At 50.7% G+C, this 54,890-nt stretch carries 69 protein-coding genes and 2 pseudogenes (1 of these 71 running past the window's edge); 58 read left to right on the forward strand and 13 right to left on the reverse strand.

The features are described from left to right. Positions 1-35: 35 nt before the first annotated feature. Positions 36-440 carry a cell envelope integrity TolA C-terminal domain-containing protein gene (locus OGX84_RS12815; protein ID WP_047462960.1) on the reverse strand — a complete coding sequence of 135 codons (405 nt, stop codon included), beginning with the start codon at positions 438-440 and terminating at the stop codon, positions 36-38. A 283-nt stretch (positions 441-723) separates the two neighbouring features. On the opposite strand from OGX84_RS12815, the pseudogene OGX84_RS12820 reads away from it, so the two are divergent. The 13 genes and pseudogenes from OGX84_RS12820 (at position 724) to OGX84_RS12880 (ending at position 6,701) form a co-directional block, all read left to right on the forward strand. Continuing rightward, positions 724-944, forward strand: a pseudogene (locus tag OGX84_RS12820) (DNA polymerase III subunit theta). 26 nt (positions 945-970) lie between these two features. After that, complete coding sequence (locus OGX84_RS12825) at positions 971-1,183, forward strand: hypothetical protein (RefSeq protein WP_047462963.1); 213 nt, start codon at positions 971-973, stop codon at positions 1,181-1,183. A gap of 708 nt (positions 1,184-1,891) precedes the next feature. After that, on the forward strand, positions 1,892-2,125 hold the full coding sequence (locus tag OGX84_RS12830) for a DinI family protein (protein ID WP_024130419.1): 234 nt from the start codon (positions 1,892-1,894) through the stop codon (positions 2,123-2,125). A 46-nt stretch (positions 2,126-2,171) separates the two neighbouring features. Then, a complete protein-coding gene (locus OGX84_RS12835; RefSeq protein ID WP_047462969.1) occupies positions 2,172-2,417 on the forward strand; it encodes a hypothetical protein in 246 nt (81 codons plus the stop codon). A 125-nt stretch (positions 2,418-2,542) separates the two neighbouring features. After that, the gene (locus tag OGX84_RS12840; protein WP_047462972.1) at positions 2,543-2,743 is read left to right on the forward strand and encodes a hypothetical protein; all 201 of its coding nucleotides are present in this window, start codon (positions 2,543-2,545) and stop codon (positions 2,741-2,743) included. A 2-nt stretch (positions 2,744-2,745) separates the two neighbouring features. Next, the gene (locus OGX84_RS12845; protein WP_192466400.1) at positions 2,746-3,126 is read left to right on the forward strand and encodes a RusA family crossover junction endodeoxyribonuclease; all 381 of its coding nucleotides are present in this window, start codon (positions 2,746-2,748) and stop codon (positions 3,124-3,126) included. Then, entirely contained in the window at positions 3,102-4,136 is a 1,035-nt protein-coding gene (locus OGX84_RS12850) for a DUF968 domain-containing protein (RefSeq protein WP_219936915.1), read from the forward strand. The genes OGX84_RS12845 and OGX84_RS12850 overlap by 25 nt, the downstream gene beginning before the upstream one ends. A 14-nt stretch (positions 4,137-4,150) precedes the next feature. Then, a complete protein-coding gene (locus OGX84_RS12855) occupies positions 4,151-4,750 on the forward strand; it encodes a hypothetical protein (RefSeq protein WP_219936917.1) in 600 nt (199 codons plus the stop codon). 334 nt (positions 4,751-5,084) lie between these two features. After that, entirely contained in the window at positions 5,085-5,471 is a 387-nt protein-coding gene (locus OGX84_RS12860; protein ID WP_115609182.1) for a phage holin family protein, read from the forward strand. Beyond that, positions 5,458-5,739 carry a phage holin family protein gene (locus tag OGX84_RS12865; protein WP_112002501.1) on the forward strand — a complete coding sequence of 94 codons (282 nt, stop codon included), beginning with the start codon at positions 5,458-5,460 and terminating at the stop codon, positions 5,737-5,739. Before OGX84_RS12860 ends, OGX84_RS12865 begins: the two co-directional genes overlap by 14 nt. Beyond that, a complete protein-coding gene (locus OGX84_RS12870; protein WP_219936309.1) occupies positions 5,739-6,281 on the forward strand; it encodes a glycoside hydrolase family 108 protein in 543 nt (180 codons plus the stop codon). The genes OGX84_RS12865 and OGX84_RS12870 overlap by 1 nt, the downstream gene beginning before the upstream one ends. After that, a complete protein-coding gene (locus tag OGX84_RS12875) occupies positions 6,278-6,547 on the forward strand; it encodes a hypothetical protein (protein ID WP_219936921.1) in 270 nt (89 codons plus the stop codon). Before OGX84_RS12870 ends, OGX84_RS12875 begins: the two co-directional genes overlap by 4 nt. Then, positions 6,504-6,701, forward strand: a complete 198-nt coding sequence (locus tag OGX84_RS12880) for a hypothetical protein (protein WP_258237892.1) — start codon at positions 6,504-6,506, stop codon at positions 6,699-6,701. Before OGX84_RS12875 ends, OGX84_RS12880 begins: the two co-directional genes overlap by 44 nt. Before the next feature lie 186 nt (positions 6,702-6,887). On the opposite strand, the gene OGX84_RS12885 is transcribed toward OGX84_RS12880, so the two are convergent. Both OGX84_RS12885 and OGX84_RS12890 read right to left on the reverse strand, forming a co-directional pair. Beyond that, positions 6,888-7,100: a KTSC domain-containing protein gene (locus OGX84_RS12885; protein ID WP_286458060.1), complete on the reverse strand. Its 213-nt coding sequence runs from the start codon at positions 7,098-7,100 to the stop codon at positions 6,888-6,890. Positions 7,101-7,291: 191 nt separating this feature from the next. Continuing rightward, positions 7,292-7,534 carry a YnfU family zinc-binding protein gene (locus tag OGX84_RS12890; RefSeq protein ID WP_309137334.1) on the reverse strand — a complete coding sequence of 81 codons (243 nt, stop codon included), beginning with the start codon at positions 7,532-7,534 and terminating at the stop codon, positions 7,292-7,294. A 478-nt stretch (positions 7,535-8,012) separates the two neighbouring features. On the opposite strand from OGX84_RS12890, the gene cspE reads away from it, so the two are divergent. The 3 genes from cspE to OGX84_RS12905 all read left to right on the forward strand — a co-directional run bounded on the left by cspE (position 8,013) and on the right by OGX84_RS12905 (position 8,726). After that, the gene (gene cspE, locus OGX84_RS12895) at positions 8,013-8,225 is read left to right on the forward strand and encodes a transcription antiterminator/RNA stability regulator CspE (RefSeq protein WP_114647479.1); all 213 of its coding nucleotides are present in this window, start codon (positions 8,013-8,015) and stop codon (positions 8,223-8,225) included. Then, complete coding sequence (ymcF, locus tag OGX84_RS12900) at positions 8,209-8,424, forward strand: cold shock small protein YmcF (protein ID WP_114647478.1); 216 nt, start codon at positions 8,209-8,211, stop codon at positions 8,422-8,424. Before cspE ends, ymcF begins: the two co-directional genes overlap by 17 nt. Before the next feature lie 74 nt (positions 8,425-8,498). Then, complete coding sequence (locus tag OGX84_RS12905; RefSeq protein WP_219936925.1) at positions 8,499-8,726, forward strand: hypothetical protein; 228 nt, start codon at positions 8,499-8,501, stop codon at positions 8,724-8,726. 638 nt (positions 8,727-9,364) lie between these two features. On the opposite strand, the gene OGX84_RS22765 is transcribed toward OGX84_RS12905, so the two are convergent. Continuing rightward, positions 9,365-9,580, reverse strand: a complete 216-nt coding sequence (locus tag OGX84_RS22765; RefSeq protein ID WP_353622062.1) for a YnfU family zinc-binding protein — start codon at positions 9,578-9,580, stop codon at positions 9,365-9,367. A gap of 91 nt (positions 9,581-9,671) precedes the next feature. Between OGX84_RS22765 and OGX84_RS22770 the strand changes: the two genes are divergently transcribed. The 24 genes from OGX84_RS22770 to OGX84_RS13020 all read left to right on the forward strand — a co-directional run bounded on the left by OGX84_RS22770 (position 9,672) and on the right by OGX84_RS13020 (position 29,641). Then, on the forward strand, positions 9,672-9,836 hold the full coding sequence (locus OGX84_RS22770) for a YnfU family zinc-binding protein (RefSeq protein ID WP_219936929.1): 165 nt from the start codon (positions 9,672-9,674) through the stop codon (positions 9,834-9,836). A gap of 317 nt (positions 9,837-10,153) precedes the next feature. After that, positions 10,154-10,327, forward strand: a complete 174-nt coding sequence (locus OGX84_RS12910) for a GnsA/GnsB family addiction module toxin (RefSeq protein WP_114647475.1) — start codon at positions 10,154-10,156, stop codon at positions 10,325-10,327. A 234-nt stretch (positions 10,328-10,561) separates the two neighbouring features. Beyond that, complete coding sequence (locus tag OGX84_RS12915) at positions 10,562-11,068, forward strand: DUF1441 family protein (RefSeq protein WP_200098789.1); 507 nt, start codon at positions 10,562-10,564, stop codon at positions 11,066-11,068. 3 nt (positions 11,069-11,071) lie between these two features. Beyond that, positions 11,072-13,189, forward strand: a complete 2,118-nt coding sequence (locus OGX84_RS12920; protein ID WP_286458061.1) for a phage terminase large subunit family protein — start codon at positions 11,072-11,074, stop codon at positions 13,187-13,189. Further along, positions 13,186-13,401, forward strand: coding sequence for a hypothetical protein (locus tag OGX84_RS12925; protein ID WP_230140990.1), 216 nt, complete (start codon positions 13,186-13,188; stop codon positions 13,399-13,401). The genes OGX84_RS12920 and OGX84_RS12925 overlap by 4 nt, the downstream gene beginning before the upstream one ends. Positions 13,402-13,409: 8 nt before the next feature. Continuing rightward, entirely contained in the window at positions 13,410-14,924 is a 1,515-nt protein-coding gene (locus OGX84_RS12930; RefSeq protein ID WP_114647473.1) for a phage portal protein, read from the forward strand. Continuing rightward, positions 14,878-16,986: a ClpP-like prohead protease/major capsid protein fusion protein gene (locus OGX84_RS12935; RefSeq protein WP_502873619.1), complete on the forward strand. Its 2,109-nt coding sequence runs from the start codon at positions 14,878-14,880 to the stop codon at positions 16,984-16,986. Before OGX84_RS12930 ends, OGX84_RS12935 begins: the two co-directional genes overlap by 47 nt. 69 nt (positions 16,987-17,055) lie before the next feature. Further along, complete coding sequence (locus tag OGX84_RS12940; RefSeq protein ID WP_190286975.1) at positions 17,056-17,391, forward strand: DUF2190 family protein; 336 nt, start codon at positions 17,056-17,058, stop codon at positions 17,389-17,391. Continuing rightward, positions 17,391-17,747 (forward strand): head-tail joining protein, encoded by a 357-nt coding sequence (locus tag OGX84_RS12945; RefSeq protein ID WP_058668920.1) that lies wholly within the window; start codon positions 17,391-17,393, stop codon positions 17,745-17,747. The genes OGX84_RS12940 and OGX84_RS12945 overlap by 1 nt, the downstream gene beginning before the upstream one ends. 1 nt (position 17,748) lies before the next feature. Then, the gene (locus OGX84_RS12950) at positions 17,749-18,405 is read left to right on the forward strand and encodes a hypothetical protein (RefSeq protein ID WP_200098754.1); all 657 of its coding nucleotides are present in this window, start codon (positions 17,749-17,751) and stop codon (positions 18,403-18,405) included. A gap of 11 nt (positions 18,406-18,416) precedes the next feature. Next, positions 18,417-18,971, forward strand: a complete 555-nt coding sequence (locus OGX84_RS12955; protein WP_114647470.1) for a hypothetical protein — start codon at positions 18,417-18,419, stop codon at positions 18,969-18,971. After that, on the forward strand, positions 18,964-19,581 hold the full coding sequence (locus OGX84_RS12960) for a phage baseplate assembly protein V (protein ID WP_286458062.1): 618 nt from the start codon (positions 18,964-18,966) through the stop codon (positions 19,579-19,581). Before OGX84_RS12955 ends, OGX84_RS12960 begins: the two co-directional genes overlap by 8 nt. 38 nt (positions 19,582-19,619) lie before the next feature. Beyond that, entirely contained in the window at positions 19,620-21,089 is a 1,470-nt protein-coding gene (locus OGX84_RS12965; protein WP_058668931.1) for a phage tail sheath family protein, read from the forward strand. Then, complete coding sequence (locus OGX84_RS12970; protein WP_058668933.1) at positions 21,086-21,592, forward strand: phage major tail tube protein; 507 nt, start codon at positions 21,086-21,088, stop codon at positions 21,590-21,592. The genes OGX84_RS12965 and OGX84_RS12970 overlap by 4 nt, the downstream gene beginning before the upstream one ends. 51 nt (positions 21,593-21,643) lie before the next feature. Next, a complete protein-coding gene (locus tag OGX84_RS12975) occupies positions 21,644-21,943 on the forward strand; it encodes a phage tail assembly protein (RefSeq protein WP_058668935.1) in 300 nt (99 codons plus the stop codon). 102 nt (positions 21,944-22,045) lie between these two features. Beyond that, complete coding sequence (locus OGX84_RS12980) at positions 22,046-23,893, forward strand: hypothetical protein (RefSeq protein ID WP_286458063.1); 1,848 nt, start codon at positions 22,046-22,048, stop codon at positions 23,891-23,893. Further along, the gene (locus OGX84_RS12985; protein WP_058668937.1) at positions 23,890-24,360 is read left to right on the forward strand and encodes a phage tail protein; all 471 of its coding nucleotides are present in this window, start codon (positions 23,890-23,892) and stop codon (positions 24,358-24,360) included. Before OGX84_RS12980 ends, OGX84_RS12985 begins: the two co-directional genes overlap by 4 nt. Continuing rightward, entirely contained in the window at positions 24,335-24,550 is a 216-nt protein-coding gene (locus OGX84_RS12990) for a tail protein X (RefSeq protein WP_114647465.1), read from the forward strand. Before OGX84_RS12985 ends, OGX84_RS12990 begins: the two co-directional genes overlap by 26 nt. 1 nt (position 24,551) lies before the next feature. Then, complete coding sequence (locus OGX84_RS12995) at positions 24,552-25,667, forward strand: contractile injection system protein, VgrG/Pvc8 family (RefSeq protein ID WP_286458064.1); 1,116 nt, start codon at positions 24,552-24,554, stop codon at positions 25,665-25,667. Between the two features lie 39 nt (positions 25,668-25,706). Further along, positions 25,707-26,060, forward strand: coding sequence for a GPW/gp25 family protein (locus tag OGX84_RS13000; RefSeq protein WP_058667554.1), 354 nt, complete (start codon positions 25,707-25,709; stop codon positions 26,058-26,060). Beyond that, positions 26,044-26,961 carry a baseplate assembly protein gene (locus OGX84_RS13005; RefSeq protein ID WP_286458065.1) on the forward strand — a complete coding sequence of 306 codons (918 nt, stop codon included), beginning with the start codon at positions 26,044-26,046 and terminating at the stop codon, positions 26,959-26,961. Before OGX84_RS13000 ends, OGX84_RS13005 begins: the two co-directional genes overlap by 17 nt. Next, the gene (locus tag OGX84_RS13010) at positions 26,954-27,517 is read left to right on the forward strand and encodes a phage tail protein I (protein WP_047463061.1); all 564 of its coding nucleotides are present in this window, start codon (positions 26,954-26,956) and stop codon (positions 27,515-27,517) included. The genes OGX84_RS13005 and OGX84_RS13010 overlap by 8 nt, the downstream gene beginning before the upstream one ends. Then, entirely contained in the window at positions 27,510-29,063 is a 1,554-nt protein-coding gene (locus OGX84_RS13015) for a phage tail-collar fiber domain-containing protein (RefSeq protein ID WP_200098744.1), read from the forward strand. The genes OGX84_RS13010 and OGX84_RS13015 overlap by 8 nt, the downstream gene beginning before the upstream one ends. After that, positions 29,063-29,641 (forward strand): tail fiber assembly protein, encoded by a 579-nt coding sequence (locus OGX84_RS13020; RefSeq protein WP_115625635.1) that lies wholly within the window; start codon positions 29,063-29,065, stop codon positions 29,639-29,641. The genes OGX84_RS13015 and OGX84_RS13020 overlap by 1 nt, the downstream gene beginning before the upstream one ends. 92 nt (positions 29,642-29,733) lie before the next feature. On the opposite strand, the gene OGX84_RS13025 is transcribed toward OGX84_RS13020, so the two are convergent. From OGX84_RS13025 to OGX84_RS13035, 3 genes are read right to left on the reverse strand one after another with little or no spacing between them, the layout of a single operon-like run. Beyond that, complete coding sequence (locus OGX84_RS13025) at positions 29,734-30,717, reverse strand: glycosyltransferase (RefSeq protein ID WP_115625634.1); 984 nt, start codon at positions 30,715-30,717, stop codon at positions 29,734-29,736. 57 nt (positions 30,718-30,774) lie between these two features. After that, positions 30,775-31,185, reverse strand: coding sequence for a type II toxin-antitoxin system HicB family antitoxin (locus OGX84_RS13030; RefSeq protein ID WP_047463070.1), 411 nt, complete (start codon positions 31,183-31,185; stop codon positions 30,775-30,777). A gap of 22 nt (positions 31,186-31,207) precedes the next feature. Further along, positions 31,208-31,387 (reverse strand): type II toxin-antitoxin system HicA family toxin, encoded by a 180-nt coding sequence (locus OGX84_RS13035; protein WP_012906750.1) that lies wholly within the window; start codon positions 31,385-31,387, stop codon positions 31,208-31,210. 100 nt (positions 31,388-31,487) lie between these two features. Here OGX84_RS13035 and OGX84_RS22840 point away from each other — a divergent pair. Then, a pseudogene (locus OGX84_RS22840) lies at positions 31,488-31,568 on the forward strand (DNA-invertase); the annotation flags it as partial. Between the two features lie 314 nt (positions 31,569-31,882). Beyond that, entirely contained in the window at positions 31,883-32,296 is a 414-nt protein-coding gene (gene yedD / locus OGX84_RS13040) for a lipoprotein YedD (protein WP_047463076.1), read from the forward strand. A gap of 80 nt (positions 32,297-32,376) precedes the next feature. On the opposite strand, the gene amyA is transcribed toward yedD, so the two are convergent. From amyA to fliD, 4 genes are all read right to left on the reverse strand, one after another. Further along, positions 32,377-33,864 (reverse strand): alpha-amylase, encoded by a 1,488-nt coding sequence (gene amyA, locus OGX84_RS13045; RefSeq protein WP_112001984.1) that lies wholly within the window; start codon positions 33,862-33,864, stop codon positions 32,377-32,379. A 67-nt stretch (positions 33,865-33,931) separates the two neighbouring features. Then, positions 33,932-34,294, reverse strand: a complete 363-nt coding sequence (gene fliT, locus OGX84_RS13050; RefSeq protein WP_012131914.1) for a flagella biosynthesis regulatory protein FliT — start codon at positions 34,292-34,294, stop codon at positions 33,932-33,934. Beyond that, complete coding sequence (gene fliS / locus OGX84_RS13055) at positions 34,294-34,704, reverse strand: flagellar export chaperone FliS (protein ID WP_012131915.1); 411 nt, start codon at positions 34,702-34,704, stop codon at positions 34,294-34,296. Before fliS ends, fliT begins: the two co-directional genes overlap by 1 nt. Before the next feature lie 9 nt (positions 34,705-34,713). Next, the gene (gene fliD, locus OGX84_RS13060; protein WP_153257670.1) at positions 34,714-36,141 is read right to left on the reverse strand and encodes a flagellar filament capping protein FliD; all 1,428 of its coding nucleotides are present in this window, start codon (positions 36,139-36,141) and stop codon (positions 34,714-34,716) included. A gap of 337 nt (positions 36,142-36,478) precedes the next feature. Here fliD and OGX84_RS13065 point away from each other — a divergent pair, with 337 nt between their 5' ends. From OGX84_RS13065 to sdiA, 14 genes are all read left to right on the forward strand, one after another. Continuing rightward, positions 36,479-37,351: a flagellin N-terminal helical domain-containing protein gene (locus OGX84_RS13065; RefSeq protein ID WP_058669293.1), complete on the forward strand. Its 873-nt coding sequence runs from the start codon at positions 36,479-36,481 to the stop codon at positions 37,349-37,351. A 174-nt stretch (positions 37,352-37,525) separates the two neighbouring features. Beyond that, the gene (locus OGX84_RS13070; protein WP_127891265.1) at positions 37,526-40,885 is read left to right on the forward strand and encodes an O-linked N-acetylglucosamine transferase family protein; all 3,360 of its coding nucleotides are present in this window, start codon (positions 37,526-37,528) and stop codon (positions 40,883-40,885) included. Positions 40,886-40,951: 66 nt separating this feature from the next. Next, positions 40,952-41,962 (forward strand): hypothetical protein, encoded by a 1,011-nt coding sequence (locus OGX84_RS13075; protein WP_134863674.1) that lies wholly within the window; start codon positions 40,952-40,954, stop codon positions 41,960-41,962. Next, a complete protein-coding gene (locus tag OGX84_RS13080; RefSeq protein ID WP_047463093.1) occupies positions 41,949-43,229 on the forward strand; it encodes an ATP-grasp domain-containing protein in 1,281 nt (426 codons plus the stop codon). The genes OGX84_RS13075 and OGX84_RS13080 overlap by 14 nt, the downstream gene beginning before the upstream one ends. An 11-nt stretch (positions 43,230-43,240) precedes the next feature. Further along, positions 43,241-44,308: an FkbM family methyltransferase gene (locus tag OGX84_RS13085; protein ID WP_052194485.1), complete on the forward strand. Its 1,068-nt coding sequence runs from the start codon at positions 43,241-43,243 to the stop codon at positions 44,306-44,308. Then, positions 44,305-44,994 carry a WbqC family protein gene (locus OGX84_RS13090; RefSeq protein WP_047463096.1) on the forward strand — a complete coding sequence of 230 codons (690 nt, stop codon included), beginning with the start codon at positions 44,305-44,307 and terminating at the stop codon, positions 44,992-44,994. Before OGX84_RS13085 ends, OGX84_RS13090 begins: the two co-directional genes overlap by 4 nt. Before the next feature lie 44 nt (positions 44,995-45,038). Next, the gene (locus OGX84_RS13095; RefSeq protein WP_052194516.1) at positions 45,039-46,211 is read left to right on the forward strand and encodes a DegT/DnrJ/EryC1/StrS family aminotransferase; all 1,173 of its coding nucleotides are present in this window, start codon (positions 45,039-45,041) and stop codon (positions 46,209-46,211) included. 146 nt (positions 46,212-46,357) lie between these two features. After that, complete coding sequence (fliA, locus tag OGX84_RS13100) at positions 46,358-47,077, forward strand: RNA polymerase sigma factor FliA (protein ID WP_024130237.1); 720 nt, start codon at positions 46,358-46,360, stop codon at positions 47,075-47,077. Positions 47,078-47,137: 60 nt separating this feature from the next. Next, positions 47,138-47,689, forward strand: coding sequence for a flagella biosynthesis regulatory protein FliZ (fliZ, locus tag OGX84_RS13105; RefSeq protein WP_012131925.1), 552 nt, complete (start codon positions 47,138-47,140; stop codon positions 47,687-47,689). 87 nt (positions 47,690-47,776) lie between these two features. Then, positions 47,777-48,577: a cystine ABC transporter substrate-binding protein gene (gene tcyJ / locus OGX84_RS13110; RefSeq protein WP_024130238.1), complete on the forward strand. Its 801-nt coding sequence runs from the start codon at positions 47,777-47,779 to the stop codon at positions 48,575-48,577. 107 nt (positions 48,578-48,684) lie between these two features. Then, positions 48,685-49,671 carry a D-cysteine desulfhydrase gene (gene dcyD, locus OGX84_RS13115; protein ID WP_024130239.1) on the forward strand — a complete coding sequence of 329 codons (987 nt, stop codon included), beginning with the start codon at positions 48,685-48,687 and terminating at the stop codon, positions 49,669-49,671. A gap of 21 nt (positions 49,672-49,692) precedes the next feature. Further along, the gene (gene tcyL / locus OGX84_RS13120; RefSeq protein WP_112001986.1) at positions 49,693-50,361 is read left to right on the forward strand and encodes a cystine ABC transporter permease; all 669 of its coding nucleotides are present in this window, start codon (positions 49,693-49,695) and stop codon (positions 50,359-50,361) included. Continuing rightward, positions 50,358-51,110: an L-cystine ABC transporter ATP-binding protein TcyN gene (gene tcyN / locus OGX84_RS13125; protein WP_012131929.1), complete on the forward strand. Its 753-nt coding sequence runs from the start codon at positions 50,358-50,360 to the stop codon at positions 51,108-51,110. The genes tcyL and tcyN overlap by 4 nt, the downstream gene beginning before the upstream one ends. Before the next feature lie 233 nt (positions 51,111-51,343). Beyond that, a complete protein-coding gene (gene sdiA / locus OGX84_RS13130) occupies positions 51,344-52,066 on the forward strand; it encodes a quorum-sensing transcriptional regulator SdiA (protein ID WP_049011659.1) in 723 nt (240 codons plus the stop codon). A gap of 66 nt (positions 52,067-52,132) precedes the next feature. Here the strand turns inward: sdiA and OGX84_RS13135 are convergent, their stop codons facing one another. Together OGX84_RS13135 and OGX84_RS22845 are read right to left on the reverse strand one after the other, a co-directional pair. Beyond that, on the reverse strand, positions 52,133-52,357 hold the full coding sequence (locus tag OGX84_RS13135) for a DUF2594 family protein (RefSeq protein ID WP_012131931.1): 225 nt from the start codon (positions 52,355-52,357) through the stop codon (positions 52,133-52,135). A gap of 19 nt (positions 52,358-52,376) precedes the next feature. Then, positions 52,377-52,424: a hypothetical protein gene (locus OGX84_RS22845; RefSeq protein WP_418222342.1), complete on the reverse strand. Its 48-nt coding sequence runs from the start codon at positions 52,422-52,424 to the stop codon at positions 52,377-52,379. A 396-nt stretch (positions 52,425-52,820) separates the two neighbouring features. Between OGX84_RS22845 and uvrY the strand changes: the two genes are divergently transcribed. Then, a complete protein-coding gene (uvrY, locus tag OGX84_RS13145) occupies positions 52,821-53,474 on the forward strand; it encodes a UvrY/SirA/GacA family response regulator transcription factor (RefSeq protein ID WP_012131932.1) in 654 nt (217 codons plus the stop codon). Beyond that, on the forward strand, positions 53,474-54,890 hold the 5' portion of the coding sequence (gene uvrC / locus OGX84_RS13150; protein WP_049011661.1) for an excinuclease ABC subunit UvrC. It continues 416 nt past the right edge of the window; only the first 1,417 of its 1,833 coding nucleotides appear in the window; its start codon is at positions 53,474-53,476; its stop codon lies beyond the right edge, outside the window. Before uvrY ends, uvrC begins: the two co-directional genes overlap by 1 nt.

A 54,890-nucleotide genomic window follows, 5' to 3' on the forward strand; every position in this document is an offset into this window, starting at 1 on the left:
GAGAACGCCGGGGATCTCCCGGCGCACCATAGTTTTCATGGCTGACCTTCGAAGTTCCATCTTGCGGAACCCATATTAAAGTAAACTCTCCGATCGGTAAACGCCGGGAATGTCGCTCTTTCAGAAGCTTTTTGCAATGCAGCGCAATAATCTTTGTCACCACCTTTCACGATAAAATTTTGCAGGGTGCCATCGACTTTGAAATCCAAATGAGCGTTACATCTTTTACCATTCCAGGCATGGGGCTCTGTAAGTGCTGCGTCCAAAGCTTTTTTTATTCTGGATGAATACCATCCATATATATCCTTATCTGACACTTTACCCGAACTCTTATATTCGCATGATTCCATTGCGTTTTTTTTCTGACAGCCTGTAGGTGCAAGAGGGGAGCAACCTGCAATGGTTAATGTCACCACAATCAACATTAAAAATTTTATCATACATGTTTCCCGTCATGCTGAAATTCAATTTATTGAATTGTATAGTTATTTTCAGAGATTTAAAATATGATAGTTACATTACTTCTTCAGTAATGAAGTGACAGACTTCATTACTAATGTTTCAACTGCACGAAATCTACCACGCAGGGTTTCCTGCTGCGGTAATGCTGTGCCGCCACCGTTCGCCGCGGCGCTCGTCCGGGCGGATCTGCCCGAACTTTGCCAGCCTAAAGAAATGGCTGCGTAATGTATAATACCTCTCAAAGCATGGAGGGGATTCATCATGTCAGACTGGAACATCGCAGCAAAACCGAAAGACGAGCAAGACAAAAAGAACGCCTGAACATGCCGGTTATCGCAGAACAGGTGGCTCGCGAGCAGCCTGAGCACCTGCGCGAGTATTTCATGGAGCGAGTACGTTTCTACCGTGAGCAAAGCATTCAGCTCCCGCGCGCCAGTGACCCGCGCTACATCGAAATGGCGGAGCAGAACGCCAAAAAGTAACTAATTAATTACTAGGAGGTAATAATATGGCCCTAAAAAAAGTAACCATAAAGGGCGGTTCTGCTGATGGTCAAAGTTTTATGCATGAAGTAAGTAGCAAGCCTGATGATAATGGTGCTTATGGTTACATTGAAAAAGAAACGAGTAGCTTACTTTCAACGAAAGTCACATACTTCATAGAGAAGGATGAGAGCGGTAAAGTTGATACATACTTTGTTGATTTCACAAAACCACGTTGATCATTGATAATCAACCCGCCATAATCATTTCATCGGAGCCTGAACAACTCCGATGACTTCTGCGCATTTAAGGGGACTTAAATGCGCATTAAGAAAAAAAGTCTTTTCTTCAGACTTTTTGTATCACTGCTTTTATGTGTCTTTTGTTCAACCATATTGACATGTTTGGTCCTTTTTATACTTCTTGGGCTGGGCGTTGTTGAAATGAGCGACTTTGCTGTAGGCACATTAGGGAGTGTGGCAGTCGCCTTCATCAACCTTATGGCTGTTACGGTTAAACAGGTGAGGCGTAGAGCACTTCGCTAAAAATAAAAACCTCCTTTTAAGGAGGTTTTTTCTCTCTAAGAGCTTTGGCACCGATTGCAATCATGTTTGGGTGATGTAACAGAGGGTATTAAACCGAACAATACCAAATTTGTTTTACAGAAGTTTTCGAGGGAAAGCATGTATAAGGATTGACCGATTCCAATTGCGTCAATGCTAACAGCCACCGTTCGCCGAGGCGCTCGTCCGCGCGAATCTGCCTGAGCTTTGTCAGCAGAAAGAAATTGCCACTTAATAAAATATTGCTAATTCGACCCGTTTCGGCGGGTTTTTTTACGCCTGAAATTTGTGTCTGCGGGTTAACAATTCGTGCTCTTAAAACGTTGATCATTTTGTTTTATAGGTATACTGTATAAAAACACAGTATACGCAGTGGAGGCCACTATGAAAGTTGAGTTAACTATTGATCGAACAAAGAAACTTCCTGATGGCGCAGTGCCAGCATTAGAAGCCGAACTGTTACGCAGGCTCAGCCAGAACTATGAAGGGGTAAAACTTACAATTCGCCGCGCCGGGGCTGATGGCCTGAGTATTCTGGGGGGTGAAAAAGGGGACAAGCAGCGCATTGAGGAGATTCTTCAGGAGACCTGGGAAAGCGCCGACGACTGGTTTTATTGATATATAAGCGTTTGGTTATTGCCCTGGTTTTCGGGAGGGATTTTCGGTGGAAGTATTAGAAGAATTACCAAAAAAAGGCTATGCAGTCATCAGATGCCACGATGGGGTTATCGTTGCCAGGCTGCACTCATTTCCTGAATGTGAGCGTGCGCTGATGTACCGGCGTGGCAACATGGTGTCTTTCATGCCACTAAAGGACGATGAGATTATCGGAACGCCGAGCCTCTTTACCCAGATGCTGGAACGCGCTGGTTATCGCGTTTCTCTGAATTCTGTTACACTCCCGTCATAGGCCTGAACAACCTATACCTGCTGCGCCACGGAGAAAGCGATGGCGCAAAACCACTTCAAAATACAATCCTCACTGACGTTACCCAACGCCAGCGCATTTCTGTTGCCGCTCATTCGGGAGGTGGCATGAAACGGAGCTGGTTCACTCATCATGGGCTGACCACCGAGCAGGCCGACGAGCTGGTGGAACGATACCGGGCAAAGGGCATTAAAACAGAGAGAAGTCTGGACTCTGATCCATGTTTTTGGATTGTCAGTGCATTACTGACTGAAAACGCCAGCCCGGCGCGCACTAAAAAATCGTATCGCTCGCGGATGTGGGGGTGATTATGCACGTCTACGACATTACGCCGCTCGGTAAACCCAGAATGACTCAGCGGGATAAATGGCAGAAACGCCCGCCGGTGCTTCGCTATCGTGCGTTCTGCGATGAAGTCAGGCTGAACAAGGTCTCACTGCCTGAGTCGGGTTATCACGTCACATTCATACTTCCCATGCCCGCCAGCTGGAGCAGGAAGCGCCGCGCCGAAATGAGCGGGAAACCGCACCAGCAGAAACCAGATAAGGACAATCTCGAAAAGGCGTTACTTGACGCGATATTTGACGACGACAGCCGCGTGTGGGACGGGCGCGTCACAAAAATATGGGGAGAAAAGGGGCAAATAATCATTCGGGAGATTATTGAATGCGCGCGCTGCTCAAACCCGTAATCGTTCGTGAAATGGGGCTGATAATGCTGAAGCCAGGCAGTGAGTTGCTCGGTCTGTTTCATCATGGTCGGGTGCTGATAGAAAAGCCGCCAGAGTATATGACGCGCTGGCCATCCGGGAAAATCCCTGATGCCCGCCAGCCGCTGGCAGAAGACAGCGGGCTGGTGCCGTTTTTTACTGATGAACGGGTGATCCGCGCTGCTGGAGGAATTACGGCGCTGGAGGAATGGTTACGACGTCGGGTAAGCCATTGCCAGTGGCCGCATTCAGAGTATCACCACAGCGAGCTGGTCAATATGCGATATGAGCCGGGGGCAATACGTGTCTGCTGGCATTGTGATAACCAGCTGCGGGAGCAGGCAACGGAGCAACTTTCGGCGCTGGCCCGCAAGAACCTGATCGAGTGGGTGATTGATAACGTATTAGCGGCGCTAAGGTGTGGTAAAGACAGAGAGCTTTCACTTGCGGAATTGTGCTGGTGGGCCGTGTATTCCGGCGTCGCCGCAGCGATACCGGAAGGGATGGCGAGCCGCGCTCTGGCACTGCCGAACGAACCGTTGCGGTCAGTCTATAAGGAAAGCGAGATCGTCCCTTCGGTTCCGGCCACCAGCATTCTGGAAAAACGCCTGGAATTGCTGTCGGGTTACGTTATTCCGGTAATACCGGCGACAAAGCCTGCTGTGGCGCTGACCGTTGATCCAGAATCCCCGCAAACCCTTATGAAGCGGCCAAAACGTATTCGCTGGGTAAATCCTGAATATGTTCAGTGGGTGAAGACCCAGCCGTGCGAATGTTGCGGAATGCCATCAGACGATCCCCATCATCTTATCGGGCACGGGCAGGGAGGAATGGGAACAAAAGCCCATGACAGCTTTACCCTTCCGCTGTGCCGTGAACATCACACAGAACTGCATAACGATCCGGTCAAGTTTGAACGTAAATACGGTTCTCAGCTTGAAATGTTGAAAAATGTGCTGGACCGGGCGTTCGCGCTTGGCGTGCTGGCATAAAGGAGAAAAAAACCATGACGCCACGTCAAAAACGTTCACACCGCGCAGCGCTGGAAAAAGCAGCATCGGCACCCCGCAAAAGCTGGCTGGGGAAATGTACTCTCCTTACCGGGATTCAGTCGGCATGGATCAAATCACTGTTAACGATATGGGGGGAAGGTGTGAGCGGGGGAACTGCCCCACGCATGCCCAGAGGACATGAATGCTGGAATGTACTGAGGGGAGGTCGCTGGTCAGATAAAGCGCTGGAGCGTTTTACGGCTGCGCTGAACCAGGCTCGCAGTGAGGGATTTAAGGGGCAGCAGGCACTAAATCGCGCTCACACCATTCTATGGCCCCAGCCAGCCACAAGCGTAATTGATGAAGCTTTGCATAATGATGATGTTGATTTTGTTGAGCAATCCGTGCTGCTGGCGCTTGATGTCAATGATCCGGTATATGTCGTTGGTCTTCAGTATTACACCACGCGAAAAAAAATCTCTGATATCACAAGAGAGTTACGGGCAATCGCGCCGTGGTTAACCCCCGAAAAGGCGAGGGAACGGGTTAAGTGGTGTTTGCAGATTTTCAGAGCGAAGGTTTATCTGTCAGCCCGGAAACTCCTGGATGATTAGAAATTGTTATTTTAGCTTTTAGTGCTATTTCTGGCTATGTACATTGAATTCTACCCAGAAAGTTAGATAATCCATTCATGCTTGGCAGAGCTGCGCCACGATGGCAGCGATGAGAAGCGACAATTTGATTATGACGAGAGCCCCGCCAGTCGGGGCTTTTGCTTTCCGGCGATACGGCAGGGGTATTCGCGAGGTGCATTGCATCAGTACCCCTGTCATATCGCCGATTTTTCCTGATTCATTCCAGATATCTTTTATGAAGGCTGCCATCCGGTGGCCTTTTTTATTTCCCCTCAAGTTTTCTGAGAGGACTCACAGCAATAGAGGGGGACCAATGTCCGATCCGATTTCCGGCACCGGGTTAGCCGGCGGCGCCCTGACGGGGGCCAGTGTCTATGGGCTGTTGACCGGAACTGATTACGGTGTGGTGTTCGGCGCATTTGCAGGGGCTGTATTTTACATTGCTACCGCCGCAGATTTGAGCGCAACCCGCCGCCTGGCGTATTTCGTCGTGTCGTATATCGCTGGAATTCTATGCTCCGGGCTGGTGGGTTCAAAACTGGCGACCTGGACGGGTTACAACGATAAACCTCTGGACGCCATCGGCGCAGTAATCGTTTCTGCATTAGCCGTCAAAATACTGACGTTCCTGAATAACCAGGATGTCGGCTCGCTGGTGGCGCTGATAACGCGCCGGGGAGGTTCAGGTGGTACTAAATGACCCGTCAGCAACTGTTAACGCGCTACTCTGCGCAGGGGTGGTAATAACCCTGATGTTCTACCGCCGGGGTGATTCCCGGCATCGTCCGTGGGTATCGCGTCTGGCGTGGCTTATTACAGTCACATACAGCACAGTGCCACTGGCCTATCTGTGCGGCATTTACCCTCATTCCTCATGGGCCACGATTGGGGCCAACATCATTTTCCTTTCCGTGCTGGTGGCCGTCAGAGGCAACGTTGCACGTCTGGTTGATCATCTGAGGCACTAATGACTAAAGACGAAATTTTTGACGCCATTCTCGGTAAAGAAGGGGGTTACGTTAATCATCCTGACGATAAAGGCGGGCCAACAAACTGGGGAATTACGCAAGCGGTAGCTCGGGCCCACGGGTACACCGGAGATATGCGGAACCTCACCCGCCAGCAGGCGCTGGATATTCTGACGGCTGACTACTGGACGGGCCCACGCTTCGACCTTGTTTCTGAGGTGTCACCAGCCATCGCCGCCGAACTCTGCGACACGGGCGTAAACATGGGCCCATCGGTTCAGACCAAATGGTTTCAGCGCTGGCTGAACGTGTTCAACATTCAGGGCTCACTTTATCCCGATCTGATTGCAGATGGATTTATCGGTCCGCGAACTATCAGCGCGCTGAAAAGCTATCTTTCTCGTCGCGGGAAAGAGGGCGAACTGGTTATGCTCCGCGCCCTGAATTGCAGTCAGGGTCAACGTTATCTCGAACTGGCAGAACAGCGCAGCGCGAACGAGACGTTTGTTTATGGCTGGGTAAAGGAGCGGGTGGTTATATGACGCTGGAGATGATTATCGGCCTGGTTGTTGCTGTGCTGGCCGCAATTGCAGGCGCATTTGGTTTCGGTCACGCGCGCGGCACCAGCAAAGCGGAAACCAAAGCGGGAATTCAACGCACAGAAGAACGCGCGGCAGCTACTGAAGCAGTTGCAGAACGCCGGGTAGAGACAACAAAAGGAGCCAGGGATGTACAGCAGACTGTTAATCATCTTCCTGATGACGATGTTGACCGCGAGTTGCGTGAGAACTTTACCCGCAAAACCTGAAGTAACGGACACGGCCTGTGACTGGGTACGCGTCATCTACCTTACTGAGCATGATATTGAAGTAATGGATCGGTATACGAAGAAAGACATTCTGGCGCACAACAAAGCAGTACAGTTCAACTGCAAACAGGGAGTAAAAGAAATTAAGCACTAAAGCAGAGAAAACATATTGGATGACGGCTGATTTCTAGCTGTTTAACTATTGTCCATATCCGGTCATATTCCTCCGCGATATAGTGAGAACGAGAAAGTGTGAAACATCCCGATGTATCGGTTTCTTCCATTTTAATATGTAAGTAGAGAGCAGGACGGTGATGAGTCGGGCATCCTTTGTGTTGGCTTACCTTGTTTTTCGGCAAAGATATTTGCTATTAATTACGCCATCAAAGAATCGACCTTTGGATTTTGCCGTCACAAAGGAATTGTAAGTTTTTTTCGACACTCTAATGTATTGATAAGTACCTGAATCTACAAACGCTATCTCCAGTATTTTCTCTGAAGGGTAGTAACCAATAGATTTTATTTTTGATGATATGACCTCATAGAAGTACATTTTATTTCCTTGTGGTTAATGATACTAGCCTTCCATACTACACCATTAAACAGTTTCCAGGGGAAATAACATAAACAAGTTGTTAGTATTTTTGACTCAGGTGTTGGCGAGAATGTATGTTGTCCTGGCGATGACCCCGTAAGCGGCGGGGCTAACTAACGTAAGAAAAGCATTACCACCCAGGCAGGGTTTTACCGTGATAAAGAAGGAACTAAGGCTGACTGGAACAACGTGCTGCAGTATGGGCAGATGAGTTGTGTCCCTTTTTGAACTCTCATAAAGCTATGTTCTGAATCTTTTGAGCAGGCAGGACAGGAACATTTTACAAGGTGATTACGACGATTTTTTGTATCTTTACGTCCGGACATAGTTTGCTTCCTGTTTTTATAAGGCTGCAACCATACACGTTTCGATAAGAAATAGCTCGCCTTCATTTCCGGACATTTATCTTAGTATCACTATGTATCATGGTTTGCACTGACTGGAGCGGTTGGCGAATGTGCTGATTTACGTCGATATTGACGTTATCTATTGATATGCTAACACTATTAGTGTCGTGATCTACACGGCTTAAAAAATTGACTCTTCCATGAGCCTAAATCCCTTGAAAACTTAGGGTGACAGATAAAGGTTTGGATCAGCATGACAGAGTTTATTTATAAATCCAGTTCTGTTATTTTTACCATTCAAATGATGCAGAAAGAGGCTAAGAATTTCTTTACAAAACTAATGCTTGCTAAGCATGGTTAACCATGCGTTAATGAATGTGCGGTTTGATACAAAATTATCTGAAGCAGTTATTGTAATACCTCTCATTCTTAATATCTCTTGAGATTTCTTTAGGTTTTTTTCTCTCTGATAAATTTTATTCAGACCATCATGTCTAAGGGCTTACTCAAAAAGGTATTAATTATGTCAAATAAAATCACTGGTCTGGTCAAATGGTTCAATCCTGAAAAAGGCTTTGGATTTATAACACCAAAAGACGGTAGCAAGGATGTTTTTGTGCATTTCTCTGCAATTCAAAGTGAAGATTTCCGTACTCTTAATGAAAATCAGGAAGTCGAATTTTCCGTCGAGCAAGGACCAAAAGGCCCGTCAGCTGTAAATGTTGTGGCACTTTAAGGCGGCAATTATCTCTAACTATATTCACTTCAGGTGTCCATGCTGCCATGGGTCACAATTCAGGACATCCGTGTTTGATGTTACTGACAAAAATCCGTCCGGAGCGAAATGTATTTTTTGTAAATCACCAATGATTACATTTGATAACATTGTTTCATACATCAATTCCGGACAGGCTACTCTGGATTTTCGGAAGTAAATTAAGGCTCCGCTACGGGGGCCTTTTTATCTTGTGTAATCAGCATGGTTTTCGCCACTAATCTGGATAACCTTATGAAAAAAGTAATAGTATTTTTTAATGCAGAACCTGCTGCTGTCGTAGAGGTTATGCCGGCCATAACAACAATATTGCGGGATTACCCTAATGGTGAAAAAGCGCATTTGACTGTTATGTCTGCGGGGTTCCCATCTCTGACTGGCGATCACCAAATTGTAAATGTGGCTACTGACCGTGAACTATCTTCTGAGGAGATACTGGAAGCAGCAAGGAAATTGATGTAACTGATTGTTCTGCTTATTCGCCTCTGTAAGATTATGGACAGAGGTGGTGTCGTGGTACAAGGAAAAGAGGTAACCCCGTATTTCACCTATAATGATAGTTAAGAAAGACATTTTATTGGGCTGAGATTGGTTATGACGATTTATCTACGAAGTTCTGTAACAGGAAAAGTTCTGACACAGGAAGAGTGGCAACAATCCTTAAGTGAGTGGGAGGACGAAGGTGGTTCACCGTCTCCGACCGAAGAGTTTATTGAGGTTGTGAAGGACAGCAAAGGAAACTGGGTTGAGAAAAATGATTCGTCCTATCCCTCCTGAAAGCGTCTTTTAGACTCAGTTTCACTAATGTATTCAAACGGAAGAAGCCTGATTTTTGTATTATGAAGAGACCAGTATGACTTTTCTCGTCTGATGGATGCACCGGCAACAAAACAGACATTTCCTACACTGCGAATCAAAGCAAACTTACCATTAGTAAATTTCACCCGATGGATGCATACGGGATGTGATATCTCTCCACGGAGTAAAGTTTCAATCACATATCCTTCTATAATTTTTTCATTTTTGTGGCTCATAATCAGTTACTCATTTTAAAAAGCGTTTGCACTCTAAATGTTAATTTTCTCTTTCTAATTAGTCGGTTATCCACCTATGCATGAACATTCAGATGGCAGGAAGATGTGTCCGCAGTAAGAGCATTTCAATGGCTTATCTCTGCGCAACTGTCTGGATTTCTGATTCGTTATGCGTGAACATTCCGGACATTTGACTTCGACTGGACGTTCTTTGAATTGCCTGAGCCCACTGGAGTATGTCATGAGTGGTAACTCCTTTTTTAGGGAGGGGATCACAACCATACACCTCCCGATGTTCAATTGCTCTTTGTTTGAGTGTTTTTTAGACAATTGATGATATGCTGAAACATATTCATTGGGGCAGGTATTTCCTATGTCATTCTTAAATAAAGTAATAAAATTATTCAGTAATTCATCAAATATCACTGTAATCTGTCCGGAGTGCGGACATAAATCTCGACAGTCAGTAGTAAAGATTAACCAAGGTAGAACATTAATCTGTCCTCGTTGTAAGGCACTGTTTGTTGCTTCTCGATAATTATCAGACCGACGGTTGTTGTGCACTGAATTGTTGTTGATGTGCAATAAAAATGAGACGTTTAAACTGAATCAGGTTATTGAAAAACAATAATTGAATATAGTTCTGGAATGAATTCATCATACATGATGTTCTAACTGTTTTGACAGGGTTCAGTGTATTCACTGAAAAGCTTTTATGTAGCTCTCATGCTCCTTTACACTTGAGAGAATGGCTGGAAAATAGATTATAATTTATAATAAGTTAGTGTTGAAAACTTATGCTATCAACCACTTTACTGGCATGTTCATACTTTTGAAAAACCAGAAGAGGTCAATATGAGTTTAGAGGAACAAAAGCTAAAAGCAGAAGCAGAAATTTCCGCCCTTATCTCTAAAAAGATTGCTGAATTGAGAAAAAAAACGGGCAAAGAAGTTTCTGAAATTGAGTTTACTCCCAGAGAAACCATGACTGGTCTCGAAGGTTACGCAGTTAAGATCAAACTCATATAAATTCTCCCTTACTCATCAGGTCGCTTAGGCGGCCTTTTTTATACCTTATTAATTGATAATCATTATCATTTCAGTGGGTCCTTCCGGTGATTCTGAGCACCGAGGGGGCGAGGACACGCGGAAAACGGCTGGTTTTTTGCATTTTATCGGCATCATCATCATTCCCTTAACCTGTTGATATTTCAGTCGTGAAATTATTCACGATGTCGAAATGATTAATTTTTGTTCATCATCATGGATAACGAGCTGAAAAATCTCCGCCTTAATATTAACCAGCTGGCGGTGCTTACCGATCTGCATCGTCAGACGGTCGCCAGCAGGCTGAATAATGTCGAACCTGCTCCCGGCAGTAATTCCCGTCTCAAACTTTATTCCGTTCTGGATATTCTCCGGGAACTGCTGGGCCGAACAACGACACCGGAACTGGTGGACGTCGATAAGATGCTGCCACCCGATCGCAAAGCGTGGTTTCAGTCTGAACGTGAACGCCTTAAGTTCCAGCAGGAAACAGGTGAACTTATTCCGGCATCGGCAGTTACCCGCGAATTTTCCTCGATGGCGAAAGCCGTCGTTCAGGTACTGGAAACGCTGCCGGATATTCTGGAGCGCGATTGCGCGATGACACCTGCTGCTGTGGTCAGGGTGCAAAAAGTAATTGATGACCTGCGGGATCAGATTGCCCTGAAGGTTGAACAGGCAGATACGCCGGAACAGGAGGACAGTTCGTCAGAAGAGGAGTAAGCCATGCGACAGGCCACGGCGGCGGAGGTCAGAAAAAACACTGCCGGGATCATCAGGGCGCCACGTCGAATGCCTGTTGCCGAGGCCGTACATAAATACATGCATGTCCCGGTTGGTGTGGGTAACTATGTTAAATGGGACCCGGACCTTGCCCCCTATGTTGTGGAACCCATGAACTGCCTGGCATCGCGTGAATATGATGCTGTCATTTTTGTTGGCCCGGCCCGAACAGGTAAGACAATCGGTCTGATTGATGGATGGGTGGTGTACAACATTGTCTGTGATCCGTCGGATATGCTCATTGTTCAGATGACGGAAGAGAAAGCGCGTGAACACTCCAAAAAACGTCTTGCCAGAACATTTCGTGTCAGCCCGGAAGTGGCAAAGCGGCTGAGTCCGTTACGCAACGACAACAACGTGCATGACAGGACCTTCCTTGCCGGGAACTACCTGAAGATTGGCTGGCCTTCCATCAACATCATGTCCTCGTCAGATTTTAAATGCGTGGCGCTGACAGATTACGATCGCTTCCCTGAAGATATTGATGGCGAGGGCGATGGCTTTACCCTTGCCTCCAAACGTACCACCACCTTTATGTCTGCGGGGATGACACTGGTCGAAAGCTCTCCGGGCAGGGAAATCACCAATACCAAGTGGCGGCGTAAATCGCCGCACGAAGCTCCGCCAACCACCGGAATCCTGGCTTTATACAATCGCGGCGATCGCCGCCGCTGGTACTGGCCATGCCCACACTGCGGGGAATACTTTCAACCTGCAATGGAGGCAATGACAGGCTACCGGGAAACAGCTGATCCGGTGAAAGCCAGTGAAGCCGCGCATATTGAGTGCCCGCATTGTAACGGCATTATTACCGCCGATAAAAAGCGGGAACTTAACGGAAAGGGCGTCTGGTTACGTGAGGGCCTGGTGATCGACAGGGAAGGCAATATTACGGGGGAAGGCCGCCGTTCGCGTATCGCGTCGTTCTGGATGGAAGGACCGGCAGCGGCTTATCAGACCTGGTCCCAACTGGTCTACAAGCTGCTGACGGCGGAGCAGGACTATGAAGCAACCGGCAGTGAAGAGACCCTGCGCGCGGTGATTAACACTGACTGGGGACGGCCGTATCTGCCCCGCGCGGCCAGCGAGCAGCGTCGCGCCGATGTGCTGATGCAGCGGGCTGAAGATTACGGTAAACGGCTGGTGCCGCCCAAAGTCCGTTTCCTGCTGGCGTCAGTTGACGTGCAGGGCGGGAAGAAACGCCGCTTTGTGGTCCAGATCATTGGTTACGGTGAAAACGGGGAACGCTGGCTGGTGGATCGCTATAACATCCGCCAGTCCCTGCGCTGTGATGAAAATGGCGAAACTCAGCCACTGCATCCAGGCTCCTATCCTGAAGACTGGAAGCTGCTGATCACGGATGTGCTGGAAAAAACGTATCCGCTCCAGTCCAGTCCTTCGCAGCGGATGCCTGTACTGGCAATGGCGGTCGACAGTGGCGGGGAAGATGGTGTCACGGATAACGCCTATAAATTCTGGCGTCAGTGTCGCCGTGATGGTCTGGGTAAACGGGTTTACCTGATTAAAGGGGACAGCACGAAACGTCAGAAAATCATTACCAGAACCCATCCCGATAACACTGACCGAAGTGATCGCCGGGCGGATGCGCGCGGCGAGGTTCCGGTTTATCTGTTGCAGACCGACCTGCTTAAAGACCAGCTCAGTAATAACCTTGAGCGTGAAACGCCCGGGGCAGGGTATATCCATTTTCCTGACTGGCTCGGGGAATGGTTCTACGAGGAACTGACCTACGAAGAACGTGGGACAGACGGAAAATGGCGTAAGCCGGGAAAAGGCAATAACGAAGCCTTTGACCTTTTCTGTTATGCCCACGCTGTCGCGATCCTGCGCGGCTACGAAAAAATCCGTGACTGGGAACAACCGCCAGCCTGGGCGGCTGCTCAGGATATCAATTCAAACATTATTGACGGGGAACGCCCCAGGGAGATTGCTGTGAAAAAAGCGGTGCCTGCACGTTCGTCTCCGGTTTCAGAAACTGAACAGGCCAGCACGCTGTCTGGCGGCTGGCTGGGTGTCAGCGAAAACGGAGGCTGGCTGTGACGAAAACAGAAATTCAGCAGATGCTGGTTACGGTTCGCCAGGCTTACCATGACTCCCTTGATGGTAAAAGCGTGTCTTTCACTGGTGTGAACGGGCGCGCCATTACTAACCATGATCCGGTAGCGCTGCGTAAAGAGCTGGAATACTGGGAAAAACGCTGGGAAACCGTGAGTCGTCGCAGCGGTTCTTTCAAACTCGCTAACTTTCTTTAAGGCTTCACATGGGCATTTTTGACAGAGCACTTGGCGCCATTGCGCCAGGGTGGGCGGTTGCGCGTGCGCGAAACAGAATGCTGCTGCAGGCGTATGAAGCCGCGCAGCCGTCGCGCCTTCATAAAGGAAAGCGGGAAAGCCGTTCTGCGGATACGGCGGTCTTTGCCGCTGGCGTGTCACTGCGCGAGCAGGCAAGGGCGCTGGATGAAGATCACGACATCGTCATTGGCCTGCTGGACAAACTGGAAGAGCGGGTAATCGGTGCGCAGGGGATTCAGGTGGAGCCGCAGCCGCTGGGGCTGGATGGCAAGCTGCATGAAGATTTTGCGGCCAGGATATCCGCGCTCTGGTCCGAATGGTCGGTGCGCCCGGAGGTGACTGGCATGTTCACGCGACCGGAAGCTGAGCGGCTGGCCCTGCGCTCCGCGCTGCGTGACGGTGAAATTTTTACCCAGCTGGTGCGCGGGCCGGTAGCGGGGTTGACCCATTCAACCAGCGTGCCGTTTTCGCTTGAACTTCTTGAAGCCGATTTTGTGCCGATGAATCTCAACAGCGTCGCCGGGCAGCAGGTGCGGCAGGGCATTATCGTCAACGCATGGGGCAGGCCGACGGGATACCGCGTCTATAAGTATCACCCGGCGAACATGGCCCGTTTCAGCGCAGAGCTTAAAACCGTTTCGGCAGAAAACATGCTGCATCTTGCGCAGCGGCGACGCCTGCACCAGTTGCGCGGCGTCAGCCTGTTGCACGGCGTGATTAAACGTCTGAGCGATATCAAGGACTACGAAGAGAGCGAACGTGTAGCCGCCCGCATCGCTGCCGCGCTGGGCTTTTATATCAAACGCGGGGATGCGGCCAGTTTTCCAGGGGATGACGACTGGAAAGGGCCAGAGAAAAAATACCGTCATTTCGATATCGCGCCGGGCATGATTTTTGACGATCTGGCGCCGGGTGAAGATCTCGGGATGGTTGAGTCAAACCGCCCGAACGTTCATCTCCATGAATTCCGCAACGGTCAGCTGCGTGCCGTCGCCGCTGGCAGCCGGGGCACCTATTCCAGCATAGCCCGTGACTATAACGGCACTTACAGTGCCCAGCGGCAGGAACTGGTGGAGGGGCAGGAAGGCTACAACGTCCTGCAGCAGTGGTTTGTCGGTCAGCACAGTCGCCCGGTATATCGCGCCTGGCTGGCGATGGCGCTGCTCACGATGGATATCCCGTCAGATGTAGACCGCCAGACGCTGTTCAACGCGACCTATCTCGGTCCGGTGATGCCGTGGATCGACCCAGTGAAAGAGGCCAACGCCTGGAAGGGGATTGTCCGTGGCGGCGCGGGAACCGAAGCAGAATGGATACGCGCCCGTGGTCAGTCTCCCCAGGAGGTCAAACGCCAGCGAATGCGCGAAACCGAATTTAACCGTAAACACGGGCTGGTGTTTGATTCAGATGCCGCCAACGACAAAGGAGCTATGCCTGATGCAACCGCAAAACAAACCGGGCAGCCGCCGGAAGATGATGATTAACCCCCGCGCCAGCCTGGCGGGCGTTGATGCCGCAAATGGCCAGTGCTGGTATGAGATCCGCGCGCTGGCCGCCGGGCGCGTGGAGATTTTCCTTTATGACGTGATCGGCGGCTGGGGGATCACCGCCCAGCAGTTTGTCACGGACTGTAAGGAGGCCGGTGTTTTCGACGCCAGCGCAGTGGATTTGCATATTCACAGTCCCGGTGGCGATGTGATGCAGGGGTTTGCGATCTATAACACCCTGGCGCGGCTGAAAGCGAAAGTGGATATCTGGGTGGACGGTGTGGCGGCCAGTATGGCTTCGATGATTGTCTGTTTGCCTGGCGCCACGGTGCATATGCCGGAAAACGCCTGGCTTATGGTGCATAAACCGTGGGGTGGTATCGCCGGGGATTCTGACGATATGCGGGATTATGCCGACTGGCTGGATCGTAATGAAGCGCTGATACTCAGTGCCTACATGAACAAGACCGGGCTTGGACAGGAAGAACTGGAAGCAATGCTGAAAGCTGAAACCTGGCTCAACGGCGCTGAAGCGGTGGAAAAAGGCTTCGCCGACACGCTTGAACCTGAACTGCAGGCTGCGGCCTGTGTGAATGAAAATAAACTGAAGGATTACCAGAATATGCCTGAACAGATTAAGACCCTTTTTACGCCGCGTGCCGAAGCCCCTGTGAATCAGCCGCCTGCTCCGGTTCAGCAGCCCGCACCAGTGCAGGCAACCCAGACCCAGCAGGCACCACAACAGCCCGCGCCGCAGATGACAAACATCGATATCACCGCGCTGGCTCAGCAACTACAGCAGCAGATGCAGACGGCGAACGCGGAACGCGTAAATACGGTTTCCGCTGTGTTTGAGGCGTTCCCGACCTTCGCGACGCTGAAGGCTGAATGCCTTGCCGACTTTTCCTGCACGGCTGAAAAAGCCCGTGACAAACTGCTGCAGGCGCTGGCCGCAGGGACAACCCCGAGTGCGGGCCCGGGCGCCATTCATCTTTATGCCGGTAACGGCAATCTTGTCGGTGATTCCATTCGCGCGGCCATCATGGCCCGGGCGGGCTATGCGCAGGCTGAGAAGGATAACGCCTATAACGGCTATACCCTGCGTGAACTGGCACGCGCGTCGCTGGTGGATCGCGGTATCGGTATTTCCGGTCATGGTGCACCGTTGGCGATGGTCGGGCTGGCGTTCACCCACAGCAGCAGCGATTTCGGCAATATCCTGATGGATGTGGCGCACAAGGCTGCACTGCTGGGCTGGGATGAGGCAAACGAAACCTTCGACCAGTGGACCCGCAAGGGCACGCTGACCGATTTCAAAACCGCGCATCGCGCAGGTCTGGACTCTTTCCCGACCTTGCGCAAGGTGCGTGCCGGGGCGGAATATAAGTACGTCACCCTGAAGGATCGCGGAGAACCCATTGCGCTGGCGACCTATGGCGAGCTTTTCAGCATCGATCGGCAGGCCATCATTAACGACGATATGGATATGCTTACTCGTATTCCGATGGCTATGGGGGGCGCTGCGCGCGCAACCGTCGGCGATCTGGTCTGGGCAGTACTGACCAGCAACCCGAAAATGTCGGACGGCAAGCCGTTGTTCCACGCCGATCATGGCAACCTGATAGCGGCTGACCTGAGCATCGATGGACTGGATGATGGACGTAAGGCGATGCTGTTGCAGAAGTCTGGCGATCGTCATCTCAATATCCGTCCGGCTTTTGCGTTGACGCCGGTTGCTATTGAATCCCGTGCTAACCAGTTGATCAAATCCGCCAGCGTGCCGGGGGCAGATGCCAACAGCGGCATTAATAACCCGATCCAGAACTTCGCAACTGTCCTTTCCGAAGCTCGTCTGGATGACAGCAGTCCGACAGATTACTACCTGTCGGCGGCGAAGGGCCGCGACACTATCGAAGTTGCTTATCTGGACGGTGTTGATACGCCATATCTGGAGCAGCAGCAGGGCTTCACCGTGGACGGTGCCGCATTCAAGGTGCGCATCGATGCGGGGGTGGCGCCGCTTGACTGGCGCGGCATGGTTAAAGTCACCAAAAAATAAACGACCGTCTTCTGACGGTTTTTTTATTACGGAGCGGCGCGTGCTGCTCCTTTTCATCTGGAGAGAAAAATGGCGAAGAACTATCAGCAGGACGGCAACACTCTCGATTTTCATAATACCGGTGCGGCAGATATTCATTCAGGTGAAGCCGTACTTTCAGGGGCGCTGGTGGGCGTAGCTCACGATGATATCCCGGCAGGATTGTGGGGCGTACTGCATACCACAGGCGTATTCGTACTGCCAAAGGCGGCTGAAGTGGTCACTGTTGGTCAGAAACTGTATCTGGCAGACGGTAAACTGACTGCGGAAGCGGGTGAGGAGGCTGCGCCGAACCCTCTGGCGGGTACGGCCTGGGCTGAGGCTGCTGCTGATGACGAGTTTATTCCTGTACGGCTTGGCTACTGATGAACCGCTTCCGTGAACGTCTGGCGAGAGCGGATGCCCGGATAGACCGGGCATTTGCCGAAGAGGTTCCGGCCATTATTTCTGTCGGTGATGAGCAGCGGCCCGTCACGGTGATTTTCGAATCGCCGGACGCGCCTGTCAGCGTGCCGGGAGGCGGAGAAATCCAGAACCATGTCCCGGCCTTTAGCGCCATGACCGCAGATATTGCCGGACTGTCAAAGCACGACCGGGTCCTGATTAACAATTTACCCTGGCGTGTCACTCATGTCGGTGCTGATGAAGAAGGGCGAACACGGGTTACCCTGGCATACGGGGAGCCGGGTAAGCCCCAGCCCGAAATAACGAAGTGGAGCTGATATGGCGCGGGGATCACGGTTGCGGCGGGATTTACCTGTCGATATTGATGTGGATGCTATCTGGGGAATAGCGGAAAGCATTGGGGCAACCCAGAAACAATTTCGCGCGGCATATTCCAGGGCATTAAAGCGGACAGCGGCCACATTACGGAAAAAGGCAATGGCCGATCTGAAAGATGGCCTGGCTCCCAGAAGCATTAATCTGGTGCGTCGCCGGTTGCTTTCATTCCGTCTGGATCGCGGTTCCCGCCTCGATAATTTTCGTCTCTGGTTTGGTCTCAACGCCATAAAAGTGAAGGATCTCAAAGGGCGTATTTCCGGCAGGATCAGACCTCATCACACGCGCAGGGACAAAAATACCGGGCGATTCATTAAAGCCAGGCGGCAGGCCGATAACGCGGGATTCACGCCGAAAGGCCGTCTGCTGTCGGCACGCACGTTTGAGAATGGCGAGGTTGCACGCTCCCGACGGGAAAACCGCCGGACGGTGGTGATTCGTGACCCGCAGACCCGCCGCACCCATGAGGCTGAAATTGATATCTACGAACCGATGCTGAACTACATCGAGGATAACGCCTTTGCAGAAGTGATGGAGATTTTTATGCATCACTTTGAAACCGATCTGCGCGGGCGTGTGAAAGCCCGTATTTCTGTCTGAGGTAATGAACGATGGCGGAGCCACTCCTGCTGGCGCAGTATCACGACGCCGTGATCGGCGCGCTGAAAAAAATTGAATGGGTCCGGGATGCTGATGCCTACCCGGAAAAAAATGTACCGCGCTTTTCCGGCCTGGTCACGCCCGCTGTCTGGCTCACCATTAACGGCTGGGAGCAGGGCGGGGGAAACGAAGGGCAACTGAACGTGGTGCTTTCCTGCGATCTCTTTGTGGTGGTGGACCCCGCCGCTTCAGGCGTCAGCAAGCCAGAAATTTTCCTGCGCACGGCGGCGGCTGATATTACCCAGTGGATCGACGGACAGCAGTTCGGTCTGAATTATCCTGAACCCGCCGTTTTCATTGATGCCGGGCGCGATGAATTTGATCCGCGCATGGATGACTATCTTGTCTGGCGTATTTCTTACACACAGTCAGCGGCCTTCGGTGCAGATCCGTTTGCGCAGCTGAATGCTCCGCTTAAAGCTGTCTGGCTCGGTAAGGCACCGGATATTGGGCGCGCGCATGTGGACGATTACCGGCTGATTTACGAGGCAAAACCTGATGAGTGATATTGAGGGTGACTTACAGCGCAGGCTGGCGAACATCGTGCGGCGCGGTGTCATCCATTCAGTGAAGCATGACGGTATCCCGAAATGCCGGGTCGATTTGGGCGATATCGTTACCGCCTGGCTGCCGCTCTGTCAGGGCTTTGCGGGCGCTAACCGTGCGGACTCCAATCCGTATGCGGTGGGGGATGCGGTCACGGTGCTGTCTGAGGCCGGTGAGCTGAACAACGGGCGGGTGTATCCGGGCTGGAATACCGGCGCGATGCCAGTACCGGGAGGCAGCGAAAGTGAGCATATCACCCGCTACGGAGACGGTACTGAGATCCGGTACGACCGTGCGGCGCATGCCCTGACGATCACCCTGGCAGCGGGCGGCAAATACACAATCGTCGGGAAAGGGACGCTGGATGGCCCGGTTGAAATCACTGACACCCTCACTGTCCAGGGTAAAACGCAGATCAACGCCGACACGAATGTGAGCGGAAATATCGGTGCCACGAAGGAGATCACTGATAAAGCCGGCAGTATGAGCAAAATCCGCGAGACCTTTAACGACCATGATCACCCCGGCGACAGCGGCGGGACCACGGGAAAAACTAATCAGAAAATGTGACCTGCTTCGGCAGGTTTTTTTATGCCTGGAGATAAAACATGGCTCAGTTACATGGTGTTGAAACAATTGAACTGACATCGGGAACCGTTGCTGTCACGACGATTCAGACGGCCATCATTGGCCTTGTGGGAACCGCCCCGGACGCGTCTGACGGGACAGCGGCTTCGGGGTCATCCGGCACGCCGATTCTGGATAACGTTCTCGACTTCACCGCAACCCTGAAGGGGCGGGGCGGGAATATTATCAATGTTGAAGCGGTGGCCGGACAGACGGATGCAGAAAATCCGGTTGCCGTCGGGACATCTGCGGTCTGGGACCCGGAGTCGCTTACCCTGAAGATCACGCTGGGCTGCGATGAAAATGGTGTCATTACCGCCACACCCGCAGAGGTGGCCGGGGTCGTCAATGAGGCTGAAGGAGGAAAGGTAAAGGCAGCAGGCGCCGGAGGCGGGCTTGTTTCGCCATTCATCCTCCAGCTATCCGGCGGCGAGGATGAACCTTTTCCGCTCAATACGCCTGTGGCGGTCGTCGGGACCACGCTGTTATCCCGCCTCGGTGATAACGGGACGCTGAAACAGGCCCTGACCGATATCAACGATCAGCGTAATGCGCTGACGGTGGTTGTGCGTGTTGCGCAGGAGAGTGAGGAAACTAAACAGCGCGCGGCAGTCCTGAAGGGGATCGGGCTGCTGTCATCAGCGAAATCTGTCACCACGTATCAGCCGCGTATTGTGATTGCGCCAGGTTTCAGTGAAGACGATGCGGCGGGGAAAGCGCTGGAGACCGTCGCCGGAAAACTCCGGGCGATCGCTTATGTGGACTGTGCTTCCGGCGCAACCCTGCAGGAAGTGGTGCAGCGCCGCCAGTCCTATGGCGCACGGACAGAATTGCTGCGACCGCGCGTCCAGGTCAGTAACGCTGACGGCCAGCTGGTGTACCGTCCTTATTCTGCCTTTGCCGCCGGGTTGCGCGCCAGAATCGATTACGAAAAAGGCTGGTGGTGGAGTAAATCCAACCAGGAGATCTACAACATCCTGGGCGTTGAACAGGTGGATGAATTTATTCTTGGCGAAGAGAACTGTGATGCCAACCTGCTCAATATGCAGAACGTTTCCACCATTATTCGCCGTGCCGGGTTTAAACACTGGGGGAACCGGCTGTGCGCGACCGATCCACAATGGCGTTTTGAATCCGTCCGACGTACAGCGGATGTGATTGAGGACAGCATCCAGGAAGCCATGCTGGAGTATGTGGACCGCCCTCTTGATCGTGAGAACGCGGACGACATTATCGGCACCATCAATGCTTATATGCGCCAGCTTGTGGGACTGAGGGCCATTTTCGGCGGGCGGGCCTGGCTGGATGAAGAGCTGAACACCGCAGAAAGCATGGCTGCGGGTGTCCTGTACATCAACTACGATTTCGGGCCGAAATCGCCGACTGAACTCATCAGCCTGCGTGTCCGGGTGAACAACAACTATGCGCTTGAGGAGATGCTTGCAGCATGAGCGATAAAAATACATTACGCGTCTGGACCTTCTTCCGGCAGGGGATTCGTATCCAGGGGGCGCATGAATTTACGCCGCCGTCTCTGGCTGTTGTTAAAACAGATCTGCGTACCGGCGCCCAGGACGCTCCCACTCCGGTGGATGACGGTATGGAGGCGCTGACCTGCCAGGTCAAATTTTATGGCATCGATGCTGACATGCTTGCCAGCTTCGGTTTTGTCAGCGGCAGCCGTTCCCGGTTTACGGCCTATCAGGGGTATCTGGGCAATGGTACAGCGCGGGGGACGGTTGAGGAAATTGAAGGTTTTGTCCAGACCGTCACACCGGATGCCCGTGGAAAAGAGAACCTGTCTGAAAATGCCGTTACGGTGGATATTGCCGTGAATTATTACCGACAGTCGCTGGAAGGCCGGGAGCTTTTTGCCATTGATACCGAGCGTTTTGCGCGCCGTGTCAATGGTGTGGATGTCCTGTCCGGCCTGGCCGCAAAAGTTCGCCTCTGATTCCCCTTTTTACAATAACGGCCTGCGGGCCGTTTTTTTATGGAGTTATTTATGAGTATTCCCGGTGAAACCCGTGTAATCAAACTGTTCTCCCCCGTCACGCTTGAGGGGGGCGCGGTACTTGATGAAGTGACAATGCGTGAGCCACTTGTTCGTGACCGTATCGCTCATGCAAAGGATCGTGGCAATGAAGAAGAAAAAGAAGCCCGCATGATCGCTCTGCTCTGCAACCTCAGCGAACGGGATATCTGGCAACTGACAGCGGCGGATTATGCACAACTGCTGGACACATTTAACGTTTTTATGCTCCCGCCCGCGAAGCGACCGAAAGAGGACTTCTCCGGGCAGTAAGGTTTCTCGGGCGGCGTCTGCATTTTCCGATGGCGGATTATCTTGATATGCCGTTCAGCACTTTTACCGATTTTCTGACTGATGAACTGGAGGTAATGAACCGTGGCCGGAATAAGCCAGAACCTTAAGGCCGTTATTACTTTCGGCGGTAACATCGACAGTTCCTGGAGCCGTTCGGCAAACGGCCTGCAGAAAAGTCTGAAGGATATCGGCAGGCAGTCTGAACGGCTGACAAAGGACCAGACAAAGCTGGCTGCGGAGATTAAACGCGCAAAGCTGGCGGGGGAAAGCCTGGGCGATCTTAAACGGCGTTATTCGGAAGTGTCCAGGGAGATCAGGAAAACAGAGACTGAACAGCAGAAACTGAATGCACAGTTGCAGAAAGCGCAGCGCATACAGTCATTCAAGAGCGCTGGCAAGGGGCTGTTCCGGCGCGGGCTGGGGATCGCCGGGCAACTGGGTGGGATGGTCGGGCCGGGGCTGGCGATTGGCGGCGGCGGTGTGGTGGCCTCCGCGCTTGGTACGCTTATCGCCCCGGCAGCCACCAACGCAGAAACCGCCCAGCGCGCGAATGTGGCAAAAAGCTACGGTGTGGATGTCACTACGTTTAACGCCTGGGACACGCTGGCAAAACAGTACGATATGAACGGGGAAAACATTGGCGATCTGTTCGAAGAGTATCTGCATAAAGCCGGTGAGTATAAGCAGAACGGTAAGCAGGGTTCGCTGCAGGATGCTTTTGAAACGCTGGGCTTCAAAGCCGGTGATTTTGCCGGACTCAGTGATATGGCGCAGTTCAATAAAATTGTTGAGCGCGCGCTCAGCCTGGAGGATGAGTCAAAAGCCTCTTTTGCGCTGGATTCCCTTTTCGGAGGAGAAGCCAGCAAACTGCTGATGCTCATCAAACAGTCCGGCAGAAGTTACCGCGAACTGATGGATGAGCAGCGCCGCTATAACCTCGTCACAAAAGAAGGGGCCGAGGGTGCGATTGCAGGGCATCAGGCCATCAGTAACCTGCGTACTGTGTTCTCCTCCGCCGTTGCTGAAATATCCGGGCAACTGGGTAATGAGTTGGCCCCGGATGTACGGCGCCTGACGGATGATCTTGCCGACTGGTTTAAAGGCGGTGGGATAAAACGCATTGTTACTTTTCTGCGTAATGATCTGTATCCGGGCGTCCTGTCTTTCGGTCAGGGCGTCGTTTTTGTCGGCAGGATTATTTATGCGCTGGCTAAAAAGCTTTCTTGGCTGCTGCCCGACAGTTCTGCTGACCAGAAAGAGGTGCTTAAATCTCTGGCAATGACCGGATCGGTTGATATCGCACGAATGACCGCTCAGAGAAAGGGACAGGGAGAGTGGTTTGAGCAGACGCTGGCTGACAACCCGAATCTGTCCGATGAAGTGAAAAATGCGTACATCGGCACCAGGGGATTTATCAAAAACGACGACGAAACCTTCAATAAATCACTGGATAAGTACCTTACTCCTGACAGCAGCGGGACGCTTCTGAACTGGGATGCCGCCCTGCAGCAGAATCGTGAGCGGGCATCCCAGACTGGTGATACCCGGGAGAATACCAGCGCCTGGGATAAGTTTCAGTTACCCGTGGCTGGTGTGTCTGAACCGTCGGACAACGGGGGGCATGGCAGCGCCAGCGATCCGGGCAGGTACTCGCTACCATCCGCAAGGAGACTTGATGTATCCGGTGATCCGGCGCGGGCGACCAGTGATGCCGGATACTGGGACGCGCTGCTGCAGAGGATAGACAGCCTGGATAAACAGCCATCCCGGCAAATCACCGACAACCGGAAATTTGAGTACCGGTTCGAAATCAATGCAGCGCCGGGCCAGGATGAGAAAGCCATTGCGGATGAGGTGTCAGCCGTAACCAAAAAAAATTCTGCATTTAACGGTGATAACAGCCTGACTGATGGAGGGCTTATCTGGTGAGTGAAATTATTCCATTGATTGAAGAATCCGGTCAGCGGCAGGCGGGCGCGCAGCGCGGCGCCCGGCAGGCCAGTGTCATGATGATGCTGGGGGATTTTGCCTTTTCGATTGATACCACCGCATATAACCAGCTTACACGCGAAGCCAGCTGGCGGTGGAGTGAGCAGGAACGGATAGGGAACCAGGATCTGCTCCAGTACACCGGCAAGCCCGGACGGACTGTAAAACTTGAAGGACAGGCACACGCTTTTTTTCGAAAAGGCGTGGATGCGGTAAATGACCTTTTTGATCTTGCTGACATGGCCAGACCCCAGCAACTGGTCAGCGGTGAAGGGGATGTGCTCGGGTGGTGGGTAGTGACTGACTTTTCGGATACAACGAACCGCTTTCTGCCCGGTGGGGGCCATCGTAATAAAAACTGGACCATGACGTTAAAACATTATGCCGACGATATATCAAACCCGTGACGGTGACGTCCTGGATGCCATTTGCGCTTTGCATTATGGCACTGAAAACCTCTCTTATTCAGTAACACAGGTTCTGGAAGCAAATCAGGGGCTGGCGGATTACGGGGCGGTTTACTCTTCCGGCCTGCTTATCACCCTGCCTGATCTGGTGCTGCCCGTTGAGGATTCGCCTTTTAGTTTGTGGGATTAATATGGCTAATCAGATTACATCGCCTGAATATGCTCCGGCATTCAGTATTAAGGCAGAAGGAAAGGATATTACCCGCGCGCTGCAGCAGAGCCTGGCGGAGCTGACGCTGACGGATTATGGTGGCACCACCGCGAAAGCGGATGAGCTGAAAATTACATTACTGTCTGAAACGCTGGCCCTCCCGACGAAGGGGGCCAGGCTGCAGGCGGCGCTGGGCTTTAACAATCATCTGGTGGACAAGGGCTGGTTTGTTGTCAGCGGTGTCGCCAGCAGTGGGCCGCCAAGACGTATCGAGATTTATGCAACCGCTGCGCCGATGAATGCGCAGAAGCAACCGGGTGATGTGACAGGCCAGAAAACGCGGAGCTGGGATAATCTGCGCCTGGCCGATCTTGTCAAAACGGTTGCGAGGGATAATGGCCTTATCCCGAAAGTTGCCGCCGGGCTTGCTGATATACATATCGATCATATTGATCAGGTTGCTGAATCCGACGCGAATCTGCTGTCCCGTCTCGCCCGTACTTACAATGCGGTGAGTAAACCGTCTGGCGGTCACTGGTTTTTTTTACAGCAGGGGGCAACAGCTACGGTTTCCGGGAAACAAACCGGAGGGATCACTGTCACACCGGATGAAGTGTCGAACTGGTCCTACAGTGAAGGACAGCGCGGCAGCTCCACGGGAAAAGCCACGGGCAGCGGGGGAAAGGCTGAAAAGAAAATCGGTGTTCGTTACTACGACGAAGCGGATGGAAAAACAAAAACAGTCTCCGTTGAACATGACGGCCCGGCAATGACTAACCCGTATACCCAGGCAGAGAAGAACACCGCCGAACAGCAGGCAAAAGCCAGAAAGACACAGGCTGGGCGGAATGAACAGAAAATGACGGTGACAGGCCCCTGCCGACCGAAGCATGTTCCGCTAACTGCCGAAGCCGGAGTGACGACATCCGGCTTTGGTTCCCGCGAAGATCGCAGCTGGGTTGTTGAATCACTCGTTTTTTCACTGACGCCCGCAGGGTTCAGTTACACGTATAACCTAGTCGTTGATATCCGCAGGCCCGCAAAATCTGCGAAAAAATCCGGCAAAGATAAGAACGGCCCGGATTATTTCGGTTAACCCTCCCGCCGCCAGGCGGTTCCATAACGGAATTTAATCATGAACGGTGTAAACAACCGGACAGGAAAACGCCTGTCCGGCGCTGATCATCTGCGCCAGTCCGTCAGCGACATACTGACCACTCCCGTCGGAAGCCGCGTTCTGGTACGAGACTACGGCAGCGATCTCTTTTCGCTGGTGGATAACCCCCGGGATGACCTGACGCGTCTGCGGATAATTGCTGCATCAGCGACAGCGCTGGCCCGCTGGGAAACCAGACTGAAGGTGACGCGCGTACTTGTCTCTTTTCCTGAAGGTGAGTCCGGCTTTGTGCTGGATATCGAGGGGATCAACAAGGAAACCAATTTACCGATGAGCACCGGAGGCATACCCATTTATGGCAAGCAGCTATGACGTGATCAACCTGTCCGAACTGGCCGTACCGGATGCCATTGTGGTGCCGGATGCCTCGGAGATTTTTTCCCGCTGGCTGGCGCGACTGCGGGAGCTGGACAGTGAGTTTGATGCGCTGGTGGAGTCTGATCCGGCATACAAACAGGGAGAGGTGACAGCCTACCAGTTAACGCTGGCTTTTCAGCGTGTCAATGACGCAGTCCGGGCAGTATTCCTGGCCAGCGCAAAAAAAGACGATCTTGATCAACTCGGCGCGGCATTCAATGTTAAACGGCTTGTTATTGATCCTGGCGATCCGAATGCCGTTCCTCCCGTGGACCCGGTTCTGGAGGATGACAATGCCTTTCGTGAGCGTATCCAGCTTTCCTGGGCGCAGCTGAACACTGCCGGCGCGCGCAACGCGTACCGCTTTCATGCCAAATCGGCCAATAACGATGTGCTGGACGCGGATGCCTACGGGCCGGATACCCACAACCGTCCCGGTGAAGTGGATGTGTACGTTCTGTCGCGAACAGGAGACGGCACGGCGGGGGAAATATTGCTGGATGCTGTCAGGAGCAATCTGAGCGCTGATGAAGTCCGGCCGCTGACTGACTTTGTGACCGTTAAAAGTGCGGAGATTGTCAGGTATGCAGTGACTGCCGAACTTGAAATACCGGACGGCCCTGACGCGCAGACTGTTCTGAAGAATGCGACTGATGTTTTGCGGGCCTACACCATCCTTTCTCACCGAATAAAAGCCGTCGTCCCGCTTTCAGCAATCTATGCCGCGCTGCAACAGTCCGGTGTTGTCAGGGTGAAACTGATTTCCCCGGTCGCAGATCTGGAGGCTGAAGCCGGTAAGGCACCGTGGTGTACCGCGATTAACGTTACGCGAGAAGAGGGAAACGGCAATGGCTGATAAATTTCGTTCCCTGCTGCCGCCTGGCGCTTCCGGGGGAGAAAGAGCACAGGAACAGGCCACAACAGAACAGATTACTGCGCTGGATACCGACATGGTGCGCAAGGTGAAGAATGCTGACGACTGTCCTGCGCATCTTCTTCCGTGGCTTGCGTGGGAAAGTGCCGTTGATTTCTGGGATGACAGCTGGACGGAGGCGCAGAAACGCCAGGTGATAAAAGACGCTCCCTACGTTCACCAGCACAGGGGGACAGCGGGAGCGGTTCGCCGCTCGCTGGGCGCCATAAATCTCCCGACCACGGTTGTGGAGTGGTGGGAGGATACACCGCGCGCGGCACCGTACACGTTCAGGGTTGAAGTTCACAGCAATCAGGGGGTGAGCGATGCCCTTTATTACCAGATCCGGCAACTGACGGACCGGGCAAAAAACCTGCGCAGCTACCTGAGCCGGATTGATGTGATCGCAAATATAGGTATGGATGGTTCATTTTATATTTCGGGTGCGACGACAGCACATATCGATGTAGATATTTTTGCCGAGGAAACACATGGCTGATTACTATTCTATTATCACAAACCGTGGTAAAGAGCTGGAAGCGGAAGCGCTGGCCAGCGGCACTGTTATCGTTCTGTCCTGGTTTGTGGTGGGTGACGGCAACGGCAAACTGGTTAAGCCCAACCCGGCGCAAACCCGGCTGGTGAATGAAACATACCGGGGCAGTATTGCCGAACTGGTTGTTTCTCCCGACCAGTCAAACCAGTTAATGGCTAAAATCGTGCTGCCAACGGACGCAGGAGGCTTTACTGTCCGGGAAGTGGGGCTGCTGACTGATGCCGGTGAGCTTTATGCTGTGGCGAACTGCCCGACGATCGATAAGCCGGTAGGTGGCGTCAGTGTGAACATGCAGTTTCGCCTGGCTGTATCCGACACATCAAATATCACTTTAGAGGTTGCGACGGGAGACGGGCTGTTTCTGCGCATTGACCAGAACCTGAAAGAAATTAAAGCGCGGGGGGCAGCAGCACAGAAGGCGTCACGGGAATCGATCGGCGTTGTTGATGCGACGACAAAACAAAAAGGGCTTGTCCAGCTTAACAGCGCGACGAACAGCACCAGCGAGACTCAGGCAGCAACTCCGGCCGCAGTAAAAGCGGCGAATGATAATGCTAATGGTCGCGTTCCAGTCGAAGTTCGCGGGGTTATTCGCGATGGTCAGACAATGGCTTCAGCTAATGAAACAGGGTGGTATCGTGTTGCAGTTGTAAATACGGCTACTGTTTCTGACTTTCCTAAATACCCGAATGGAAACTACTTATACGGCTATGGTTATGTATTTGTTGTCGTTTCTGAAAATACATGGCTTCAGCATTATTATGCCCATCATGGTGAGGTAGCTTATCGCCAGGATTGGAACGCGGGGCCAACAGTCACCGTTGGGTGGGACATTGATTATAACACTGCTAACAAACCAGTTGAATCGTATCCAGTTGGTGCCCCCATCCCTTGGCCGTCAGACGTGACTCCTGCAGGTTATGCGTTAATGCAGGGGCAAACGTTTGATAAGAATGCGTATCCGTTGCTTGGGGCTGCGTATCCATCAGGCGTTATTCCCGATATGCGCGGGCAAACCATCAAGGGTAAACCTGCCAGTGGTCGTGCAGTGCTGTCCCTGGAGCAAGATGGTATTAAGTCGCATAACCACCCCGCATCTGCTGCAAATACTGATCTCGGGACAAAAGCAACAACGTCATTCGATTACGGTACTAAAACATCATCGCCTTTTGACTATGGTACGAAAACTACCAACAGTACAGGGGCGCACACCCATACATTCAAAGGTCCAAAATTTGAATGGAAAACCGCGCCTGCTAATGGTGCTTGGGAAATGGGCATTAATACTGACACTACAACGACATCTTCTTCTGGAGCTCATTCCCATACAGTAGGTATCGGTGCCCACTCTCATACAGTAGGCATCGGTGCTCACTCTCATAACGTTACTCTGGGCGCGCATAGCCACGCAATTACAGTTTCCGCAGCAGGTAACGCAGAAAACACGGTAAAAAACATCGCATTTAACCACATCGTGAGGCTTGCATAATGGCGTTTAAAATGGCTGGTTCAGACCGGATTATTACCATCTATAACCTTTCCGCAGATACAAACGAATTTATCGGTAAAGGTGATGGCTTCATCCCGGCGCATACGGGTTTACCTGCATATTGCACTAATATTGCCCCGCCTGATGTGCCGGATGGCTTCGTTGCCGTGTTCGACGATCAAACAGGTAAATGGGGGCTTGTCGAAGATCACCGAGGAAAAACCGTTTACGACATCCACACAGGGCAGGCCATCGCAATTAACAAGCTGGGCAATCTGCCTGATGGTGTTGTTTCAGTTGCCCCGGATGGCTCGTATGTTAAGTGGGATGGTAAAGCATGGGTGCATGATGCAGAGGCAGAAAAACTGGCACTGGTAGCTCAGGCTACACAGCAGAAAGAGAGCCTTCTGGCTCTGGCATCATCAAAAATTGCACCTTTACAGGATGCTGTTGATCTTGGTATTGCAACAGAAGAAGAATCTGCTCTTTTGGTTGAGTGGAAAAAGTATCGCGTATTAATTAATCGCATTACTCCAGATGACGCACCGGATATTAAGTGGTATGAACAACCAGCCTGATGAGATATTGGTGCACGGGGTCATTATGCGTTTTGGGCCTGGGGATATGTCGGATGCTGTTAGAAAAGCTGCCAATCATAGGCAGCGCGTTTTTATACTTTTGCCCGATAAGCTCTAAACTTATATTTGATTTTTTTTATAAGGCAATATTCTCGAATAAAAAAGAATTTAATTTTCTTGCTCGTTTTTTGTGTGCTTAGAAATGGATTTATCGCTTTTTTTATATCGTGAATTTGATCTTTGTTAAAGGAGCAATAGCCATGAACACTTGAACTTATTCTTCTTGCCAGACTAAATGTCAAGTGGACAGAGGGGGCTATAGTTTCAATCTCGCCCTTACATTTTGTGTTAAGTAATTCGTTAAAAACCCCCAAAGCGTATACTATGTCATCGATATCACCTTTCTTTGGGGTGTTAGTTATACTTTCCTGTCTGACTCGATATAAAACAAGCACATCGGTCATACGTTTGACCCTTTTTGATGAAAGATATGTCTTTGGTATTAGGGCTATATCTTCGTAATGTCTGCCAACTGGAAATCGCAATGTATCGAATAGAAACCTTTTGTAAACTCTGGCCCAAGGGAACCATTCGCTTTTTAAAAATGTTTCTCGCAGGTCACTTACTGAATTTATTGTTAAAAGTTCGTTTGCTGATACGATTGATACAGGTGTTATTTTCTCCTTACATCCATCGTAAAATCTGTTCGCGTTAAACTCAACTAAATCAACATCATTGAGTTCTAGTGTCGGTCTGATTTTTTCCCAGAAGGATGAGTCCCAAAGGTCATCTCCGTCCAGAAATGCCAAATATTTCCCGGAGGATGCGTCGATACCTGTGTTTCTGGCAGCGGATACCCCTTGGTTTATTTGAGTGATTAATTTAATAGTGTTCTTTTTGCTTTTGTTTATAAATAGTTCTATCTCTTTAAGAGAATTATCTGTTGAACCATCATTGATTACAATGATTTCAACACTATCATCGATTTGGCTGTATACAGATTGCAAGCATTCATAAATATAATCTTGGCAGTTGTAGCAAGGGATTATAACGCTTAACAAGAAAGGGGCAGTCATTGAGAAGATGTCCTTATTTTATACTGGATTTACTACGCATAAAGCCTCTTGCGAGGCTTATCGTTTTTCTCGTCCTATCACCTTATCAGCCGCCACACGGGACAGAAAGCCGGAGCGGCTACCGTACTCAGGGTGTGCAGCGACAAACTGGTCGATACGTCGGATCAGTAAAGAGGGAAGAGTAACATTGATTTTTTCAGCTTTCCCCATCAATCGCGTAACATCCACATCCACCAGCGCCCATACCACACCAGCATAGTCAGGATCGTCCAGCCAGTTTTCCACACTAGTGGCTTCAGGTACTGCTTCGCCATCTTCCACCAGTAATTCTATATGTGCGTCGATCGCTTCACGTACACTCTCGATTGCGTCCTGGTAGTTATCACCACCAGAAAAACAGCCGGGAATATCCGGTACGCGAACGCCGAAAGATGAATCGCCTTTATCAATAGCAATGGGATATAACATTAAAACCTCCAGTAGGTGGGGCTTAAAGCCCCGCCTGTTTTTTGATGCTTTTCAGTGTTGGTAGCGGTATGTCCTTTTGTGGATGTTTCACCGTTACCAGCCCTTTCTTCGTTGGGTGTTTGAACTGGTGGTGACTGCCTTTTACTCTCACCAGATACCACCCATCGGCTTCTATCATTGCTATTGCATTCCTGCTATCCATCCTCCGGCTCTCTGTATTGTCTTGATGGGGTTATAGTAACCCTAAACCAATTTAATGTCAATACTTTTAGGGGTTATAGGGGTTATCATTTGTGAGTGTCGTAGACAGAAAACAGGCCGCGATAATTTATGATGTGGCTGTATGCACGCTCTATAAAAAATTTCCAGCAGGGTGCCGATGAACAAAAAAGCGTTCTCCAAAACTAAGTGTTAATTGCATGAAAATAAACGCAATTACGTGATGTAAAATGCAGATGGAAAACCGTCAAAAAATGAAGGTATCCGCATGAATTAGAAAAAGAAAATGTGGATTTGGTGAGCCTTTGAACTCAGAAGGAAAATAAAAGAAGAGCGGATAGTACACCGATCAGATTTTTTGCCTACTACTAATAAGAAGTAATATCGACTGGATCAATATTACTTGTTGGCCCTGAAAGGCTGGCGACATCAGGGCTTTAATGCCACAATCCTGTTTTCTTCGCATGCAGGATGAATGATGAAAAAAATAGCGATCGTTGGCGCATTTCTGGTCCTTACCGGGTGTGCAGAGGTACAGAATTATAACGATGTGGTGAAGACGCCAGCGCCAGCCGGTCTGGAAGGGTACTGGCAGTCAAAAGGCCCTCAGCGCAAACTGGTGAGCCCCGAGGCGATAGCCAGTCTGGTGGTGACCAAAGAAGGAGATACCCTGGATTGCCGTCAGTGGCAGCGGGTGATTGCCCTGCCGGGTAAACTGACGCTGCTTTCCGGTGATTTAACCAACGTTACGGTGAAGCGCGAACTCTATGAGATTGAGCGCGAAGGGAACACGCTGGAATATGATGGTATGACGCTGCAACGCGTGGACCGACCCACGACCGAATGCGCCGACTATTTATCGAAACATCCGCTCGCGAGTCAGTTACCGTAAACATTTTCGGTAAACGCTGGCGGTAATCATGTTGATGCCGGGGGCGCTAGCGCTTACCCGGCCGATGTTCTCTCCTGAACTTACAGCACATCTTCAATGACCCATACGCTGACGCAGCCACCGTTGCAGGTAAACGTGGCCTCACCCTGTTCATCGGTGGTTACGCGCTCTTCCCGATTACCTAAAAAATCACGCCAGGTCTTGTTGGCGTAATTTTCACCTAGCGTAATGGTCTTTTCGCCGTCATCGCCGTTGGAAAGTACGACCACGCAGCCAGGATCGTCGTCTGTACCGCTACGGCTAAAGGCAACGCAGTTGGGGTGGTCGAAAAAGAGCGTCTGGATGCCGTGGGCAAAACGCTGGCGCGCGAGAATCAGTTGATCGAGCTGTTCGATAACGGGCATATCAATGGTGTAGGTTTCGCCGTCGCCACCCGTATCTTCGTAATGTGCGCCGTAGAGATCAGGGTAGAACACTGACGGTACGCCGTTCTCCCGCAACAGGATCAACGCATAGGCCAGCGGCTTAAACCAGGCCTCAACGGGCGCTTCAAGCGCCTGTAACGGTTGGGTATCGTGATTTGCCACGAGCGTTACGGCATGGAAAGGATCGGCTTCCACCAGCGTGTCGGTGAAAATCTGGCTCATATCGTAATCACGCCCCCGACGAGAGGCTTCGTGGAAGTTCATCTGTAGCGGCGCGTCGAACAGCATGGTTTTTCCATCCACCTGATCGATATAGGCTTGTAGCTTGTCCACTTCATGAGACCAGTACTCCGCCACAATGAACAGCGGCTTTGGCGCAACCTCCTGGACGTGTTCTATCCACTCTTTATAAAACCAGGCCGGAATGTGTTTGACCGCATCCAGGCGGAAGCCGTCGCAATGGGTTTGCGCCATTACCCAACGCGCCCAGTATTTGATCTCCTCGGTGACCGCATGGTTGCGAAAGTCGATGTTTTCGCCCATCAGATAGTCGAAATTACCCATCTCATCATCGACCTGGTCGTTCCAGCCGTCGCCAGTGTAGTCGTTGACGATCTTAAAGATGCCATCTTCGTCCGGGTTTTCGATGTGATCAATACCGCTGAAGCATTTGAAATCCCAGATAAACTGCGAATATTGACCGGCGCGGGCAGGGAAGGTGTAACGCGTCCAGCCTTCACATTCGATGATCTCGTCATCGATTTGCGTGCGATCATCTTCATTGACCCGCTGTACGCGAATGGCCTCTTTTTCATCCGCGCCCATTTTGTGGTTGACGACCACGTCGAGCAAAACCGCAATGTCATTTTGTTTTAGCGCCTCAATGGCGGCCAGCAGCTGCGCTTTGTCGCCATATTTTGTGGCGACAGATCCTTTCTGATCAAACTCACCCAGATCAAACAGGTCATACGAATCATAACCTACGGAATATCCGCCGGACGCGCCTTTATAGGCGGGCGGTAACCAGACCATATTAATGCCGATATCATTGAGGCCGCCAGCGCGCTCAGCCAGTTCTGGCCAGAGCTTGCCGCCGTCAGGGTAATACCAGTGGAAGTACTGCAATAGCGTGGGGTTTTTCATCTTCCGTGCTCCAGAAGCCGTCAGGCCAACTTCTGGAGTATGGATGAGAATTGCAGATTGGGAAAAATTATTGATTCAGGTTACTGGGGAACAGAATATTTCCCGCCAGGTTCCCGTATGTCGTGGAGACGGACTGCTGTTTTCCGGTCTGGTCTATAAGCTGACGTAGCTCTTCCATACGGTGCTGCAACAGCGTTTTTAACTCAGCCTCGTTACGGAGTACGGCATTCAGGATCTCTTTTGCCTGGTTTATCAGAAATGTATTGCCGGGAGAGATGGGGTTACGTGCAATACCTTCTACCAGCTGCACATAATTCATCTCCTGCTCAATCAGTTCATCCCATTTCCCTGAATGAGCGAGATCCAACATTGTGATACTAAGGGCATGCAGGGCATGCCAGTCGGTAAGTGACGGGATGAAGTTAGTCATCAAAGGGTATCCTGAACGGGTGAAACCGGTGAGCCAATCTGTTTCCAGGCATCAGCGATATTGGTTAGCAATCCCTCTACTTCAATGATAGCTTCGACGTCGTTATGTAAGTTGGCCAGTAACAAACGACGTATCATGTAATCGTAAAGTGATGCCAGATTGCGGGAAAGGTCTCCTTCAACGTCCATGTTGAGTCCCGCCTTGAGGCCGTTATCAATAATATTGATCGCTTTTGACAGCGCTTCACCTTTCGATAACAGTTCTCCCTGCTCCAGGAATAGTCGTGCCCTGACGAGAGCGCTTAGTGCTCCGTCAAAAAGCATAACAATCAGTTGGTGTGGGTCGGCACTCATTACCGCACTTTCCACCCCGACTTTTTGGTAGGAAAGAACACCACTTTTACTATACATATCAGTTCCTTAACTGCTGGATGAGCTAAACTGCTGTGTCAGGTAGTTTGCAGTATTGTTCATCTGACTGATCAACTTATCCAGTGAGGTGAACTGTGCTTTGTAGCGCGCCATAGTTGCTTCTATGGAGGCTTCCATCGCGTCATAGCGCTGTTCTAATGTCTTGAGCGTTTTGTTGATGCCATCCTGCGCGTTTTTAATAACCCCGGATTGATCGACGGAGGTATCCAGCATTTTGGTCAACATATTGTTCATTTCTGTAGCAAAACCTGTCGTTTTGCCATCGCCGATAAAGTATTCCTGAACCGCCTGTGGGTTATCAGTTAATGCTTTCGTTAGCTTAGTGCTGTCTATTTTCAGGTTACCTGTCGAACCGTCGGCGCCGGTCACCGGATCCTGAGTAATACCCAGTTGAGATATAATGGCGTAAGCGCCGCCTTGTACATCCGTCAGCAGACTGCGTAATTGCGATTGAATGGAACGCACGTTGGTGTCGCCCATTAACGCACCGTTAGTTGCTGACTGATCTTTGCCCTGCTCAACTTTGACGTACTTCGTCACGCTGGCGATGGTTGACTGTAGCGCATTATAGGCTGTTACCCAGTCATTTATTGCTTTGCTGTTCTCTTCTGTTGCACGGGTTAATTCCAGCGTTTCGTCGGCGGTGCTTTTATTCTTCAACGTCAACGTGACGCCTGGCAGCGCATCAGAAATGATATTACTTGAACGTTCAAGTTCGACGCCGTTCACTGTCAGTTTTGCGTTCTGCGATGCGGTCTGCTCGGTTAGCGCATTTGTTGAAGCATCGTGACCGATAACCTGCTGGAGCGTGTCGTCACCGGTTACCGTTACGGTCATGTCTGAGTCCGTACCCGTCGTTTTTGATGTCAGCATCAGACGATAGTCGCCGTCAGAAGCCTTCATTACCGTGGCGGAGACGTTACCATTGGCATTATTAATGGCTTTCGCAATACCGTTCAGGCTGGTGTCGGAATCCGACAATGTAATTTCTAAAGGATCTTTGGTTCCCGGCTGCGTAATCGTAATTGTGCGCGTACCGTTCGTCGTTGTTTCGCCCAGTTTTGTTGTGTTGCTGTCAATCTTGCCGGACATCAATACCTGTGCTTTGGCAACCTGACTCACGTTGACTGTGTAGCTTCCGGCAGTAGCTTCACTGGTTGTTGTGGCAGTGAATGCCGTGTTAGTGCTGCTAACGGTTGTCGAGTTCCAGGTTGTTGTTTTACCCAATGCCGCAGTGGCAGTCTGCAGATTGGTTAATGCGCTTTGTAACTTACCGTACGCGCTCAACTGGGCGTTATAGTTTGTCTGCTGAGTTGTAATTGATGTTAATTTTGTTTTTTCAGCAGCTTCCAATTGGTTGTAGAGCGTCGTCAGATCCAGATTAGAGCCAACCCCCAGGTTACTAATAGTAGGCATGTCTTTTTTCCTTAAAGTCTTGGGTGTACAGCTCTCTGTATCGGCAACTTTTGGTGAAAGTTTACATTGACCGTAAAAAAATAATCGGCAGAAAAGGGCGGGGTGAGAAGGGCATATAGAGGGATTGTTTTTGTTTTATTTTTATACCAAACAATCGTGTTCTTGATTCTAAAAAATGTGAAAACTGCATTTAATTACCTTTAAAAATAATTAGTTAAAAGTTTTTGTCGTTTATTTCTAAAGTACTGTGAAGTTGCGCCGATACCCTTGTTGACGGTGAGAGACGCCGTGAGTGTTCGGCACCGAACTTAGAACCCATTTTTGAAGGAATTAAATTATGGCAGTTATCAATACTAACCTGATGTCACTGACCACTCAGAACAACCTGAACAAATCTCAGTCTGCTCTGGGCACGGCTATCGAGCGTCTGTCCTCTGGTCTGCGCATCAACAGCGCTAAAGACGATGCTGCTGGTCAGGCGATTTCTAACCGTTTCACTTCTAACATCAAAGGCCTGACTCAGGCTGCGCGTAACGCTAACGACGGTATCTCCATTGCTCAGACTGCTGAAGGTTCTCTGAACGAAATCAACAACAACCTGCAGCGTATCCGTGAGCTGGCTGTTCAGGCTCAGAACGGCACCAACTCTGGTTCTGACATCGACTCCATTCAGTCTGAAGTTAACCAGCGTCTGGACGAAATCAACCGTGTTGCCAGCCAGAGCCAGTTCAACGGCATCAAAATCCTGGCAGGTACTAGCTCTGCTACAACTATCTCTATCCAGGTTGGCGCTAACGACACTCAGAAAATCGACATCACCATTAATGGCAACAGCGGTTGGAACAAATTTGATTCAACCGGTACTGCTGGTGTTACTACGGGTCTTGCTTCTGGTGAAACGCGTAGCGTTACCACCAAAGGTTTCGACGTTCTGGCTACTGACGTGCTGTCCTCTATCGATACTGCACTGAAAGCTGTTGATACTCAGCGTTCTGACCTGGGTGCGATTCAGAACCGTTTCGAATCCACCATCTCTAACCTGAACAACACCGTAACCAACCTGTCTGCTGCACAGTCTCGTATTCAGGATGCTGACTACGCAACTGAAGTTTCCAATATGAGCCGCGCGCAGATCCTGCAGCAGGCTGGTACTTCTGTACTGTCTCAGGCAAACCAGGTTCCGCAGACTGTTCTGTCCCTGCTGCGTTAATCGCACGGACCAGCCTCTTTATAAAACCAGTCTTCGGACTGGTTTTTTTATTCCCGCGCAGATACCACGAATAAAGCAAAAATTAAGTCTCTTCTTACGCCATTAAAAATATCCCACTCCTGTACTGTAAATCTGGTCATTACTGTAAAGAGATTACCGGCGGGAGCATTAATTTTGGGATTGCCTACAGAGTCAGATAAGAGCTACAGCATTTGCTATTCCACCCCGGGCCATATCAGGGCTGTTAACCATTTGTATGGCGTGACAACGCCTGTCCTTGATACCGCCAGAGTGCTTGAACTGGGCGCAGGGGAAGGTTATACACTGTATTCGCAGGCGCTGATGTATCCCAACTCGCGCTTTGTCGGCGTGGAGCTTGAGAGCGAAAACTCTCTTTCTTCGCAACAGGCTCTACTGGGCAGTGCGCCGGATAACCTGGCACTTTTTTCACTTTCTCTTGATGACTTACTCTGCCAGGATATCGGTGAATATGATTATATTATTATTCATGGCAGCTTTAGTTGGTTGAGTAATGATATTCGCGACCAACTCCTTGCGTTTTGCCAACAGCATTTAAGCCCTCAGGGGTGTATTGCCATTGAATGGGAATGCCATCCTGGTGCAAAAATAAACGAGATTATTCGCGACGCGGTACAAATTCATAGCAGTCTGGCGAATGATATCGAAACGCAAATCGCCAGTTCCCGGGCAATGTTAAGCTGGTTAAAGCTAAACGGCGTCACCGGGGAGGCTGCATTTTTAAAAAGTAGCGATACATTATCAGATTTGCTGATTAGCCATAGCCTTCTGCAAACACCAAACGAGTACCGTTACTTGCTTGAATTTGCGGGTGTGATCGAGACTTTTGGCCTGGCTTATGTCGGCGACTTACTACCATGGACAGAGCTTGCGGCGCATTATGATGAAAAGATCCAACATCTACACAATGTGCTCAGTCCACTCAATAACAAAATTCTGATCCAACAGTATCTTGATTTCGCAGTGAATCGCGGCACGCGTTTTAGCCTGTTGACCCATAGCGACAATGCGCAAACGGTGTCTGTGTTGCCGGACCTGACGAAACTGAAAGATCTGCGTTGGGCAGGAAGTTTTCGCCGTCAGTCTCTGCAAGGAAGGATTCTCAACACGTTAACCGCAAATAGCGAAACGCCTGTCTCTACGGATGATATCGCTACGCTGGCTCTCCTTGATGCTCTCGGCGACGGCTGGCCCTCAAGCCTCACTTTCGAACAGCTCGTTTATAACGTTCGTCAGCCCGACTTAGAGGATAAAGCATGGCGGGAGGATATCAGCCAGTCACTGTCGGCTCTTTTTTTGAAAGGGTTACCTGACTTACATTTCTCTCTGGATAAGAGCGTTTACGATACCTGCCAGGCGGCGCCGGCACAGTGGGTGGCGGCGACAAGAGGTAAATATGCCATTAACCGCTGGCATGAAACTGTAGAACTGAATGACGAAGAGCTGTCGGCGATGTCTGCTCCGACGCTGGTGGTAACGGCGCAGAATGCGCAAATCTTGTTTAGTCTGGTTAAGAAGGGGATGGTGGCGGCTGCTCCCAAAGCCTGGCGGGCTTTTTTGCAGCAGCTTATCGGCCATTTTCCGGCTGAAGAAACCTGGCCCCTTGTTTTCTCGCTGATTCTTTATTCCGGTACGGAGGCCAACGGCGGCTTTTTACCTTCCGCCATAGCAACGCCGGGCAAGAAAAAGACATCCATGCCGGCTTTGGCCCCGGTGGAAGAGGATTTTCATCGACAGCTAGAAAAGTTAATGCAGGAAGGCAGATTCCAGCAGGCGCGTGCGAGCATTGAGCGGTTGGTTGCACAGAGACCAGATAATGTCCATGTGCACTATCTTCTGGCAAATTTTTATTTGCGTACTTCCGATTATGACGCCGGGCTGAAAGCCAGTATGTCGTTGCTCTCGTTGCAGTCGAGTAGCTGGCGTATTTTTTATGAGCTCTCCGCTATTTTTTATCGTAAAAACTGGCGTTGGCAAGCAGGGCGTCTGGCACGGGCGATCTTGCGCGCCGAACCTGGGTATGCTGCGGCATGGGATCTTCTCAGTTCTCTTTACCGTGAAATGATGGAATATACGCTGGCGGAAATGTGTTCGCGTAAAGCAATAGAGATAGAACCGCGTTCTGCAGGCATTATTGAGAATCTGGGAACGATCCTTGGTGATCAGTCAAAAATGAGCGAGGCGATCCCTTATTTACGCCGTGTGGTCGAGCTGGAGCCGGGTAATTTTAATGCCTTCACCAACTTACTGTTTGGACTGACGCACAGCACAGAGCTTACAGCGCAGGATCTGCTGGAAGAACATAAGCAGTTTGGCCTGGCCGCTGAACGTTGGGCGAGTAAACAGCCGTTTACTATCACTCATACGCGCGAAGAGAAATCTCGCTTACGTATCGGATTTGTTTCTGGAGATTTTGGCCGCCACCCGGTGACGAATTTTCTCGCGCCGGTCTGGTATTCGCTGGATCGCGATCGCTTTGAAATATACGGTTACCAGAACTCCCCACTACAGGATGAGGTAACCGAGCGACTGATGGAGAGTGCCTGCGTATGGTCAAAAGTCACACATCTAAGCCACCTCGAATTTGCTGAGCAGGTTAAAAGGGATGGAATTGATATCCTTGTCGATCTCTCCGGGCACACTGGTTATAACCGTTTGCCGGCTTTTGCGTTAAAACCAGCACCTGTCCAACTTTCCTGGATCGGTTATCCCGGAACCACGGGAATGGCGACGGTAGATTATTACCTTATTGATAGTCGTTTTGCGGAACCGGGCGTTCTGGATCCTGCCTTTGTTGAAAAATTAATTTATCTTCCAGCGGTTCAGCAGTTCCATCCGAATAAAGAGAGCCCTGATGTTGGTCCATTGCCTGCGCTGAAAAATGGCTTTATCACTTTTGCCAGCTTTAACCGCCCGAAAAAAATCAATGATGAGGTTGTTCGCGTCTGGAGCAAGATCTTGCACAGCATACCTGAGGCTCGTTTGCTTATTGGCTATATGTCTGACAGCAATATGGTTAACCATTTCAGAATGTTGTTTAAAGAGCAGGGCATTAATGAGGAACGGTTGCTATTCAGGCAAAAGATGTCGCTGCATGAGTATCTGGCATTACATAACGACATTGATGTTTTGCTGGATACCTTTCCTTATACCGGGGGAACGACGACCTGGCATGCGATCTGGATGGGTGTTCCTACATTAACTATTGCCGGGGACACCATCGCTTCCAGACAGTGCAGCGCCGGGCTGAATTTTTGTGGGCTGCAGGATTTTGTGGCCGTTGACAAAGAACAGTACATCGCTAAGGCGGTTTTGTTGTCTGAACAAACCCATGCGTTGGCTGAGTTGCGCCAGTCGCTGCGTTCTCGCCTGAAAGAGAAGAGTGTATCTCAGGTGCGAGAAGCCATTTATTTCGAGCGGGCTCTGGAGATTATCTGGCAGCGTTATTGTCAGGGGTTGCCGCCTGCGCCAGTGGTGATTAATAGCGATACATAATGGGCGAACTGGTGTGAGTGAGGCATTTACGGCGAAGAGGTTATGTAGGGCTGGTGGGGGAAGAGAGTGAATAACACATTGACTGATGCTATAGGTGGATATTTCCCCCTCGAAACGGCGTTAATAAGCCAGACGTTGTATTCTGATGCGCAGTGTTTCAGTTCTGCGCGTGCGGCCTTTTATGCTCTATTGAAAAAAGGGCAACCTTCAGCGCTCTGGATGCCTCGCTGGATCTGCAATGCAATGTTATCGCCTGCCGAAACGTTAGGTATTCCCGTACGTTTTTATTCTCTGGACGCCGCGTTTGCTCCTGCGGACGATCTTCAGCCAGAAAACGGTGACTGGGTGCTTGCGGTTAACTATTTTGGCCTCGTCGATAACCTGGCTCAGTCGCTCATGGAACGGTTTAATCCACAGCAGATCGTCTGGGATCACTCTCAGGCCTTTTTCTCCGCGCCGCAACTCGGTCTGGCAACGATCTACTCACCCAGGAAATTTTTCGGCGTTCCTGATGGCGGGATGCTGGCTGGTGCAATACCGGTGGATATCCCTCCGACAGAGGAATCAGGTTCTCTTCAGCGCACTGGGCATCTTCTTATTCGCCTGGCGCAGGGCGCAGAGGCTGGTTACACCGCCTACCGACAGGCAGAGCAAACGCTGGAGGAACTACCGGGGGAAGGCATGTCTATGCTGACTCATCGTTTATTAGCCGGGATCGATTATCAAGCCTGTGAGCAGCGACGCCTTGAAAATTACCATTACCTGTATCAGCGTCTTGCCTGTATCAATGCGCTAAATTTACCTGCCAGGCCAGAATGCGGCCCGCTTTGCTACCCACTACTGACTGAAAATGAAAATCTGCGCGAAGCGCTTCGTCAGCGCCGAATTTTTATTCCTGTTTACTGGCTTGATGCCTTGCAAAGAGTGAGTGTCGATTCGATTGAACACCGTTACATCAGACACATCCTACCGTTGCCTGTGGACCATCGTTATGGGCTGGATGAAATGCAATCTCTTGCAGATTTTGTGATTGCGTATCTCTCATATACCGGGGAAGGTTCTGATGAAAAAAATTAATGTCCTTATTTTCCCTTGCGGTGCAGAGAATGCGGGTGAGATTTATAGCGCGCTGCGCTATTCCGTCCATATTGGTCTGCTGCTGGGGGCATCAAGCGTAAGCGATCACGGGGAGTTTCGTTTTCCCGATTATGCCGGTGATATGCCCAATATTCATGCTGACGACTTCGACGCACAATTTCTGCGACTGGTGAAAGAGAAGCAGATTGATGTCGTTTTCGCTACGCATGATTCTGTCGCGTTAAAACTTGCACAACTTAATGAACCCCGGCAGCACTACTTTTTGGTTAATGGCGATCGTCAGGTAACGGAGACGCTACGTTATAAAAGCGCTACCTATGCCCTATTTGACGATTGCCACTGGGTCCCTCATCGATACTGCGATCTTGCAACAATTGACGACTGGCCGGCGATCGTAAAACCAGACTGTGGACAGGGGGGAAATGGTGTACAGCGAGTAAATAACCGCCTGTCTCTGGAACAGGCGATTGAATCCGTCGCGCAGGCGATCGTGGTGGAATATCTGCCGGGAGAGGAGATCACCGTCGACTGTTTCACTGACCGAAACCGCCGTTTGATTTGGGCTGGGCCTCGTACCCGTGAACGTGTTCGGGCGGGTATCAGCATGCGTTCACGAGAGGTCGTTCTTGACGATGAAATAACCGACATTGTCGAAACGATAAATGCGCGACTGGCGCTTCGTGGCCCTTGGTTTGTACAGCTAAAACGCGACAGAACAGGGAAATGGAAACTGCTGGAGGTGGCCTGCAGGATTGCTGGCGCAATGGTTTTTCAGCGTGCCAGAGGGGTGAATTTACCGCTTATGGCTATCCATGACTTTATGGGACGCGATGTTGTCGCTCTCCCGGAAATGAGTGTCGGTATCGTTGATCGGGCCATTGTGTCCCGAACGCGAAGTGAACTCAACTATCAGCGAATCTATGTCGATCTTGACGACACCCTCATTATCGATGGTTTTGCGGTACCTGCCGTCATGGCGTTTTTATACCAGAGTCGGGCGCAGGGAAAAGCCATTACGCTGATTACTCGCCATGCGCAAAAACCTGAAGAAACCCTTATGTGCGCAGGGGTTGCGTTGAACCTTTTCGATGAGGTCATCCATCTGACTTCTGGAGAGCGAAAGTCAGAATATATACAGCCAAACAGTTTGTTTATTGATAACTATTTTCCTGAGCGGATGGATGTCCGAACGCTGAAAGATGTGCTCGTTCTGGATGTTGATGCCGTTGAGTTTTATTTGCGCTAAGAGAGCCTGTTATGTTGACTGACGAGCAAATTGCCGATTTTTGCCATGCGTTTATCGAGAAAGCCTCACCTCGTTATATCTTTGGACTGACGAGTTATGGTATTGAAATGGCAAAGGTATTTAACGTTGAGGGCATCATTGATAATAAAACAACGCAAACTCAGATTGACGGGTTTCCGATTATCTCTCTAAGTCAGGTTCCTTCGGACGCGTTGATTGTTTCTTCGATTATGGATGGCCGCCCGGTATCGGCATGGCGAACGCTGTCGGCAGCGGGACATAAACAGATCGATTACTTCAGCTTTTATCGCTATTTCAGCCACCTGTTAAGCAAGCCGACCTGGTATCATCAACCCGAATTTGTGCGCGACTACGCCGAGAACCGTGAAGCCTATGAGCGTATCCGTGCGCTCCTTGCGGATGATATTTCAAAGCGCACTTTTGACGATATCATCAACTTCAGGCTTACCAACAAGCTACAGTTTCTTGCGCAGTATAATATTTGCCTGAACGATCAGTACTTCGATCTGCCCTTTATTGGCGAATATGCCGAACATTTTATTGATTGCGGTAGTTTTGACGGCGCCACTTCCGTTGAGTTTATGCGTCGATTTCCCAGCTATAACACAGTATGTATCTTTGAACCAGAACCGCGCCAGGCGCAGAGTATTCAACAGGCGATGCAGGGCAGGGAAAATGTTTATGTTTATCCCTGTGGCGTCTCGCACAGCCAGCAGAAGCTGAGTTTTTCTTCCTCGGGGTCGACTTCGCATGCGAGCGAAGACGGGGGGATCGATGTTGAAATGGTAGCCCTTGACGATGTGTTAAAAGGGCGAGTGACGTTCATCAAAATGGATATCGAAGGTTTTGAGTCACAGGCTCTGGAGGGAGCAAAACGGATTATTCGTCAACAGCATCCACTGCTTGCCGTCTGTTGCTATCACAAACCTGATGATTTCAGAACATTGCCTGAGCAGGTGCTGGGTTATCGTGAGGACTACGACATCTACCTGCGTCACTATACGGAAGGGCTACTGGAAACCGTTTACTATTTTGTCCCCAGAAAAGGTGCACAATGAAAATCGGCATTATGCAGCCCTATCTATTCCCTTACCTGGGATATTTTCAACTGATTAATGCGGTCGATCAGTTTGTAATTTATGATGACGTAAATTATATCCGTCAGGGCTACATTAATCGTAATACTATTTTGATGGGGAACTCTCCTCAGCGCTTTACCGTTGCTGTGCCGGGCGCTTCATCTTTCAAAAAAATAAATACGTTAAGCTTTGACGTTAATGTTGCTAAGGTGCTGAAAACAGTTCATCAGGCGTATCATAAAAGGCCATATTTTGAACCAGTTTTTAGTATTGTTGAGAAGGTGTTGACCGCCGAGCAGCGCCAGATTCCCATGCTTTGCCAGTATGCGTTTAAAGAGATATTTTCCTGGCTTGGCATTGAAGTGTCACTTCACATGGCTAGTGATTTGAATTATTCACGTGATGAAACTGCAAGCGGGAAGGTGATGAACATTTGCCGAACTCTCGGTGGAGACCATTATATCAATAGTCCTGGTGGGCAGCATCTTTATCATTCTGATGAATTTGTCGCTCAGGGGATGAAACTGTCATTTATTAAAATGGATGATGTTCATTACCCTCAGGGTGGGGGTAAATTCCATGCCGGATTGTCAATTATTGATGTGCTAATGAACTGCTCCCCCTCTGAGGTGAAAGTGTTATTGGGGCAGTATCAGTTAATTTAATGCGGTGCGATGCGCTTTCGTTTATCGGTGCGGGCGGAGAAATTATGGATAAGAACATTTTTGTTACCAGTCCTTTATTGCCACCTCTTGATGAGTTTATTCCTTATCTGGAAGAAATATGGCAAAACAAACAATTAACCAATGCAGGTCCATTTCACCAGCAACTTGAAGAGGCGCTGGCGGAATATCTCGGCGTTGAACATTTGTGCCTGTTTGCAAACGGTACGCTGGCGTTGCTAACTGCGTTTCAGGCGTTACGCATCACAGGTGAAGTGATTACCACGCCGTATTCCTTTGTGGCAACGTCGCATTCGCTACTGTGGAATGGCTTAAAACCGGTTTTTGTCGATATTGACCCTGTCACCTGTAATATGGACCCACGGAAAATTGAAGAGGCAATCACGCCGCAAACTACCGCTATTTTGCCTGTCCATTGTTATGGCATCCCCTGTGACACAGCGCATATTCAGCAGATTGCTGATATTTATGGTCTGAAAGTGATTTACGATGCAGCACACGCTTTTGGTGTTAAGCGGGAAGGGACAACCATTTTGCGCGAAGGCGACTTATCTGTCTTGAGTTTCCATGCCACAAAAGTATTCAATACGATAGAAGGCGGAGCGATTATCTGCCATGATAAAAAAACGAAACAACGCATTGATTATTTGAAAAACTTTGGTTTTGCCGGGGAAACCACCGTTGTGGCGCCTGGCATAAATGGCAAAATGAATGAAGTTCAGTCAGCGTTTGGTTTATTGCAACTTCGCCATATCGATAAAGCATTAGCTGAGCGCGCGGCGCTGTTTGATAACTATAAAACACTCCTGGCTGATATTCCTGGTATCTCACTGCTGATCCCGCCGGATAATATTGCATGGAATCATGCTTATTGCCCAATTATGGTTTCGGATGCGTTTCCTGTTTCGCGAGATGGGGTTTATGATTTATTAAAGTCCCACAATATTATGCCCCGTCGTTATTTCTACCCATTAATTAGTAGCTTCCCAATGTATCGTGCGCTGGAGAGCGCCAGACAAGATAAACTTAAAATTGCGCAATTACGTGCAGATGAAGTCCTTTGTTTGCCTCTCTATCCTGGCCTTGAGAAAGAGGTACAGGTAGAAATTGCTTCATTGTTAAAAGGAGTGAGCGAAAATGTGAGTAGTGACTCATCAGCGTTGAAAACTGATGAGATTTTTGCCGAGCGCGTTGCCTGATTTTTAGATCCCCTGAGGGGAATTGGGGGTTATAAATAACGGTAACCCCCAAATAACCCCTCATTTCACCCACTATTCACCCGATTAAAACCCCTCCAGAATCGGATAATCATGCCGATAACTCAACTAACGCAGGGCTGTTTATCGTGAATTCACTGTATACCGCTGAAGGTGTAATGGATAAACACTCGCTGTGGCAGCGTTATGTACCGCTGGTGCGTCACGAAGCATTGCGCCTGCAGGTGCGTTTGCCGGCGAGCGTGGAACTGGACGATCTGCTACAAGCGGGCGGTATCGGGTTATTGAATGCAGTTGACCGATATGACGCTCTGCAAGGAACGGCATTTACCACTTACGCAGTGCAGCGTATTCGTGGAGCGATGCTGGATGAACTACGCAGCCGTGACTGGGTGCCGCGTAGCGTCCGGCGCAATGCTCGCGAAGTGGCGCAGGCGATGGGGCAACTGGAGCAGGAATTAGGGCGCAACGCGACGGAAACTGAGGTGGCGGAGCGGCTGGCTATTCCTGTGGAAGAGTATCGTCAGATGTTGCTTGATACCAATAACAGCCAACTCTTCTCTTATGACGAGTGGCGGGAAGAGCATGGCGATAGCATTGAGCTGGTGACGGAAGAACACCAGCAGGAAAACCCGTTACAACAGCTCCTTGAGAGCAATTTACGCCAGCGTGTGATGGATGCGATTGAATCGTTGCCAGAACGCGAACAGCTGGTGTTGACGCTGTATTACCAGGAAGAGCTCAATCTGAAGGAGATTGGCGCGGTGCTGGAAGTCGGCGAGTCACGGGTAAGCCAGTTGCACAGCCAGGCCATCAAACGTCTACGCACCAAGCTGGGTAAGTTATAAAGGGCGATCGTCGTCGCCCCTTAATAGTGCCGCACAACGTATTGACTACCAGGAGTTCTCATGACGGTGCAGCAATCTAAAAGACGGCCACTAAGCCGCTACCTCAAAGACTTTAAACACAGCCAGACGCATTGCGCTCATTGCCATAAATTGCTCGACAGGATCACGTTGGTTCGCCGGGGGCAGATTGTCAATAAAATCGCGATTTCCCGCCTGGATACGCTGATGGACGACGCACAATGGCAGGAGGAGCAGAAGGAGTGGTCGGCGCTGTGCCGTTTCTGCGGCGATCTGCACTGCAAAGAGCAGAGTGACTTCTTTGACATCATCGGTTTTAAACAATTTTTGTTTGAGCAAACCGAAATGAGCCACGGCACCGTGCGTGAATATGTCGTACGCCTGCGTCGCCTGGGCAACCATCTCACCGAACAGAACATCTCTCACGACCTGCTACAGGAAGGTTTTCTTGATGAAAACCTGGCCCCGTGGTTACCCGAAACCAGCACCAATAACTATCGGATCGCGCTGCGTAAGTACGAACAGTATAAAACGCATACGCATGCCGGACAGATGCAGAAATCATCCCGGATGGCTACTTCTGATATATATTAAAAATGAATAACATGTAGCGGAGTCGTGTTTGTGATTAGCAGCAAACCCTCTACACTACGGTCATTAATGACAACATTCGGGGTAACTATGAAATTAGCACTTCTGGGACGTCAGGCTCTGATGGGTGTGATGGCAGTTGCACTTGTCGCCGGGATGAGCGTGAAGAGTTATGCAGATGAAGGTCTGTTAAACAAAGTAAAAGAGCGCGGCACGCTGCTGGTAGGCCTGGAAGGGACTTACCCGCCGTTCAGTTTTCAGGGTGATGACGGCAAACTGACCGGGTTTGAAGTGGAGTTCGCAGAAGAACTGGCGAAACACCTCGGCGTAAAAGCCTCGCTGAAACCGACCAAATGGGACGGTATGCTGGCGTCGCTGGATTCCAAACGTATTGATGTGGTTATCAACCAGGTCACCATCTCTGACGAACGTAAGAAAAAATACGACTTCTCAACACCTTATACCATTTCTGGTATTCAGGCGCTGGTGAAAAAAGGCAATGAAGGCAGCATCAACACGGCGGCTGACCTGAAAGGTAAGAAGGTCGGCGTTGGTCTGGGAACAAACTACGAAGAGTGGTTGCGCCAGAACGTACAGGGTGTAGACATTCGCACCTATGATGACGATCCGACGAAATACCAGGATCTGCGCGTAGGCCGTATTGACGCTATTCTGGTGGATCGCCTGGCCGCATTGGATCTGGTGAAGAAAACCAAAGACACGCTGGCCGTTACCGGCGAAGCGTTCTCCCGTCAGGAAGCCGGTGTGGCGCTGCGTAAAGGCAATGAAGATCTGCTGAAAGCGGTAGATGGCGCCATTGCCGATATGCAGAAAGACGGCACGCTGAAAGCGCTGTCTGAGAAATGGTTTGGCGCAGATGTGACTAAATAATCGTCATAATTGCAAAAAAAGGCGCTTTAATACGGCGCCTTTTTTATTTCATCCGTTTGAACGTGCATAATAAAAAGAACATCACAACAATGAATACCGGAGGCTTTATGCCACTGCATAATTTAACGCGGTTCCCACGCCTGGAATTTATTGGCGCGCCAACGCCACTCGAATACCTGCCGCGTTTATCTGATTATCTGGGTCGCGACATTTTCATTAAACGCGATGACGTAACGCCGATGGCGATGGGCGGGAATAAACTGCGCAAGCTTGAATTTCTGGCTGCCGATGCGCTGCGTGAAGGCGCGGATACGCTGATTACGGCGGGCGCCATCCAGTCGAACCATGTTCGCCAGACGGCGGCGGTAGCGGCAAAACTGGGATTACACTGCGTTGCGTTACTGGAAAATCCCATCGGTACGACGGCGGAAAACTACCTGACCAACGGCAATCGTCTGCTGCTGGATCTTTTTAACACGCAAATTGAGATGTGCGACGCGCTGACCGATCCTGACGCCCAGCTACAGGAACTGGCGACCCGTATTGAGGCGCAGGGGTTCAGGCCGTATGTGATTCCGGTCGGCGGCTCCAGCCCATTAGGCGCGATGGGATATGTGGAAAGCGCGCTGGAAATCGCCCAGCAGTGCGAGGGCGCGGTACAGCTGTCCTCCGTGGTGGTGGCGTCGGGAAGCGCCGGTACGCACGCCGGGCTGGCGGTAGGTCTGGAACAACTGATGCCAGATGTTGAGTTGATCGGCGTGACCGTGTCGCGCAAGGTTATCGATCAGAAGCCCAAAGTGGTTACGCTGCAACAAGCGATTGCTAAAGAGCTGGAACTGACTGCCTCGGCGGACATCCTGCTGTGGGACGACTATTTCGCGCCGGGATACGGAACGCCGAATGAAGAGGGGATGGAGGCCGTGAAGCTGCTGGCGCGCCTGGAAGGCATTCTGCTTGACCCGGTCTATACGGGGAAAGCGATGGCGGGCCTGATCGATGGCATCAGCCAGAAGCGCTTCAAAGATGAAGGCCCGATTCTCTTTATTCATACCGGTGGGGCGCCAGCGCTGTTTGCCTACCATCCTCACGTGTAACTTCCGGGTAGAAAAACACTCATGCAAGAAAGTATCCAACTGGTGATTGACTCGCTGCCGTATCTGCTTAAAGGTGCGGCGTTTACGCTACAGCTGAGTATTGGCGGGATGTTTTTCGGCCTGCTGCTGGGCTTCATTCTCGCGCTGATGCGTATGTCGCCCCTGCTGCCTGTCCGCTGGCTGGCGCGTTTTTATATCTCCATTTTTCGCGGTACGCCGTTGATTGCCCAGCTTTTTATGATCTACTACGGCCTGCCGCAGTTTGGCATTGAGCTGGACCCGATCCCGGCGGCGATGATTGGCCTGTCGCTGAATACCGCAGCCTACACTTCGGAAACGCTGCGTGCGGCGATCTCTTCTATCGACAAAGGTCAGTGGGAAGCCGCGGCAAGTATCGGTATGACGCCGTGGCAAACGCTGCGTCGCGCGATTTTGCCGCAGGCCGCCCGCGTGGCGTTGCCGCCGCTGAGCAACAGTTTCATCAGCCTGGTGAAAGATACCTCCCTGGCCGCGACGATTCAGGTGCCGGAACTGTTCCGTCAGGCGCAGCTGATTACCTCGCGTACGCTGGAAGTCTTCACCATGTATCTGGCGGCATCGCTGATCTACTGGGTGATGGCGACGGTACTTTCCGCGCTGCAAAACTATTTTGAAGAGCAGCTTAACCGCCAGGAGAGAGAGCCAAAATGAGTGCGATTGAAGTTAAAAACCTGGTGAAAAAGTTCCACGGTCAGACGGTGTTGCACGGCATCGACCTTGAGGTGAAGCCTGGTGAGGTGGTGGCGATTATCGGCCCCAGCGGTTCCGGTAAAACAACGCTGCTGCGCAGCATTAATTTGCTGGAGCAGCCTGAGGCGGGCACCATCAAAGTGGGCGACATTACCATTGATACCGCAAGCTCGTTAAACAAGCAAAAAGGGCTAATTCGCCAGTTGCGTCAGCATGTGGGGTTCGTATTCCAGAACTTTAATCTGTTTCCGCACCGTACCGTGCTGGAGAATATCATTGAAGGGCCGGTGATTGTGAAAGGCGAGCCCAAAGCCGAAGCAACGGCATTAGCGCGGGAACTGCTGGCGAAGGTAGGACTGGCCGGGAAAGAGACCAGCTATCCGCGTCGTCTGTCCGGTGGGCAGCAGCAGCGTGTGGCGATTGCCCGCGCGCTGGCGATGCGCCCGGAGGTGATTTTGTTTGATGAACCGACTTCCGCGCTCGACCCTGAGCTGGTGGGGGAGGTGCTCAGTACGATACGCCAGCTGGCGCAGGAAAAGCGCACGATGGTCATCGTGACGCATGAAATGAGCTTTGCGCGCGACGTGGCTGACCGGGTGATATTTATGGATCAGGGGCGCATTGTGGAGCAGGGCGCGGCCAAACCGTTATTTGCCAATCCTCAGCAACCACGCACGCGTCAGTTTCTTGAGAAGTTCCTGATGCAATAAATGTTTTCGCGCACTCGCCTGAAATAATCCCGTTTCGGGCGAGTGTATTTGAATAAATATCAATAATACCCGCCTGATTATAGCCGTAATCCCTTTGTGTTCTCCCGCCGGGTGAAACACACCTCAAGTAATTCGCCATCTGACCGATATTTTCTACATATAAACTTCATTTATGTGTTAGCTTGTTTTAAACATTATAATGATTATCAATCTCAGGGGTGTTACCGTTTAGTATGCAGGAAAATGATTTCTTCACCTGGCGACGGAGTATGCTGGTACGCTTTCAGGAAATGGCGACGGCAGAAGATGTCTACACTGAATTACAACATCAGACACAGCAGCTTGAATATGATTATTATGCGCTGTGCGTTCGCCATCCCGTCCCGTTTACGCGGCCAAAAATCTCCGTTCACACCACGTACCCGCAAGCGTGGGTGGCGCATTATCAGTCTGAAAACTATTTCTCTATTGATCCGGTATTAAAGCCGGAAAATTTCCGCCAGGGGCATCTGGCATGGAATGATGCCTTATTTAGCGAAGCGCAGTCGCTATGGGACGCGGCGCGCGCGCACGGTCTACGCCGGGGGGCGACGCAATGCCTGATGTTGCCGAATCGGGCGCTGGGCTTCCTTTCTGTCTCCCGGGCGAACGCCCGCCATGCGCCGTTTGCACATGATGAAATTGAACTCCGGTTGCAACTGCTGGTGCGTGAGAGCCTGTCGGCGCTGACGCGACTGGAGGATGAAATGGTGATGACGCCAGAAATGCGCTTCAGTAAGCGAGAGAAAGAGATCCTGAAGTGGACGGCGGAAGGAAAGACGTCATCAGAGATCGCGATGATTCTGTCAATCTCAGAGAACACCGTTAACTTTCATCAGAAAAACATGCAGAAAAAGTTTAACGCGCCGAATAAAACGCAGATTGCCTGCTATGCGGCCGCGACGGGCCTGATCTGAAAAAACGAATGTTCTGCGTGCCAGACGCAAAACCGGCTGAAAGTTTCACTCTCAGCCGGTTTCTTGTTACTGGCGGTAAGCTTGTTTAATTTGCTTAACAGTGCTGGAAAATACCGCGGCCTGCGTTTCATCTTCAATCTGCGCGATCTGTTTTTCCATCTTAAGAATCACGCGCCCTGCGTCGGCTTGCCCCATTGCCTGTAGCATCAGGGTCAACATGGCTTTCAGGCAGGTGACTTCATTGGCCAGTTCTTGATTATTCTCGGCAGTGGAAAAATCAGGCGTACTCATTTATTTTCCTCGTTATGTTTCAGTGAAAAAGTGCGATGGCAAATGTTAAGGCGGCGGAGTATACCATAAGCTGCGCCAAAAATAGCAGTGGTTGTTTTTTGATCGCAAATCAAACCAGCGCCATTAAAATAAACAACGCCTTGCGAGGCATATATTTTCCTCATTTTTTTGTTTACCTCGCGTATTTCGCGCGTTAATTATTGTTACAAAGTTACTTGCCTATTTAGCATTTCGACGGAAGTGAGTGAATTTTTTGTCACTATTCTGAAACTATTATGCAGAAATAGAGGGTAAAAAAAGGCCGTTAGCTGTGGGAGTTTCCACGAAGCGTACAATCTAATTTCCAAAAACGAGAGCAAAATCGAATGCCCCACGTTTTTTACGTTTCAAAGTTGAGATAAAACCCGCTAATATAGGGTCGATTAACTATCAGTAGCGTTATCCCTATTCTGGAGATATTCCTTTGATCAACGTTCTTCTTGTTGATGACCACGAACTGGTGCGCGCAGGGATACGACGCATTCTGGAAGATATAAAGGGCATAAAGGTTGTCGGTGAAGCCTGTTGTGGCGAGGACGCCGTAAAGTGGTGCCGCGCGAACGCCGTCGACGTTGTGCTGATGGACATGAACATGCCCGGAATCGGCGGTCTTGAGGCGACGCGCAAAATTGCCCGCTCAAGCGCTGATATTAAAGTGATCATGCTGACGATCCATACGGAAAACCCGCTACCGGCGAAAGTCATGCAGGCCGGAGCCGCAGGGTATCTGAGTAAAGGCGCTGCGCCTCAGGAAGTGGTCAGCGCGATTCGTTCGGTTTTTTCCGGGCAGCGTTATATTGCTTCAGATATCGCTCAACAGATGGCGCTGAGCCAGATTGAGCCTGAGAAAACAGAAACGCCTTTTGCCAGTTTGTCTGAACGCGAGTTGCAGATTATGCTGATGATCACCAGGGGCCAGAAGGTTAATGAGATCTCAGAACAACTGAATCTCAGTCCTAAAACGGTGAACAGCTATCGCTACAGAATGTTCAGTAAACTAAACATTCATGGTGATGTTGAGTTGACTCACCTGGCAATTCGCCACGGCCTGTGTAATGCGGAGACGTTAACAAGCTAGTGAGTGTTCTGTTTGATGCGAAAGCATTTTTAAAAACCGTGACCAGCCAACCCGGCGTTTATCGTATGTATGATGCCGGTGGTACGGTTATTTATGTCGGTAAAGCGAAAGACCTGAAAAAACGGCTTTCCAGCTATTTCCGCAGCAACCTTGCTTCGCGAAAAACCGAAGCATTGGTTGCGCAAATTCAGCAAATTGATGTCACGGTGACGCATACCGAGACCGAAGCGCTATTGCTCGAACACAACTACATCAAATTGTATCAACCGCGCTATAACGTGTTATTGCGCGATGATAAATCCTATCCTTTCATCTTTCTCAGCGGTGACACCCATCCACGCCTGGCAATGCATCGCGGGGCGAAACATGCCAAAGGTGAATACTTTGGCCCGTTCCCGAACGGGTATGCCGTGCGTGAAACCCTGGCCCTGCTGCAAAAAGTCTTTCCCATTCGTCAGTGCGAAAACAGCGTCTACCGCAACCGCTCGCGTCCTTGTCTGCAATATCAGATTGGCCGCTGCCTCGGGCCGTGCGTAGAAGGACTGGTGAGTGAAGATGAGTATGCGCAGCAGGTGGAGTACGTTCGGCTGTTTTTATCCGGGAAAGACGATCAGGTTCTGACCCAATTGATCGCCCGAATGGAAAAAGCCAGCCAGAATCTGGAATTTGAAGAGGCCGCGCGCATACGCGACCAAATTCAGGCTGTGCGCCGCGTTACTGAGAAACAGTTTGTCTCCAATACTGGCGACGATCTGGACGTTATCGGCGTGGCGTTCGATGCGGGTATGGCCTGTGTGCATGTGCTTTTTATCCGCCAGGGCAAGGTGCTGGGCAGCCGTAGCTATTTCCCGAAAGTGCCGAACGGGACGGAACTGGGCGAAGTGGTGGAAACGTTCGTCGGCCAGTTCTATCTGCAAGGCAGCCAGATGCGCACGCTGCCAGGAGAGATCCTGCTGGATTTCAACCTGAGCGATAAAACGCTGCTGGCGGATTCTTTGTCCGAACTGGCCGGGCGGCGCATTAATGTGCAGACCAAACCGCGCGGCGATCGCGCTCGTTACCTGAAGCTGGCGCGAACCAATGCCGCGACGGCGCTGATCAGCAAACTGTCGCAGCAATCGACGATCACACAGCGTCTGACCGCGCTGGCAAGCGTGCTGAAGCTGCCTGCGGTGAAGCGGATGGAGTGTTTTGACATCAGCCACACGATGGGAGAACAGACGGTGGCCTCCTGCGTGGTTTTTGACGCTAACGGGCCGCTGCGTGCGGAGTATCGTCGCTACAACATTACCGGAATTACGCCGGGCGATGATTATGCGGCGATGAATCAGGTTCTGCGCCGACGCTATGGCAAGGCGATTGAAGAAAGTAAGATTCCTGACGTTATTCTGATTGATGGCGGTAAAGGCCAGCTTG

The sequence above is a fragment of the Citrobacter sp. CK202 genome, assembly GCF_030333225.1.
Taxonomy (GTDB): domain Bacteria; phylum Pseudomonadota; class Gammaproteobacteria; order Enterobacterales; family Enterobacteriaceae; genus Citrobacter_B; species Citrobacter_B koseri.

Excerpts from the sequence above, each read along its gene's own strand:
- OGX84_RS13085 (WP_052194485.1), top strand. The coding sequence starts at position 43,241 with ATGTTGACTGACGAGCAAATTGCCGATTTTTGCCATGCGTTTATCGAG.
- fliZ (WP_012131925.1), top strand. The coding sequence starts at position 47,138 with ATGACGGTGCAGCAATCTAAAAGACGGCCACTAAGCCGCTACCTCAAA.
- fliS (WP_012131915.1), bottom strand. The coding sequence starts at position 34,704 with ATGTATAGTAAAAGTGGTGTTCTTTCCTACCAAAAAGTCGGGGTGGAA.
- OGX84_RS12940 (WP_190286975.1), top strand. The coding sequence starts at position 17,056 with ATGGCGAAGAACTATCAGCAGGACGGCAACACTCTCGATTTTCATAAT.
- OGX84_RS12965 (WP_058668931.1), top strand. The coding sequence starts at position 19,620 with ATGGCTCAGTTACATGGTGTTGAAACAATTGAACTGACATCGGGAACC.
- cspE (WP_114647479.1), top strand. The coding sequence starts at position 8,013 with ATGTCAAATAAAATCACTGGTCTGGTCAAATGGTTCAATCCTGAAAAA.
- OGX84_RS13090 (WP_047463096.1), top strand. The coding sequence starts at position 44,305 with ATGAAAATCGGCATTATGCAGCCCTATCTATTCCCTTACCTGGGATAT.
- OGX84_RS12860 (WP_115609182.1), top strand. The coding sequence starts at position 5,085 with ATGTCCGATCCGATTTCCGGCACCGGGTTAGCCGGCGGCGCCCTGACG.
- OGX84_RS12875 (WP_219936921.1), top strand. The coding sequence starts at position 6,278 with ATGACGCTGGAGATGATTATCGGCCTGGTTGTTGCTGTGCTGGCCGCA.
- OGX84_RS12840 (WP_047462972.1), top strand. The coding sequence starts at position 2,543 with ATGAAACGGAGCTGGTTCACTCATCATGGGCTGACCACCGAGCAGGCC.
- OGX84_RS13000 (WP_058667554.1), top strand. The coding sequence starts at position 25,707 with ATGAACGGTGTAAACAACCGGACAGGAAAACGCCTGTCCGGCGCTGAT.
- amyA (WP_112001984.1), bottom strand. The coding sequence starts at position 33,864 with ATGAAAAACCCCACGCTATTGCAGTACTTCCACTGGTATTACCCTGAC.
- dcyD (WP_024130239.1), top strand. The coding sequence starts at position 48,685 with ATGCCACTGCATAATTTAACGCGGTTCCCACGCCTGGAATTTATTGGC.
- OGX84_RS13010 (WP_047463061.1), top strand. The coding sequence starts at position 26,954 with ATGGCTGATAAATTTCGTTCCCTGCTGCCGCCTGGCGCTTCCGGGGGA.
- OGX84_RS22770 (WP_219936929.1), top strand. The coding sequence starts at position 9,672 with ATGTCATTCTTAAATAAAGTAATAAAATTATTCAGTAATTCATCAAAT.
- OGX84_RS12885 (WP_286458060.1), bottom strand. The coding sequence starts at position 7,100 with ATGTACTTCTATGAGGTCATATCATCAAAAATAAAATCTATTGGTTAC.
- OGX84_RS12990 (WP_114647465.1), top strand. The coding sequence starts at position 24,335 with ATGCCGACGATATATCAAACCCGTGACGGTGACGTCCTGGATGCCATT.
- OGX84_RS12915 (WP_200098789.1), top strand. The coding sequence starts at position 10,562 with ATGGATAACGAGCTGAAAAATCTCCGCCTTAATATTAACCAGCTGGCG.
- OGX84_RS12910 (WP_114647475.1), top strand. The coding sequence starts at position 10,154 with ATGAGTTTAGAGGAACAAAAGCTAAAAGCAGAAGCAGAAATTTCCGCC.
- OGX84_RS12830 (WP_024130419.1), top strand. The coding sequence starts at position 1,892 with ATGAAAGTTGAGTTAACTATTGATCGAACAAAGAAACTTCCTGATGGC.
- OGX84_RS13135 (WP_012131931.1), bottom strand. The coding sequence starts at position 52,357 with ATGAGTACGCCTGATTTTTCCACTGCCGAGAATAATCAAGAACTGGCC.
- OGX84_RS13035 (WP_012906750.1), bottom strand. The coding sequence starts at position 31,387 with ATGGATAGCAGGAATGCAATAGCAATGATAGAAGCCGATGGGTGGTAT.
- OGX84_RS12920 (WP_286458061.1), top strand. The coding sequence starts at position 11,072 with ATGCGACAGGCCACGGCGGCGGAGGTCAGAAAAAACACTGCCGGGATC.
- tcyN (WP_012131929.1), top strand. The coding sequence starts at position 50,358 with ATGAGTGCGATTGAAGTTAAAAACCTGGTGAAAAAGTTCCACGGTCAG.
- OGX84_RS13065 (WP_058669293.1), top strand. The coding sequence starts at position 36,479 with ATGGCAGTTATCAATACTAACCTGATGTCACTGACCACTCAGAACAAC.
- OGX84_RS12870 (WP_219936309.1), top strand. The coding sequence starts at position 5,739 with ATGACTAAAGACGAAATTTTTGACGCCATTCTCGGTAAAGAAGGGGGT.
- OGX84_RS13015 (WP_200098744.1), top strand. The coding sequence starts at position 27,510 with ATGGCTGATTACTATTCTATTATCACAAACCGTGGTAAAGAGCTGGAA.
- OGX84_RS12995 (WP_286458064.1), top strand. The coding sequence starts at position 24,552 with ATGGCTAATCAGATTACATCGCCTGAATATGCTCCGGCATTCAGTATT.
- OGX84_RS12935 (WP_502873619.1), top strand. The coding sequence starts at position 14,878 with ATGCAACCGCAAAACAAACCGGGCAGCCGCCGGAAGATGATGATTAAC.
- tcyJ (WP_024130238.1), top strand. The coding sequence starts at position 47,777 with ATGAAATTAGCACTTCTGGGACGTCAGGCTCTGATGGGTGTGATGGCA.
- OGX84_RS13080 (WP_047463093.1), top strand. The coding sequence starts at position 41,949 with ATGAAAAAAATTAATGTCCTTATTTTCCCTTGCGGTGCAGAGAATGCG.
- OGX84_RS12975 (WP_058668935.1), top strand. The coding sequence starts at position 21,644 with ATGAGTATTCCCGGTGAAACCCGTGTAATCAAACTGTTCTCCCCCGTC.
- fliD (WP_153257670.1), bottom strand. The coding sequence starts at position 36,141 with ATGCCTACTATTAGTAACCTGGGGGTTGGCTCTAATCTGGATCTGACG.
- OGX84_RS12950 (WP_200098754.1), top strand. The coding sequence starts at position 17,749 with ATGGCGCGGGGATCACGGTTGCGGCGGGATTTACCTGTCGATATTGAT.
- OGX84_RS12825 (WP_047462963.1), top strand. The coding sequence starts at position 971 with ATGGCCCTAAAAAAAGTAACCATAAAGGGCGGTTCTGCTGATGGTCAA.
- OGX84_RS12845 (WP_192466400.1), top strand. The coding sequence starts at position 2,746 with ATGCACGTCTACGACATTACGCCGCTCGGTAAACCCAGAATGACTCAG.
- OGX84_RS12955 (WP_114647470.1), top strand. The coding sequence starts at position 18,417 with ATGGCGGAGCCACTCCTGCTGGCGCAGTATCACGACGCCGTGATCGGC.
- OGX84_RS22765 (WP_353622062.1), bottom strand. The coding sequence starts at position 9,580 with ATGGTTGTGATCCCCTCCCTAAAAAAGGAGTTACCACTCATGACATAC.
- OGX84_RS12855 (WP_219936917.1), top strand. The coding sequence starts at position 4,151 with ATGACGCCACGTCAAAAACGTTCACACCGCGCAGCGCTGGAAAAAGCA.
- tcyL (WP_112001986.1), top strand. The coding sequence starts at position 49,693 with ATGCAAGAAAGTATCCAACTGGTGATTGACTCGCTGCCGTATCTGCTT.
- OGX84_RS12945 (WP_058668920.1), top strand. The coding sequence starts at position 17,391 with ATGAACCGCTTCCGTGAACGTCTGGCGAGAGCGGATGCCCGGATAGAC.
- sdiA (WP_049011659.1), top strand. The coding sequence starts at position 51,344 with ATGCAGGAAAATGATTTCTTCACCTGGCGACGGAGTATGCTGGTACGC.
- OGX84_RS13030 (WP_047463070.1), bottom strand. The coding sequence starts at position 31,185 with ATGTTATATCCCATTGCTATTGATAAAGGCGATTCATCTTTCGGCGTT.
- ymcF (WP_114647478.1), top strand. The coding sequence starts at position 8,209 with ATGTTGTGGCACTTTAAGGCGGCAATTATCTCTAACTATATTCACTTC.
- OGX84_RS12890 (WP_309137334.1), bottom strand. The coding sequence starts at position 7,534 with ATGAAGGCGAGCTATTTCTTATCGAAACGTGTATGGTTGCAGCCTTAT.
- OGX84_RS12905 (WP_219936925.1), top strand. The coding sequence starts at position 8,499 with ATGAAAAAAGTAATAGTATTTTTTAATGCAGAACCTGCTGCTGTCGTA.
- OGX84_RS12930 (WP_114647473.1), top strand. The coding sequence starts at position 13,410 with ATGGGCATTTTTGACAGAGCACTTGGCGCCATTGCGCCAGGGTGGGCG.
- yedD (WP_047463076.1), top strand. The coding sequence starts at position 31,883 with ATGAAAAAAATAGCGATCGTTGGCGCATTTCTGGTCCTTACCGGGTGT.
- OGX84_RS13095 (WP_052194516.1), top strand. The coding sequence starts at position 45,039 with ATGGATAAGAACATTTTTGTTACCAGTCCTTTATTGCCACCTCTTGAT.
- OGX84_RS13020 (WP_115625635.1), top strand. The coding sequence starts at position 29,063 with ATGGCGTTTAAAATGGCTGGTTCAGACCGGATTATTACCATCTATAAC.
- OGX84_RS12850 (WP_219936915.1), top strand. The coding sequence starts at position 3,102 with ATGCGCGCGCTGCTCAAACCCGTAATCGTTCGTGAAATGGGGCTGATA.
- OGX84_RS12880 (WP_258237892.1), top strand. The coding sequence starts at position 6,504 with ATGTTGACCGCGAGTTGCGTGAGAACTTTACCCGCAAAACCTGAAGTA.
- fliT (WP_012131914.1), bottom strand. The coding sequence starts at position 34,294 with ATGACTAACTTCATCCCGTCACTTACCGACTGGCATGCCCTGCATGCC.
- OGX84_RS13025 (WP_115625634.1), bottom strand. The coding sequence starts at position 30,717 with ATGACTGCCCCTTTCTTGTTAAGCGTTATAATCCCTTGCTACAACTGC.
- OGX84_RS13005 (WP_286458065.1), top strand. The coding sequence starts at position 26,044 with ATGGCAAGCAGCTATGACGTGATCAACCTGTCCGAACTGGCCGTACCG.
- OGX84_RS12960 (WP_286458062.1), top strand. The coding sequence starts at position 18,964 with ATGAGTGATATTGAGGGTGACTTACAGCGCAGGCTGGCGAACATCGTG.
- OGX84_RS12970 (WP_058668933.1), top strand. The coding sequence starts at position 21,086 with ATGAGCGATAAAAATACATTACGCGTCTGGACCTTCTTCCGGCAGGGG.
- OGX84_RS12815 (WP_047462960.1), bottom strand. The coding sequence starts at position 440 with ATGATAAAATTTTTAATGTTGATTGTGGTGACATTAACCATTGCAGGT.